Below are 55,924 nucleotides of genomic sequence, written 5' to 3' on the forward strand. Positions count from 1 at the left end.
CAGCCGGCCCGCCACGGAGGGACGCCGGGGGGTGCGGGGGGCCGTGCGGGCATCGGGGGCACGGGGGCACCCGCACCGCCGACACCGGCCGCTCCGGCGCCAGCGCCACCGCCGGGGGCGCCCGGCCCCGCGCCGGGGCGCCCGCCACTGCGCCGTTCCTCTATCAGGCCCACCGCCGCGGGCGGCAGCCACGCGGAGGCCGTGCCGGTGTCGTCACCCGCGGAGGAGAACAGATGCGGCGCCAACTGCGCCTGCAGGTCCGCCGGACTCGGCCGGCGGTCCGCCTCCATGCGCATGCACGCCTCGATGAGCGGCCGCAGGTCGCCGGGCAGACCCGACAGGTCCGGGCCCTCCCGGAGCAGCATGAAGACCGTCTCCACGGGGTTCGCCCCGTGGAAGGGCGCGTGCCCGGTCGCGGCGAAGACCAGCGTCGAGCCCAGCGAGAACACGTCGCTGGAGCCGGTGACGCTGCGCGAGTCCTTGGCCTGCTCGGGCGACATGTACGCGGGCGTGCCGACGGCGACGTTCGTCATCGTCAGCCGCGTGTTGGACACCCCGCTCGCGATGCCGAAGTCGATCACCCGCGGGCCGTCCTCCACGACGAGCACGTTGGAGGGCTTCAGGTCCCGGTGGACCAGGCCCGCACCGTGGATCGACTGCAGCGCCTCCGCGACCCCGGCCGCCAGCCACCGCACGGCCTGCACGGGCAGCGGCCCGGACTCGTTGACGATCTCCTCGAGCGAGGGCGCCGGCACGAAGGCCGTCGCCAGCCAGGGCACGGCGGCCCTGGGATCGGCGTCGACGACCGCCGCCGTGTAGAAGCCGCTGACCGCGCGGGCCGCCTCCACCTCACGGGCGAAGCGCACGCGGAACAACTGGTCCTCGGCGAGCTCCGCCCGTACGGTCTTGATCGCCACGCGCCGGCCGGACGCCGAGCGGGCGAGATAGACCAGGCCCATACCGCCGGCGCCCAGCCTGCCCAGCACCTCGAAAGGGCCGATCCGTCTCGGATCGTGCTGCGTCAGCTGCTGCACCACTGCCCTGCCACCTCCCCGTGGGTTCCCCCCATCCCGGGGTCCGTCCCTGATTCTTCCTGGGATGAGTATCAGTTGCGAACCCGGGGCGGTGTCGACACGCGATTACCTTTGATTCGGTTGCGGATCCGCGCGCGTTCAGGACGGCTTCTCACCGACCGTGGTACCGGGATCGATCAGGGCGAAATGGGCACCCTGGTCGTCGCTCGCCAGGAGGAAACGGCCGAAAGGCGAATCCATCGGACCCATCGTGACCCGGCCCCCGAGCCGCGCGACCGCCTCCGCGGCGCGGTCGGCGTCGGAGACGGCGAAGTAGACGACGAAGTGGGCGGGCAGTTCCTGCGGGAAACCCTCCCCCATCCGGAAGCGGCCGAGGACGGCCTTGTCGGGGGTGACCTCCTCGCCCTCGGGGACGAAGATCCGGAAGTCGATGGCCTCGTCCTCGATCCGCTTGCTGCCGAAGCCGAAGACCTCCTCGTAGAAGGGGTCGGTCCGCTCGGTCTCACGCGTGTAGACCTCGGTCCAGATGTAGGAGCCGGGGACGCCGGTCGCCTCGAAGCCGCCGTGCGTGCCGGCCTGCCACACCCCGAACACCGCGCCGCCCGGGTCGGCCGCCATGAGCATCGTGCCGAAGGGCCCAACGGGCATGGGCTCCATGATGAGTTGGCCGCCCGAGTCACGGATCCTGCCCGCGGTGGCCCGGATGTCGGAGGAGGCGAGGTAGAGGTTCCACACCGTCGGCATCCGGCCGTCCGGTTTGGGGGAGAGGGCCGCGACGTTCTTCCCGTCCGGGCCGTACGCCTGGGTGTACTGGCCGTACTGCTCCTCCCCCCGCCCGAAGGTCCAGCCGAGCAGTCCGCCGTAGAAGCGCTTGCCAGCCTCCAGGTCGTTGAGCATGGCGTCGGCCCAGCAGGGGGTGCCGTCGGGGTGCACGGCCATCTCGTCCTCGATTCGTCCGGTGATGCGGCTGGCGATCCCGATTCACGTGGGGATTCGCGTGGATCGACGGAGTGTCTGACTTGACACGTTATCGGCGGATCCCCCGCCGCGCCCGAGGAGAAATCGAACACATGGCCTTCCCCATTTGCAGGCACCGAATCGCGCGCTGATCACCAGCCCGTAAACTGACGGCATGACAGGACAAGTTCGCACCGTCGACGGCCGTGTGGCAGGGCGCCGGGGACAGGCGACGCGGCAGAAGCTGCTCGACTGCCTCGGCGAAATGCTCAGCACGTCGCCGTACCGGGACGTCAAGGTCATCGACGTCGCCCGGATGGCGGGTACCTCCCCCGCAACGTTCTACCAATACTTCCCCGACGTCGAGGGCGCCGTCCTCGAGCTCGCCGAGGAGATGGCCAAGGAGGGGGCCGCGCTGACGGACCTCGTCGCCGGCCGCTCCTGGGCCGGCAAGTCCGGCGCCACGGCGGCGGAGGAACTGGTCGAGGGCTTCCTCTCCTTCTGGCGCAAGCACGACGCCATCCTGCGCGTCGTCGACCTGGGCGCGGCCGAAGGGGACAAGCGGTTCTACAAGATCCGCATGAAGATCCTCAACCCCCTCACCAACTCCCTTTCCGACTCGATCAAGGAGCTCCAGGGCAAGGGCCGCGTCGACAAGGATGTCAGCCCGGCAGCCGTCGCCGGATCCCTCGTGGCCATGCTCGCCGCGGTCGCCGCGCACCAGAAGGGCTTCCAGAGCTGGGGCGTCAAGCAGGCCGAGCTGAAGCCGAACCTCTCGCTGCTGGTGCACCTCGGTGTGACGGGCAAGAAGCCGACGCGGTGACGCCGCGGCGCTGACGCCCGCCTCCGGCGGCATTGTTGATCTACGTTCACGTCGAAGTCCTGCCTGCAACGACGCGGGCGCCGACCGGTCCTCGGGGGAGGTTGCCGGCCCAGGCGCCCGCGTTGTCCTTTCCGGGGGCTCCGCTCCACGGCCCTACGGCTCCACGGCCCCGCCGCCGCCCGGCTCCACGGGGACGAGCCGGAACAACCGGATCCGCCGCTCCACGCGCCGCGCGTAGGTCGCGTACGGCGGCCAGAACTCCAGCAGCGCCGCCCAGACCACCTCGCGCTCCCCGCCCGTCAGCAACTGCGCCCGGACCGGGACGTCCCGGCCGCGCCAGCTGACCTCCGCGTCGGGGTGCTTCAGCAGGTTCCCCGTCCACGCCGGGTGGTCCGTGCGCCCGAAGTTGCTGCCGACCAGCACGAAGGTCCCGCCCTCCTCGGGCATGCAGGCCAGCGGGGTGCGCCGGGGCAGCCCGCTGCGCGCGCCGGTGGCGGTGAGCACCAACCCGGGCAGCATCCGCGCGCTGAGCAGCACCCTGCCGCGGGTCGCCCGGTGCACGAACCGGTCCAGCGCCGGGACGACATGCGGCCCGACCCTGGCGAACGCCCGGGTCGACGACATCTTCTGCACGGCGGTCCGCAGCACGCTCATGCCGCTGCCCTCCCCTTGGTCGTGGGCGCGGTCGTGGGTGTGGACGTCGGTGGGGACGCCGCCGCGGCCGCGGGTGCGAAGACGCCCGCCCGCTCGGCCGCGTGGGCCCGCAGCGCGTGCACGGGGCCGAAGAGCAGCTCGTCGGAGGCGGCCCGCTTCACGTACAGGTGCGCGTGGTGCTCCCACGTGAAGCCGATGCCGCCGTGCAACTGGACCGCCTGGCCTGCGGTGGCGCGCAGTGCCTCCAGGCCCTGGGCGAGCGCGAGCGGTGCCGCCACCACGGCGTCCGGTGCCTGCTCCGGGGCGCACCCGACGGCCCAGGCGGCGTAGTAGGCGGCCGAGCGGGCGGCCTGGACCTGGACGTACAGGTCGGCGAGACGGTGCTTGACGGCCTGGAAGGAGCCCACGGGCCGTCCGAACTGCTCCCTGACCCCGACGTACTCCAAGGTCCCCGCGAGCGCCTGGGAGGCCGCCCCGACGGCTTCCGCGGCCAGTGCGGCGGCGGCCAGGGCACCCGTACGGGCGAGCGCGGGGCGCGGATCGACCGCTTCCTCCCCGCCCAGGGGCTCGGCGGGGACGTCGCGCAGTTCGACGCGGGCCTGCGGGCGGGTCTCGTCCAGGGCGGTCAGCCGCCTGCGGACCAGGCCCGGGGCGTCGCCGGGGACGAGGAAGAGCCGGATCCGGCTGCGGGCGTAGCCACCCGAATGGGCGGCCACCAGCAGCAGCCCGGCGCCGGGGCCCCCGAGCACCTGGTCCGCCTGCCCGTACAGCCGCCAGACCCCGTCCGCCCGGCGGGCCTGCACGCCCCCCGCGCGGCCGCCGCCCGCCCAGTCACCGGTGTTGGGGCCGGTGAGGCCGAGGGCGACCAGGGGTGCGGCAAGGGCCGCGGGCTCCCCGGAGGCGAGGCGCGGCAAAAGGGCACGGCGCTGGGTGTCGGTGCCGAGCGCCTCGACCAGGGGGGCGGTGAGCACGGTCGTGCCCAGCAGCGGTGAGGGCAGCAGCGCCCGGCCGGTCTCCTCGCAGGCCAGCACCAGTTCCGTTGGGCCGCAGCCGGAGCCCCCGTACGCGACGGGCAGGGCGAGGCCTGGCAGCCCCAGCGACCGCGCCAGCAGCCGCCACAAGGCGCCGTCGTGGCCCTCGGGGGTGCGGGCGGCGGACTTCACCTCGTCCGGTCCGCAGCGTTTGCGGAGCAGTTCGCGCAGGGTGCGGCGGATCTCTTCCTGCTCCTCGGTGAAGGCGGCGTCCACGGCGAGCTCTCCTCCCACCTCGGGGGATCCGGCGGCGTCCGGAAACCCCAAATCTGATGTACCGTCAGATTCATGGCTCAGGGTCAGAGTACTCGCAACGGCCGTGAAGTCGCCGTCCTCGGCGTCGCGTTGTCCGACGGCGGCAGGGTCGACGACGCCACCCCCTACGCGCTCCACGCCCAGGCGGCGCGCCGCGCGCTCGCCGACAGCGGGCTGCCACGGTCGGCCGTCGACGGCTTCGCCTCGGCCGGGCTCGGCACGCTCGCGCCGGTCGAGGTCGCCGAGTACCTCGGACTGCGGCCGCGCTGGGTCGACTCGACCTCCGTCGGAGGCGCGACCTGGGAGGTCATGGCCGCGCACGCCGCCGACGCGATCGCCGCCGGGCACGCCGACGTCGTGCTCCTGGTCTACGGCTCCACCGCCCGTGCCGACCTCAAGGCCGGGCGGCGCACCGCCAACCTGTCCTTCGGGACGCGCGGGCCCCTGCAGTTCGAGGCCCCCTACGGGCACACGCTGATCGCCAAGTACGCGATGGCCGCCCGCCGCCACATGCACCAGTACGGCACCACCGCCGAGCAGCTCGCCACCGTCGCCGTCCGGGCCCGGGCGAACGCGGCCCGCAACCCCGACGCGATGTACCGCACACCGATCACCGTCGACGACGTCCTGTCCGGGCCGGTGATCGCCGACCCGTTCACCAAACTGCACTGCTGCATCCGCTCCGACGGCGGCTGCGCGGTGCTCCTGGCCGCCGCGGAGTACGCGCGGGACGCGGCGCCGCCCCCGGTGTGGGTGCTCGGCTCCGGCACCGCCGTCTCGCACGCCACGATGTCGCAGTGGGACGACTTCACGGTCTCCCCCGCCGCGGTCTCGGGGCGGCTGGCCTTCTCCCGCGCGGGCGTCACCCCTGACGAGATGGACCTCGCCGAGATCTACGACGCCTTCACCTACATGACCCTGGTCACGCTGGAGGACCTCGGCTTCTGCGCCAAGGGCGAGGGCGGGCCCTTCGTGGCCGCGTCGCCCCTGCCGGTCAACACCGACGGCGGCGGGCTGTCCGCCTGCCATCCCGGCATGCGGGGACTGTTCCTGCTCGTCGAGGCGGTACGGCAGCTGCGGGGGGAGGCGGGCGAGCGCCAGGTGCGCAAGCCCGGTGGGGCGCTGCCGGAGCTGGCCGTGGCCTCGGGGACGGGCGGCTGGTTCTGCTCCTCGGGGACGGTGGTGCTGGGGCGGGACTGAGGGTCACGGGCCCTTGACCCGCCTCCCTCCGCCCCGCCGGGGCTCCACCGCCCCCTCGGGCGTCAGCCGGTGACGGCGACCGGGGCGTCCCAGTCGCTGCGGTCCACGGTGATGGTGTGACCGCCGCGGGTCTCCTTGCTGTTGACCATGTACTGGTGGCCGCGGCGGTGCCCGGTCCACAGCGACGCGGAGAACGGCCAGTCCGTGGTCGTGGTCTTGTGCTCGTCCCACAGCGCGTACCAGAGGACGTCCGGCAGGTCGGTGCGGTTGGTCGCCGTGGCGACGGCCTTCGCGCTGGAGCTGCGGAAGCCGTAGAAGCCGGCCCAGTAGCCCTTGGCGTGCACGGCCTTGTCCCACGCCCGGACGTACGCGAGCACCGCGTTGTTGCACGAGGTGTTGGTGACGTCGTACGACTCCATGTCCAGGTACACCGGGCTGCCGGCCTTCATCCCCAGCGCCGACGCCTTGGCCACCGCGTCCGCGCCGTCCGCCGCGCCCAGCGAGGCCGCTGAGGAGGCGGTCAGCCTCTCCGGGTTGCGGCTGGTCTGGCACGGCGGCTGCGCGCCCACGTAGAGGGGGATCAGCTTCCAGCCCGTGGCGCTGACCGACTTGACCCAGGACGCGGTCAGGTTCGGCTGCGCGCACCCCCGGTTCTTGCCGCCGACGTACACCGCCGCCGCACCGTAGAACCCGTTGTGCCACGCCTTCATCGCCGACACGGAGGGCGCCGTGCAGGTGTCGAACGCCCGCCCCGTGTAGACCTTCGGGGCCGGGCGCGACACCGTGGTCGCCATCGAGGCCCCCGCCGCGACACCAGCACCCACGAGCACCGCGGCCGCCGCCACCGCCCAGGCGATGTAGCGACGCTTCTTCGACATCCGGTGACCGGACATCCCCACCCCATTCACGACACGGGACGCACCGCACCGGGTGCGCCTGGCAGGACTGCTGAGGCCCCCGGCACGGCGCGCGCGTCCGGCACGGCGTGCGGCACGCGTGCGGCGGCTGTGCGGCGCGCGGATGCACCGGCGTACGGGTCCGCGGCGCGCGAGGGGCGGATCGCACCCTAGCCAACCCGCACACGGTGATCGGGAAAGCACTTGTCCCGATCGGCACAAGATTCCCCCAAGGCACGGCAAATCTCCGTGCGGTCGCCGGAGTCAGGGACGTGGGTCGGTCGCCAGGCGGCTGTGCAGGTGGACGTCCCGAAGGGCGCCGGACAGGTCGACGACCGCCTCGCGCAGGACACCTTCGAGGACGTAACCGCAGCGCCGCGCGACACCGCAGGAGGGCTCGTTGCCGACGGCGTGGCCCAGCTCCAGCCGGTGCAGGCCGAGATCGCGGAAGGCCCACCGAGTGACCGCCTCCAGGGCCCGGGTGGCGACGCCGCGCCCACGGGCCTCGGGGAGCATCCAGTAGCTGACGCGTGCACCGCGCATGGTGTGGTCGATCATCCCTATCCCGGCCTGGCCGAGCACCACACCGGCCTCGGCGACGGCGAACGACGCGAGGTCGCCGGCCCCCCAGCCGTCGCGCCGGCGCCGCAGGAACGCCCGCACCCCGGCTTCGTCGGGCTCGGGGGCGTGCGCGGTGTTCCAGCGGCGGAAGTCCGGGTCCGCGAGGCCGCGCAGTGCCGCGTCGAGGTCGCCGGACGTCTCCTCCCAGGGCCTGAGCAGCAGTCCGTACGCTTCCAACTCCACCGGCCTCAGCACGCCCTCATTCAAGCAAAGGAGGCGGTGCCGCCCGGGCCGGGCGGAAGACGGGGATCGCGATCTCCCCGCCTGCGGCCGCGGGGCGGAAGCAGACGCGCAGGTCCATCCCGACGCACAGCGCGTCGTGGGCGCAGCCGACGACCTCCGTCATCATGCGCGGCCCCTCGGCGAGGTCGACGACGGCGGCGACGTAGGGGACCCGTCCGGCGAACGGCCGGAGGTCGTTGGCGTGCACCACGGACCAGGTGTAGAGGGTGGCGTGGCCCGCGGCCTGCTCCCAGACGACCTCCTCGCTCCAGCAGTGCGGGCAGAACTCCCGGGGGTAGTGGTGGGCGGCGCCGCAGCCCGTGGCCAGGCACCGGCGGATCAGCAGCCGGCCCTCGGCGGCGGCGTTCCAGTAGGTGCGCGTGAAGGCGTCGGGCTCGGGCAGGCCGGTCACAGGAAGAGCCCCCAGACCCTGTCGAGGGACCAGGTCTGCCAGCCCATGGCGAAGAGGAGGACGACGGAGGCGAGGATCATCATGGCGTTCTGCCCCTGCTCCGCCCAGTCGTGGATCATGAGGATGAGGTAGAGCAGGTTGAGGACGATGCCGCCGGCCAGCGCGACCGGTGTCAGCAGCCCGGCGGTGAGACCGAGCCCGACGGCCAGTTCGGCGTGGACGACGACATAGGCCATCACCTTGGGGCGGGGCGCGACGACCGCGGTGAATCCGCCCTGGACGAAGGTCCAGCGGTGCTTCGCGGCGACGTCGGCGGCCCAGGCGATGCCGGTGCCCTGCTCGAACCAGCCCTTCCTGTCCTTGTGGCGCCAGCTCTCCAGCCACCACAGCCCGAGGCCGATGCGCAGGACGGCGAGCCATTCGGCGCCGGTCAGCCAGATCGTCTGCATCGTGTGCCTCCCCGGGACAAGGAATCTGACGGTATGTCAGTTGACCGGATGCGGTCGCACCTCCGCAAGGTGCCGGGGCGAAAGCGCGCTACCTTCCGGAGTGACCCTCACCCTGCAGGCACGGGAGCAGCCATGACCGACACCTCGGCATCCGCCGGCACCTCCGCATCCGCCGCCACCCCCCTACCGAACACGGCGGCGCCGGACGCCATCGTCGTCGGCGCCGGTCCCGGCGGTCTCGCCGTCGCGGCGTCGCTGCGGCACCGGGGCGTGCGCACCCTGGTCGTCGAGCGGTCGGACGCGGTGGGCGCCTCCTGGCGCGGCCACTACGACCGGCTGCGGCTGCACACGACCAGACGCCTGTCCGCGCTCCCGGGCCTCGGGATACCCCGGTCGTACGGCCGCTGGGTGGGCCGCGACGACGTCGTCCGCTACCTGGAGCAGTACGCCGAGTTCCACGGGCTGGACGTCGCCACCGGCATAGAGGTGGGGCGGATCGAGCCCGCCGGGGACCCGGCGGCGGGCTGGGTGCTCCCGGCCACCGGCGGGCGCCGGCTGACCGCGCGCAGCGTCGTCGTCGCCACCGGCTACAACCACTCGCCGCACCTTCCGGACTGGCCCGGGCGCGACACCTTCGACGGAGAGCTGCTGCACGCCTCCCGCTACCGCAACGGCCGGCCCTACGAGGGCCGGGACGTCCTGGTCGTGGGCGTGGGCAACACCGGCGCCGAGATCGCCGTCGACCTCGCCGAGTCCGGCGCGGCCCGCGTCCGGCTGGCGGTGCGGACGCCCCCGCACATCATGCGCCGCTCCACCGCCGGCTGGCCCGCGCAGCGCACCGGGATCATGGTCCGCCGCCTCCCCACGAAGCTGGTCGACAAGATCGCGCCCTACGTGGAGCGCGTCTCCGTGCCGGACCTGTCCGCGTACGGACTGCCCCGCCCGGACAACGGGCTCTACTCGCGGGTGCGGGAGGGCTCCATCCCCGTCCAGGACGTCGGCATCATCGACGCCGTCCGGTCGGGGAAGGTGGAGCCCGTCGCCGCCGTCGAGGGCTTCGACGGGCGCGAGGTGCTGCTCGCCGACGGCACGCGGATCACCCCGGACGCGGTGGTCGCGGCCACCGGCTACCGGCGCGGCCTGGAACCGCTCGTCGGTCACCTCGACGTGCTGGACGAGCGGGGCCGGCCCGTGCGGCACGGCGGCCGCAGCCCGAAGAACGCTCCCGGTCTGTACTTCACCGGCTTCACCAATCCCATCAGCGGCATGTTCCGCGAAATGGCCATCGACGCGCGCCGGATCGCCAAAGCCGTGGCGCGGCGGTAGCGAACGCGCGCGGTGGGTACCGAGGGGATACGGACGAGCACCCGCGACACCGCACGCACCGCCTCCGCACCACCCCTGCGCGCCCCCGTACCGCTCCTGCTCCACCCCGGTCCGGCGGTCCGGCCGGCCCTCCCCCCTCGGCCGGCCGGACCGTCTTCCCGCGGGGGTGCACAGGTTTCTCGCATCCTCCCCGTTCCTGACGGATCGTCAGTTCAGTAATCTGACATTGCGTCAGTTCTCTGGACCTTCGAGCGGGACGGGCGAGACACATGCTTGGATCGACCTTCAGCACGCGCGGCACCGATCCCGCGGCGGACGCCGGCGGCCCGGGCCACGGCACGGACGACGTGGACGTCAGCGGGCGACCGCTGCACGCCTGCGTGCCCGACCTCGACCGCTTCTTCCGGCCCGAGTCCCTGGCCGTGGTGGGCGCCTCGGACGCCGAGGGCCGCCCCAACACCGGCATCACCCGGCAACTCGTCACCTGGGCCGAGCGGGTCGGCGCCCGGCTCCACCCGGTCAACCCCGGCCGCGGCACCGTGTTCGGCCTGCCGTGCCACGCATCCGTCGCGGATCTCCCCGAGCCGGTCGACCTCGCCGTCCTGCTCGTCGCCGACCCCCTCCCCGTCCTGGAGCAGCTCACCGGGGCCAAGGCACGGTTCGCGGTCGTCTTCGCCTCCGGCTTCGCCGAGACCGGGGAGGCGGGTGCCGCCGCCCAGGAGCGGCTCGGCCGGGCCGTCGCGGGCAGCGGACTGCGGCTGCTGGGGCCGAACACCAACCTCAACGCCTTCCAGGCGTTCCGTGAGGACCTCCCCGGGCCGGCGATCGCCCTGATCACCCAGTCCGGCCACCAGGGCCGTCCGGTCTACGCCCTGCAGGAGCTCGGCATCCGGCTCAGCCACTGGGCGCCGACCGGCAACGAGGCCGACCTGGAGACCGCCGACTTCCTCTCCTACTTCGCCGGGCGGCCCGAGGTCGGTGCGATCGCGGTCTACGCCGAAGGCCTCAAGGACGGCCGCTCGTTCGCCCTCGCCGCCGACCGCGCGGCCCGCAACAAGGTGCCGGTGGTCATGGTCAAGGTGGGCCGTACCGAGACGGGCACCCGCGCCGCCGCCACCCACACCGGCAAGCTCACCGGATCCGACGCGGTCGCCGACGCCGCCTTCCGCCAGTTCGGCGTGATCCGCGTCGACGCACTGGACGAACTCCAGGACACCGCCGCCCTGCTGGCCCGGGCCCGGCCACCGGCCGCCGAGGGCGTGGTCGTCTACTCGATCTCCGGCGGCACCGGGGCGCACTTCGCGGACCTGGCCACCGCCGCCGGGCTGCCGCTGCCCACCCTCCCGGAGCCGAAGCAGGCCGAACTCCACCAGTGGATACCGGAGTACCTGAACGTCTCCAACCCCGTGGACAGTGGGGGCCATCCCGTCGGGGACTGGCGTGGCCGGAAGATCATCGACGCGATCCTCGCCGATCCTGCGGTCGGCGTCCTCGTCTGCCCGATCACCGGCCCCTTCCCGCCGATGAGCGACCGGCTGGCCCAGGACCTCGCCGAGGCCGCCGAGGCCACCGACAAACTGGTGTGCGTGATCTGGGGCTCCCCCGTGGGCACCGAGGAGGCCTACCGGACCACCCTGCTCGGCTCCTCCCGGCTCGCCACCTTCCGCACCTTCGGCAACTGCGTGACCGCCGTACGGGCCTGGCTGGACCACCACCGCTTCGCCGCCGGCTACCGCTCCCCCTTCGACGACGCGCCGCGCACGCCCTCCTCCTCCGCACGGAAGGCGCGCTCCCTTCTGCACCCCGGCCGCCGGCTGAGCGAGCACGCCGCCAAGCAACTGCTGCGGGCGTACGGGATCCGCGTCCCGCGCGAGCAACTGGTCACCAGCGCCGCCGGTGCCGTCCGGGCGGCGGCCCAGGTCGGCTACCCCGTGGTGATGAAGGCGTCCGCCGACCGGCTCGCGCACAAGACCGAACTCGGCCTGGTCAAGATCGGCCTCACCTCCGCCAGCCAGGTCCGCGACGCCTACCGCGAACTCGCCGACATCGCCCGCTGCGAGGACCTGGACCTCGACGGCGTCCTCGTCTGCCAGATGATGGAGCGAGGCGTCGAGATGGTCGTCGGCATGAGCCACGACCCGCTCTTCGGGCCCACCGTCACCGCCGGCCTCGGCGGGGTCCTCGTCGAGGTCCTGCGGGACACGGCCGTACGCGTACCGCCCTTCGACGCCGGAACCGCGCGGGACATGCTCCGGGAACTGCGCGGCGCCCGCCTGCTCGACGGCGTGCGCGGGGCGCCACCCGCCGACGCGGACGCGCTCGTCGACGTCATCCTCCGCGTGCAGCGCATGGCCCTGGAACTCGGCGACGGCCTCGCCGAACTCGACATCAATCCGCTGATGGTGCTGCCGCGCGGGCAGGGCGCCTGCGCCCTGGACGCACTGGCCGTCTGCCGTCAGGAGAACACACATGACTGACTCCCCCCGTGGAGTGGTCACGGAGCGTGATGACTCCGTGGAATCCGTTGTACTCCACGTCACCGACAACGGGGTCTCCCGGTTCACCCTCAACCGCCCCCAGGCGATGAACGCCATCACCCCTGACCTGCGTGAACGCCTCATACAGAAATTTCTGGAGGCCTCCGCGGACCCGGCCGTGCGGGCCGTCGTCCTGACCGGCGCCGGCCGCCGGGCCTTCTGCGCGGGGGCCGACCTGCGCGGCGGTCCGGCCGCCGCGGACCGGGTCGCGGGCGACGTGGCCCGGACGATCCGCTCCGGGGCCCAGCGCCTCATCGCCGCCGTCCTCGACTGCGAGAAACCCGTTGTCGCCGCCGTGAACGGCACGGCCGCCGGTCTCGGTGCCCATCTCGCCCTCGCCTGCGACCTCGTCCTGGCCGCCGACACGGCGAAGTTCATCGAGGTCTTCGTCCGCCGCGGCCTCGTCCCCGACGGCGGGGGCGCCTACCTCCTCCCCCGCCTGATCGGCCCGCACCGCGCGAAGGAACTCCTCCTCCTCGGCGACGACCTCCACGCCGCCACCGCCGAACGCCTCGGGCTGGTCAACCGCGTCGTTTCCGCCGACGAGCTCGACGCGGCCGCCGACACCCTCGCCGAGCGGCTCGCCGCCGGCCCCACCCGCGCCCTCGCCCTGACCAAGCAGCTCGTCAACGCGTCCCTGGACTCCGACCGCGCGACGGCCTTCGCCGCCGAGGCGGCCGCACAGGAACAGAACATGACCACCGCCGACGCCCGAGAAGGACTGTGCGCCTTCCTCGAACGCCGCCCACCGGACTTCCGTGGCCGGTGACACCGCGAAGGCTCGCCCCTCGGGCGCCCCGGCCCCGGGCTGGGGCCGGTACTCCTCCAGCAGCCCGGTGCCGTACGCCAGCAGACCGCCCGCGAGGACGAGCCCGACCACCGCGATCGTCACGACGGAGATCTGGAACGCGACCTGCCGCTGCCGCGCCCACCCGGTCCTGCCCTCCGGGTCCCGGCGCCCCGCGTAGAACGAGGTGACCAGCACCGGCGCCGCACCGGCAGCCGCGACGCACAGCCACGCAAGCGGGTACGGACCGCCGAGCCACACCACCGGCACCGCGAGGACGGCGGCCGTCGCGGCCTCGGCCGCCAGCAGGCAGAGCCAGCTGGGGCGTCCGGTGCGCCGCGCGAGCCGCAGTCCCAGGACCGTCGCCGGCAGGGCGTGCAGGAGCGAGGCGGCCACCGCGAAGGCCCACAGGGGGATCAGGGCCACCGGCAGCACGCAGAGGGCGAACGGCTCGTCGAAGGCACCGTCAGAGGACTTCAGCGACGGAAGGACGACCACGCGGGCCGTTGCCGCGACCACCCCCACCGCGCAGTACGTCGAGACCGCCGCCGCGCGTCCGGCATCACCCCACGGATCGACCGCGGGCCGCGCCGGGGACCCCCGCCCCGTACCCCATCCCATGACAGGCACGGTACGCGCGGCCTTCGACCGTCCTTCGCGCAGGACTTCACTTCTGACGACCCGTCAGTTTCAATGGACCGTGTGATGGGACAAGCAGGCATGGCGGTCGCCGTCGTCCGCTACCTCCGGTCGGCCGGGGCGGCGACGACGGCCGGGCGGGTGGACCCGCTGCCGCCGCCCGAACTGCGGGCCGTGCGGCCGGACGAGCGCGCCCCGGTGGACCAGTCCGAATTCCGGCAGGTACTGGGGAACTTCGCGAGCGGCGTGACGGTGATCGCGGCGCCCGGGGACGACGCGCAGAGCGGACCCGCCGGGTTCGCCTGCCAGTCGTTCGCGTCGCTGTCGCTCGATCCGCCGCTGGTCGTCTTCATGGTGGCACGCAGGTCCACCAGCTGGCCGCGCATCGCGCGGGCCGGGGTGTTCTGCGTGAACGTGCTCGGCGCGGACCAGCAGGAGCTGTGCCGCTCCTTCGCCGTGAGCGGCGGGGACAAGTTCGCGGGTGTGGAGTGGGATCCGGCGCCGGTGACGGGCTCGCCCCGGCTGCGCGGCGTGGCCGCGTGGATCGACTGCGCGATCCACGCCGTGCACACCGGCGGCGACCACCTCGTCGTCATCGGCCGGGTCCGGGATCTGGGCCACGGGGCGGAAGACGGCGAGCCGCTGCTCTTCCACCGCGGCCGCTTCGGCCGGCTCGCGCCCTGACCGCGGCCGCCGTACGCGCCTCAGCCCGTGAACTCCGGCGCCCGGTGGGGCGCCCACCAACTGGTCAGCGCCCAGATCCCGAGGGCGGCCACGGCCACCGCCACCAGGGCCGCGAGCCCGGGGCGGCGCGACCCGCGCAGCGTGAGCAGCCAGAAGGCGAGCGGCACCAGCGCGCCTCCCGCGGCGATGAGCGGAAGGTCGACGTAGAGGACGCTCAAGTCCCGGCGCTGCCCTTCGAAACCGCCCTCGACGTTGACTCTGGCGAGCGGTGCCCAGGCCAGCAGCACGGACGCCGCACCCAGGCCCGCCACAAGAAGGGCGGTGAGGCCCTTGGTCGCTTCCCTCACGCACAGGACGGACGCCCCGGCGCCGCACGCAGTTCCCGTGCCGTCACCAGGGGCGGCCGCGGGACCCGGCAGCGCCGGGGCCGGCCGGCTACGCCGCGAGCGGGAGCGCCCCGGCGCCCGGGGTCTCCCGCCGCCGGATCACCAGCGCCATGAGCGCCGCCACCGCGCACAGCGCCCCGGAGGAGTACCAGACCACGTCGTAGGAGCCGAAGGCGTCGCGCGCCGCGCCGCCGAGGAAGGCCACCAGGGCGGCGCCCAGCTGGTGGGAGGCGAGTACCCAGCCGAAGACGATGGCGCTGTCGGCGCCGTAGAACTCGCGGCACAGGGCGATGGTGGGCGGCACGGTGGCGACCCAGTCCAGGCCGTAGAAGACGATGAACAGCACCATGGGCGGGTGGACGGCGTCGTTCAGGAGCACGGGCAGGAACATCAGCGACAGTCCGCGCAGCCCGTAGTAGGTGGCCAGCAGCCGCCGCGGGCTGAAGCGGTCGGTGAACCAGCCGGAGGCCACCGTGCCCGCGATGTCGAAGATGCCGATCACGGCGAGCAGTGACGCGGCGGCCGTCACCGGCATCCCGTGGTCGTGGGCCGCGGGCACGAAGTGCGTCTTGACCAGGCCGTTCGTCGAGGCGCCGCAGATCGCGAAGGTCCCCGCCAGCAGCCAGAACGGGCCGCCGCGGGCTGCGTCGAACAGCGCCTTGACCGCCCGCTTGGCCGCCCCCGTCACCGGCGGCGGCTTCGGCACGAACTCCGCGGCGCCGTACGGGGCCAGGCCCACGTCGGCGGGGTGGTCCCGCAGCAGCAGGTAGACCAGGGGCGCGACGATGACCGCGGCGCCCGCCACGGTGAGGGCCGCCGAGCGCCAGCCCGCGTGCTCGATGATGACGGAGAGCAGGGGGAGGAAGATCAGCTGTCCCGCCGCGCCGGCCGCCGTCAGGATGCCCGTGACCAGGCCGCGCCGGTCCTCGAACCAGCGGTTGGTGACGGTGGTCGCGAAGGCCAGGGCCATGGAGCCGCTGCCCAGCCCGACGAGCACGCCCCACAGGAGCACGAGCTGCCAGCTCGCGGTCATGAAGACGGTCAGGCTCGCACCGGTCGCGATGGTGACGAGCGCCGCCGCGACGACCCGTCGGATGCCGAAGCGGTCCATGAGCGCGGCGGCGAACGGCGCCGTCACCCCGTAGAGCGCGAGGTTGACCGAGACGGCCAGGCCGATCATGCCCCGCGACCACCCGAACTCGCCGTGCAGCGGCTCGATCAGCAGTCCGGGCAGGGAGGCGAAGCCGGCGGCGCCGATGAGCGTGACGAAGGCGGCGGCCGCCACCGACCACGCGCGATGGATCCGGGGCGTGCGGAACGGCCGGGGAACGTCGGGGCCCCTGTCGGCCAGGGGCTGCACAGGGAGCTCGGGAGTCTGCGTCACCAGGTCAGCATCCGGCATCGCTTTTCGCGGAACGAGTGGCCGGATGGCCATGTTGTGCAAGGATCGGGCCATGGCTGAATCCATGGAGACGCCTTCGCCGACCGCCGCTCCGCGCACACCGGTGCGCCACCGGGTCGTCGTCCTGGTGCAGCACGGTGTGATCCCCTTCGAAGTGGGCATCCCGCACCGCATCTTCGGCGGCGCGAGGGACTCCGACGGGGTCGATCTGTACGAGGTGGTGACGTGCTCCCCGCACGGTCCCGGACCGGTACGCGCCGACGCCGACTTCGAGATCCACGTCGCCCACGGCCCCGAGGTCCTGGAGACGGCCGACACCGTCATCGTCCCCGCCGCCCACGAGCGCTCCGTCGCGCACACCGAGGGCCGGCTGCCCGAGGAGATGGCGGCGGCTTTCGCCCGCATCCGCCCCGGCGCCCGGCTCGTCTCCATCTGCACCGGCTCGTACTTCCTCGCCGCGGCCGGCCACCTGGACGGCCTGCGCGCCACCACCCACTGGTCGAGCACGGACCACTTCCAAAGGCTCTTCCCCCAGGTGCGGGTCGAGCCGGACGTCCTGTATGTCGACAACGGCGCCATCCTCACCTCCGCGGGCGTCGCCTCGGGCATCGACCTGTGCCTGCACCTCGTACGCCGTGACCATGGCACCGCCGTGGCCAACGCCAGCGCGCGCCGTACGGTCGTGCCGCCGCACCGGGAGGGCGGACAGGCCCAGTACATCCAACGGCCCGTCCCCGAGCCCCAGCAGGCCACCACGGCCGCGGCGCGCTCCTGGGCGCTGGACCGGCTCGACCGGCCGCTGACGCTGCGCGAGCTGGCCGAGCGCGAGGCGATGAGCGTGCGCACCTTCACCCGCCGCTTCCGGGAGGAGGTGGGCACCAGCCCCGGGCAGTGGCTGACGCAGCAGCGCGTCGAGCGCGCCCGGCACCTGCTGGAGTCCAGCGACCTGTCGGTCGACCAGGTCGCCTCGCAGGCCGGGTTCGGCACGGCGGCCTCCATGCGGCAGCACCTGCAGGCCGTCCTCGGCGTCTCGCCCAGCGCCTACCGGCGCACCTTCCGGGCGACGGCGGCGTTCTGACCCGCCTCAGAAGGTCAGCACGCCCCGCGCCACGCGGCCGCCCCGGGCGTCCTCCGCCGCCTTGGCGAAGTCCTCCACCGGGTAGGTGCGGGTGACGAGTTCGTCCAGCAGGAGCCGGCCCTGCCGGTACAGGTCGGCGTAGAGCGCGATGTCGCGCTGCGGCCGTGCCGAGCCGTAGCGGCAGCCCAGGATGGACTTGTCGAGGTACATGGAGGACACCAGGAAGGACGCCTCGGCATCGGCCGGCGGCACGCCCAGCAGGACGGCCTGGCCGTGGCGGTCCAGGAGGTCGACGGCCTGGCGGATGAGCCCGACGTGGCCGACGCACTCGAAGACGTGGTCGGCGCCGGTCGGCAGCAGCGCACGCGCCGCCTCCGCCGAGTCCACGAACTCGGTGGCGCCGAACAGCCTCGCGGGTTCCTCCTTCGCCGGGTTGGTGTCGACGGCGACGATCCGGGAGGCGCCCGCGATGCGCGCGCCCTGCAGCACGTTCAGGCCGATGCCGCCGGTGCCGATGACCACGACCGTGTCGCCGCGGTCGACCCGGGCGCGGTTGAGGGCGGCGCCGACCCCGGTCAGCACCCCGCAACCGATGAGCGCGGCCGAGGTGAGGGGGATGCCCTGGGGGAGGGGGACGGCCTGGACGGCCTTGACGACGGTCAGTTCGGCGAAGGCCGAGTTGGAGGCGAAGTTGAACAGCGGTTCGCCCTGACGGCTGAAGGGCCTGCCGGGACGGCCGATGGCCTTGCGGCACATCGTCGGGCGCCCCCGGTCGCAGTCCGGGCAGGTGCCGCAGTTGGCGAGGGTGGACAGGGCCACGCGGTCGCCCGGCGAGACGTGCGAGACGCCGGCGCCGGTCGCCTCGACGACGCCCGCCCCCTCGTGGCCGAGCACGACCGGTACGGGGAAGGGGATGACCCCGTCGACGACGGACAGGTCGCTGTGGCACAGCCCGGCGGCGTGGATGCGGACCAGCACCTCGCCGGGGCCCGGGTCCCGGACCTCCAGGTCGTCGACGACCGCGGGCTGCGTCCCGTCGAAGATCACGCCTCTCATCACCACACCACCGCCTGGAGCTCGCTGTACGCGTGCAGTCCGAAGGAGCCGCCGTCGCGGCCGATCCCGCTGTGCTTGAAGCCGCCGAAGGGCGTCTCGGGGTGACGCTGCACGGTGTTGATGCCGACGTTGCCGCTGCGCAGGCGGGCGGCCAGGGCCCAGGCGCGCGCGGTGTCGCTGCCGAAGACGTAGTCGTACAGGCCGTACGGGGTGCCGTTGGCGATCTCGACGGCCTCGTCCTCGGTGCCGTAGGGGAGAGCGGCGACGACCGGGCCGAAGATCTCCTCGCGGGCGACCGTCATTTCGGGCGTGACGTCCGCGAGGAGGGTGGGGGCCACGTAGTAGCCGGGTTTGAGGTCGGGGCGCGCGCCGCCGGTGACGACGCGGGCGCCCTGTTCGCGGGCGCCGGCGACGTAGGCCTCGACGCGGTCGCGCTGGGCGGCGGTGATCAGCGGGCCGACGACGGTGGAGTTATCCACAGGGTCCCCGACGGTCAGCGAACGGGCGTACTGTTCAAGGGCGGTGATCACCTGCTCGTACCGCCCGCGGGGGACGAGCACACGGGTCGGCGCCGTGCAGATCTGACCTGAATGGAATGCCCATGTTGAACCGACAGCAGATACGGCTGATCTGAGGACGCCCGGTGCGGCGTCCTCGAGAATGATCGCCGCGCCCTTGCCGCCCAGTTCCATCAGGGTCCGCTTCATCGACGCGCCCGCGACGCGGGCGATCGCCTGCCCGACCGCCGTCGAGCCGGTGAAGCTGATCATGTCGACGCCGGGGTGTGCGACCAGAGCCTCACCGGCCGCGGCGCTCGAGCCGGTGATGACGTTGAACACCCCGTCGGGCAGGCCCGCCTCCCGCATGATCCCGCCGAGCAGCAGGCAGGTCAGCGGGTCCTGGGGCGCGGGCTTGGCGACGACGGTGTTGCCCATGGCCAGGGCGGGGGCGACCTTGCCGGCCAGGTTGACCAGGGGGAAGTTGTAGGAGGTGATGCAGGCGACGACGCCCACCGGACGCCGTGCCGCCGCCGCGTTGACCAGCCCGCCGGGAGCGAGCGGCGAGGCCTTCACGGGCTGCGGCGCGAAGGGGATCGTGTCCGGTTCCAGCGCGCCCCGTGCGTAGCGCCGGAAGCGGTCCACCGCCGTAGGAATCTGCATGCTCGACGCGACACGGATCGTCGCTCCCGTCTCCTGCTGGAGCAGCGGTACGAGATCCGCCGACCGCGAGGCGAGGACGTCCGCGATCCGCTCCAGGATCGCGGCGCGCTCCGCCGGGCTCGTACGGGACCAGCCCTCGTACGCTTCCCGGGCTGCGCGCACCGCGCCGTCCACGTCCGCCGGGCCCGCTTCGGGGGCGTGCCCGACGGTCTCCTCCGTGGCCGGATTGACAACTGGATAGTGCGCTCCGGCCGGTTCGTGCCACCGGCCGCCGATCCAATGGCCGTACGTCCCGTCGCTGTTCATCCGCGAGGCTCCTTCGGGAGGCCGAGCACCCGCTCGGCGATGATCGTGCGCTGGATCTCGTCCGAGCCGCCGTAGATGGTGTCGGCGCGGCTGAAGAGGAACATGCGCTGGGTCTGGTCGAGTTCGTAGGGCCGCTCCGGCTCCCACGGCGCTGGGCCGGTCGCGGCGGGGGCGCCGCGGACGGCGACGGCCAGTTCGCCGAGCCGCTGGTGCCAGCCGCCCCACAGCAGCTTGGCGACGCTCGGGGCGGCCGGGTCGGCGGTGCCCAGCGTGCGCAGGGCGTTCCAGCGCATGGTGCGCAACTCGGCCCACTGGCGCACCAGCCGGTCCCGCAGCACGGGGTCGGTCACCGCCCCGGTGGCGACGGCGCGGTCGACGACCTGCCGCAGTTCGCGTTCGAAGCCGATCTGCTGCACGAGGGTGGAGACCCCGCGCTCGAAGCCCAGGAGGGACATGGCGACCTGCCAGCCGTTCCCCTCGCCGCCGACGACGTGGGCGGCGTCGGCGCGGGCCCCGTCGAAGAAGACCTCGTTGAACTCGGCCGTCCCGGTGAGCTGGCGGATGGGGCGGACCTCGACCCTGCCGGGCTGGTCCATGGGGACCAGCAGGAAGCTCAGTCCGTGGTGCCGGCGCGAGCCGGGTTCGGTGCGGGCCAGGACGAAGCACCAGTCGGCGTCCTGGGCGAGGGAGGTCCAGATCTTCTGGCCGGTCACGCGGTAGCAGGGACCGTCACCGTCGTGGTCCGAGGCGGCCGCGGTACGGACGCCGGCGAGGTCGGAGCCCGCCCCGGGCTCGCTGTACCCCTGGCACCACAGTTCATCGCCGCGGGCGACCGGCGGCAGGAAGCGGTCGCGCTGGTCGGGCGTGCCGTGCGCCTCCAGGGTGGGGGCCAGCAGGTTCTCGCCGATGTGCCCGGACCGGGCGGCCGCCTCGGCGCGGGCGTACTCCTCGCCCCAGGCGACCTGCTGGGGCAGGGTGGCACGCCGGTTGCCGTAGTCGCCGCGCCAGCTGAGGCCGATCCAGCCGGCGGCGCCGAGTTCCCGCTCCCACTCCCGGCCGGGTGCGCCGTCCGGGTGCGCCGCCAGCCACTCCCGGGCCTCCGCGCGGAAGGCCTCCGTCTCCGGGCCGAAGGTGAAGTCCATGGTCCGCCCTCTCCTCGGTGCGGGGCCGTCACTGCCCTCGGGAGGCGGCCGCGGCGGCGCGCATGGCCTCGAGCTGGGCGAGCATCGGCATGGGGTCGGTGCCGACGGATCCGGGCAGGGCGGCGGCGATGCGCTGCGGTGTCCATCCCCCGCCGTCCACGTAGGCGGCGCGCAGTTCGCGGGGCTGCGCCCAGACCGCGATCTTGGGTCCGGCGACCGTGTAGACCTGTCCGGTGATGTCGCGGGCCTGATCGCTGAGCAGGAAGACGACCATGGCGGCGACGTCCTCGGGCTCACCGATCTCGGCGAGCTCCATGGGCACGTTGGCCGACATGCGGGTGCGTGCCACGGGGGCGACGCAGTTGGCGGTCACGCCGTAGCGGTGCAGTCCGAGTGCGGCGCTGCGCACCAGCGAGATGATCCCGCCCTTCGCCGCGGAGTAGTTGGCCTGGGAGACGCTGCCCTGGTGGTTGCCGCTGGTGAAGCCGACGAGGGTGCCCGAGCCCTGCCGCCGCATCACGGCCGAGGCGGCGCGGAAGACGGTGAAGGTGCCCTTGAGATGGGTGGCGAGGACCGGGTCCCACTCCTCCTCGGCCATGTTGAAGAGCATGCGTTCGCGCAGGATCCCGGCGACGCAGACGACTCCGTCGACGCGGCCGTAGGTCTCCACGGCCGTGGAGACGATCCGTTCGCCGCCCGCCATCGACGAGACGTCGTCGGTCACCGCGGTGGCCTCACCGCCGGCCGCCTCGATCTCCTTGACGACGGCGGCCGCGACCTCACCGGTCGGTCCGCTGCCGTCGACTGCGACACCGTAGTCGTTGACGACGACCTTGGCGCCCTCGGCCGCGCACGCGAGGGCGACGGCCCGCCCGATGCCGCGCCCGGCCCCGGTGACCGCGACGACCTTTCCGTTCAGGAAGTTGCCCACGTCCGGTCCCGCCCCTTCTCAGAGTTTCTGACGGACCGTTAGATTTTAGGAGCACGGACGCACCCCAGCACAAGCCCTGAGACCAGGAGGCAGCGATGGCGTTCCCCGCCGAGTTCCACGACATCGCCAAGCGCGTCAACAACTGGGGCCGCTGGGGTGCGGACGACGAGACCGGCACCCTCAACCTGGTCACCGACGAGGTCGTCCGCGCGGCGGCCGGTACCGTGCGCGGCGGACGCCGCGTGCCGCTCGCGCTGCCCCTGCAGCAGGACGGGGTGCAGACGGGAATGATCCCGGGCCGGGTCAACCCCCTGCGCACCATGGTGATGCTCAACCACGAGATGTTCGGCCCGGGCACGGTCGCCACCAGCGACGACATCGTCACCATGGGACTGCAGGCGGCGACCCACTGGGACGCCCTGACCCACGTCTCGCACTCGGGACGGATCTACAACGGCCGCCCGGCCGGCTCCATCACCGCCCACGGTGGCGCCGCCTTCAGCGGTATAGAGAAGATCACGACGCTGCTCTCCCGCGGCGTCCTGCTCGACGTGGCCCGCGCCCGCGGCACCGACCGGCTGCCCGGCGACCACGCGGTCACCCCCGACGACCTCGACGCGGCCGAGGAACTGGCCCGGACCACCGTCCGCGCCGGGGACGTCGTGCTGGTCCGCACCGGTCAGATGCGGCTGTACCTGGCGGGCGACAAGCACGCCTACGCCTTCCCCTCACCGGGGTTGTCGGTGCGCACCCCCGAGTGGTTCCACGCCCGCGACGTCGCGGCGGTCGCCAACGACACGTTGACCTTCGAGATCTTCCCGCCGGAGATCGAGGACCTGTGGCTCGCCGTGCACGCCCTGGACCTGGTGGAGATGGGCATGCCCCAGGGCCAGAACTGGAATCTCGAGGCGCTGTCGGAAGCCTGTGCCGAGGAGGGGCGGTACGCGTTCCTGCTGGACGCCACCCCGCAGCCCTTCGTGGGCGGGGTCGGCAGTCCGGTCGCGCCGGTGGCGGTGCTCTGAGGGCGGTCCGTACGGTCAGAAGGCGGGGCGGCGGATGAGCCCGCCCATGGACTGCGCGGGGACGATCGCGGGGCGCTCGCTGCGGTCGATCTCGCACCAGATCTGCTTGCCGGCACCTTCACGCTGCCAGCCCCAGCGGTCCGCGAGGCCGTCTACGAGTTCCAGTCCCCGGCCGCCGGTCTCGTCGTTGTCGGCGTGCCGTGGCCGTGGCGGCGCGTCGCTGGTGTCGGCCACCTCGACGCGCACGGTCTCCTGTTCGCCGCTCTGTGCGGCGCCGGAGGAACGGAAGAGCATCCGCAGCACGGCGGGACAGCCGGTGTGCACGACGGCATTGGTGACCAGTTCGGAGATGAGCAGGATCAGCGTCTCGGCGACCGGCTCGTCGGCGCCTATGCCGGAGCCCGCGAGACGCGAGCGGGCCCACCGACGGGCCCGGCCCACCTCCGCGGGGTCGGGGCCGACCTCAAGCTGAACCTGGAGCACCTGCACCGCTCACACCATCCGAACCGGCGGACACGTCGCCTCGCGCCTCGGCAGGGTCACCGTACGTGACCTCTTCGCAACCCAGCATGATTGACCCGCAGTGACCGCAACAAGCGCTTCGGGCATATTCCAGCGCAAGGGGGCACGAGTGCTGCATACTGTGCGGGGCTCATTACGGGGCGAATTCGAACAGCCCGGTACAGGCAGCCCGCCGGGTACCGAGACCCCGCCACTGCCACATCCGTCGCGTTTCGCCACCACACGCACCCGATGGAGCGTACCCGAGGCAGGCTCCGACTCCACGGCGTGACGAGTCACACCTCGGACACAACCCGATATCGACGCTCGGGGACTCCTTATCCGTGACGAATCAGTCATAACTACCTAAACCCAGCAAATAGTCTCGTCGAGGAGTCTCTCCGCGAGCTGCTCCTCACACTCCGCCACCGAACGGCCCCGGCTCCGCAGGATCCACGACCTCTTGACGTGGAGATGCACCTCCGCTTCCCAGGTGAAACCCATACCGCCGAACACCTGCAGGCAGTCGCGGGCGTTGCGGACGGCCGCCTCTTCCGCCAGCAGCCGTGCGGCCGCCGTCTCGCCCGGATCCCCGGAGACCGCCGCCGCACGCACCGCCGTGCGTGCCATCTCGACCCGGACCAGCATCTCGGCGCACAGGTGCTTGACCGCCTGGAAGGAGCCGATGGGCCTCCCGAACTGCTCCCGGGTCCCGGCGTACCGCACGGCGAGCTCCAGGGTGCGCGCCGCGCTGCCGGTCTGCTGCGCGGAGGTCAGCAGGTCGCCGGCTCCCCCGCCGCAGGCCGGTTCGCCGCCCACGACCCGGTGCAGCGGGGTGAACGGGTCCACCGAACGCACCGGCTCGGCCTTGTCGAAGGAGCCCAGCACGTGGTCGGACGCCTCCAGCCACTCGGCCAGCTCGCCGTCGACCGCGGTGACCACCGTGGTGCCCTCCGCCGCCCCCGGCACCCGTCCGGCCGCCAGGTGCGTCGCCACCAGCGGCCCCGGCAGCAGCACCCGTCCGGCCTCCTCGAAGACGAGCACGGCCTCCGGGAGTCCGAGGCCGAGCCCGCCCCGCTCCTCCGGCAGCCGCAGTGCGAAGAACCCCGCCTCCCCCAGCGCCCGCCACATCTGGCGGTCGAGGGGCACCGGGGTCCCCGCGGCCGCCCCGGCGGCGTCCTCCCGCAGGCGCTCCGCCGGGTAGAGCCGCGCCAGCAGTCCACGGGTCCCGTCGGCGAGCGCCCGTTGGTCCTCGGTGAGGCGGAATTCCACGGCCGCTCACACCCCCTTCGGCAGGCCGAGGATCCGCTCGGCGACGATGTTCCGCTGGATCTGCGACGTGCCCGCCGCGATGGTGTACGAGAGCGAGGAGAGCCGGTCCGCCGTCCACGGGCGGTCCGCGTCCAGCGCACCGGACGGGCCGAGGACCTCGGCGGCGGTGTCGTAGAGCTCCTGGCGCGCGTGCGAGTAGCGCAGCTTGAGGACCGAGCCCCCGACGCCCGGGGCGCCGTCGCTGACGTTCCACTGGACCAGCCGCCACAGGACGCCGAACTCCGCTGCCAGACGGCCCAGCCGGCGCCGCAGCACGGGGTCGTCCCAGGCTCCCGTCTCCCGGGCGGTGCGGGCCAGTTCGCACAGGGTCCGCCGGCAGGCGACGACCTCACCGGCGAAAGCGGTGCCGCGTTCGAAGGAGAGCGTCACCATCGTGACCCGCCAGCCGTCGTTCTCCGCGCCGACCCGGTTGGCGACCGGCACGCGCACCTCGTCCAGGAAGACCTCGGCGAACTCCGTCGTACCGGCGAGGGTCCGCAGCGGCCGCACCGTCACGCCCGGCACGTCCATCGGCATCGCCAGCCAGCTGATGCCGCGGTGCCGCGGTGCGTCGGGATCGGTGCGCACCAGCAGTTCGCACCAGTCGGCGACCTCGGCGTGCGAGGTCCAGATCTTCGAACCGGTGACCACGTAGGCGTCGCCGTCGCGCACCGCCCGCGTCCGCAGGGACGCCAGGTCCGAGCCCGCCGCCGGCTCGCTGAACCCCTGGCACCACACCTCGTCCCCACGCAGCACCGGGGGCAGCCAGCGTTCACGCTGGCCGGCCGTCCCCTCGGCCGCGATGGTGGGCCCGGCGTGCAGCAGACCGACGAAGTTCGCGCCGACGTAGGGCGCCCCGGCCAGCTCGGTCTCCTCCAGGAAGATCAGCCGCCGGGTCGGGTCGGCGTTCCAGTGGACGTCTGCGTATCCCGCCTCGTACAGGCGCCGCTGCCAGCCGGTGTCGTACGCCCGCCGGGCGGGCCAGTCGGCGGGGTCCGGCGCGGGCGGCAGCATGGGCAGCGTCCGGGCGAGCCAGGCCCGCAGCTCGCCCCGGTACGCCTGCTCCGCCTCGGTGTACGTCAGGTCCACCGGTCCGGCTCCAGCCCCAGCATGCGGATGGCGTTGCCGCGCATGAGCTTGTACACCGTCTCGTCGTCGAGGCCCTTCACATGGTCGAGGGCGACCTCCTTGGTGTGCGGGAAGGTCGAGTCGACGTGCGGGTAGTCGGTCTCGAAGGTCGCGTTGTCGCGGCCGACGACGTCGATCGAGGCGACGCCGTGCTTGTCGCGGAAGAAGCAGCAGAAGATCTGCCGGTAGTAGTAGGTGGAGGGCGGCTCGGGGATCACGTCGCGCACGCCGCCCCACGCCCGGTGCTCCTGCCAGACGTCGTCGGCCCGCTCCAGGGCGTAGGGGATCCAGCCCATCTGCCCCTCGCTGTAGGCGAGCTTGAGCCGCGGGTGGCGCACCAGCACCCCGCTGAAGAGGAAGTCCATCATCGAGGCCATCGCGTTGTTGAAGGAGAGCGAGGCCTGCACGGCGGGCGGCGCGTCCGGGGAGGCGGCCGGCATCTGCGAGGACGAGCCGATGTGCATGTTCACCACCGTCCCGGTCTCCTCGCAGACGGCGAAGAAGGGGTCCCAGTACCCCGAGTGGATGCTGGGCAGCCCGAGGTGGGTCGGGATCTCGCTGAAAGTGACGGCCCGCACCCCGCGATCCGCGTTGCGGCGGATCTCGGCGACGGCCAGGCCGACATCCCACAGCGGGATCAGGCAGAGCGGGATCAGCCGGCCGCCGCTGTCCCCGCACCACTCCTCGACCATCCAGTCGTTGTAGGCGCGGACGCAGGCGAGGGCGACCTCCTTGTCCTTGGCCTCGGCGAAGGTCTGGCCGCAGAAGCGCGGGAAGGTGGGGAAGCAGAGCGAGCCCTCGATGTGGTTGAGGTCCATGTCGACGAGCCGGGCCTTGGGGTCCCAGCAGCCACGCCGCATCTCCTCGCGGGTGATGCCCTCCAGGGTCATCTCGTCCCGGTCGAAGCCGACGGCGGCGATGTTCCTCTTGTAGGGGAACTTCAGGTCCTCGTAGATCCACCAGTCGGTCGGCGGGCCGTCCGGGTCCATCGTGATCTGGTACTTCCCGCCGACGTAGGCGAGCTCCCCGATCCCGGCGGTCAGCGGCTGGGGCCCGCGGTCCCGGTACTTCGCCGGCAGCCAGGTCTCGAAGAGGTGTGCGGGTTCGATCACGTGGTCGTCGACGCTGATGATCCGGGGCAGTTCCATCGCTCCCCGCCCTTCCTTGAATCTGATGGACCGTCAGATTCACAGTACGCCCGCCGCCCCGGAGCGTCCATCGGCGACGCGCGGACCCTGGACCGCGCCCGGCCGGGCGCCTACGCTCCGGGCGACTGAATCTGACGTGACGTCAGATCGCTGACCGGGAGGAGAAGAGATGCGAAGCCTGGGCGACTCGCCGACCCTCTGGGCGCTCATCGAAGGGCGGGCCGCCCTGACCCCCGACGCCCCGGCGCTGCTCGACACCGACGACCGCCGGCTGACCTTCGGGCAGCTGCGCGACCGCGCAGAACGGGTCGCCGCCGGGCTGCAGGCCCGCGGCATCCGGCCCGGCACCGCAGTGGCATGGCAGCTGCCGACCCGGATCGAGACCGTGGTCCTGTCGGCGGCCCTCGCCCGGCTGGGCACCGTGCAGACCCCGGTCATGCCCTTCTACCGCGACCACGAGGTCGGCCACATCCTGCGCCAGACCGGCCCCGCCCTCTTCGCCGTCCCCGGCGTATGGCGCGGCTTCGACCACACCGCGATGGCGCGCCGCCTCGGCGCGCACGACGTCCTGGAGGCCTACGACTCCCTGCCGGAGGCCGACCCGGACTCCCTCCCCGCCCCGCCCTCCGACGGCACGCGGGTCCGCTGGATCTACTGGACCTCCGGCACCACCTCCGAACCCAAGGGCGTGCTGCACACCGACCGCAGCCTCATCGCCGGCGGTTCCTGCCTCGCCCTCGCCCTGGAGCTCGGCCCGGACGACGTCGGCTCCGTCGCCTTCCCGTACGCGCACATCGGCGGCCCCGACTACCTGGTCATGCTGCTCCTGTGCGGCTTCCCGGCCCTGCTGCTGGAGCACTTCTCGCTCCCGGGGTCCCTGGAGGCCTACCGCAGGCACGGGGTCACCATGGCGGGCGGCAGCACCGCCTTCTACTCCCTCTTCCTCGCCGAGCAGCGCAAGCAGCCCGCGGGGAGCAGGATCATCCCCACCCTGCGCCTGCTGTCCGGCGGCGGCGCCCCCAAGCCGCCCGAGCTCTACCACGAGGTGGTCCGCGACCTCGGCTGCGCCCTCGCGCACGGTTACGGCATGACCGAAGCCCCCATGATCACCATGGGCTCGCCGCGCGACCCCGTCGACCGGCTCGCCACCACCGAGGGCCGCCCGCCCGCCTCCATGGAGATACGCATCGCCGACGACGGCGAGGTGCTGCTGCGCGGTGAGGCCGTGTGCCAGGGCTACACCGACCCGGAGCTGACCAAACAGGCCTTCGACGCCGACGGCTTCCTGCGTACCGGGGACGTCGGCAGGCTCACCCCGGACGGCTACCTGGTCCTCACCGGGCGCCTCAAGGACATCATCATCCGTAAGGGTGAGAACGTCTCGGCCAAGGAGATCGAGGAACTCCTCTACGCCCACCCCGGCATCGCCGACGCCGCCGTGATCGGCCTGCCCGACCCCCAGCGCGGGGAACGCGTCTGCGCCGTCGTCGAGCAGCCGCCGGACGCCGGACCGCTCACCCTCGCCGAGGTCACGGCCTTCCTCCGCGAGGCGGGCCTGGCCGTCCACAAACTGCCCGAACAGCTCGAGGTGGTGGACGTGCTGCCCCGGAACGAGACCCTGCGCAAGGTCCTCAAGTACAAGCTCAGGGAGCGCTTTACGAAAGCGTGAGGCACGTCCGCCGCAAAGCCGCGTACCCTCCTCCGCAAGAGTTCCAAAGGGGAAGGGTCACGGTGGGCACACAGGACGGCCAGGACCGGGCGCGGGACGGCCTGGACGAAGGTCCCGGCACAGGTCCCGAAAGCGGCCCGCAGGACGGCCCGCAGGATCCCCTCGAACTGCTCCGGCTGGGAGACGCCGCCCTCGACGCGGGCGAACTCACCCAGGCCCGGCTCCACTTCGAGACCGCCGAGCGGCTGCTCGACGCGGACCCCGCGGCCCCCGACGCCCGGCGCGCCGCGGCGCTGCGCGGCCGGGCCGTGTCCCACCTGCTGGCGGGCGAGGTGCGGTACGCCTCCCACCTGCTGGAGGAGGGCATCACCCGGCTCGAACGGCAGACCGTGTCGGACGACGCCCGGCCCGACCCCGACGCCCTGCTGATGCTGCACATCGCGGCCATCGGGCCGTACACCGACCTGGGCGCCTACGCCCGGGCCGCCCACGCCGCCGAGCAGGCGCTCAACCTCGCCCCCGGGGCCGGCGATCCGGCCCTGGTCGCCCAGATGCACCGCAGCATCGCCCGCACCCTGATCGTCGCGGGACGTACCGGCGAGGCCGAGGCCTCCCTGGCGAAGGCGCAGGAGCTGTTCCAGCGGCTGGAGCTGCACACGGACCTGGCCCACTGCCACTGGATGCGCGGCTACGTCCACTCCCAGGACGGCGACCTGGAGCAGGCCGAGCGCGAGCTGCGCACCGCCCGCGACATGCTGTCCGCCGGCCGGTCCGTGCTGTTCACGGTGCAGGTCGAGGTGGAGCTCGCCGACGTGCTCCGGCGGCGCGGCAAGCCCGCCGAGGCCGAGGAGCTGCTGACCCGGCTGCTGGACGAGCTGGGCCCCTGGCGCGGCGCCGTCCACGCCGGCGGGGCGCACCGGCTGCTCGGGCTGCTGGCGGAGGAGCGCGGTGACCCGGAGGCCGCGGAGGAGCACTACGTGTCCGCCCTGGCGCTGCTGGAACGCGCGGGAGCCGCCGGGGACTTGGCGGACATCTGCCGGCTGCTGGGCGACCTGCTGCGCCGGTCCGGCCGGGTGGAGGCCGCGCTGGACGCCTACCGGACGGGCCTGGGCCACCGCGCGGCGATCGGCACCACCACGCTGGGCCCGGCTCCGGCCGACTCCTGACCCCGGCCGGCCCCGCCGCCGTACCGGCTCAGGGCTTGTGGACCGTGTTCACGTAGCCCGTGCCGCCCGCGGCGAGGCCGTCGACCGTCTTCTCCACCTCCGTCAGGGACTGGGCCTTCCTGGCGTTGTGGTAGAACCAGTCGACCTTCATGTCCCAGCTGCGCTTCCCGGCGAACGGCAGGTCCACGAACCAGGCGTTGAAGTTCACGGACATGCTCTGGGTCGGGTAGTACTTGCCCCCGGTCCGGAACAGCTCGTGCCCGTCGAGGCTGTAGGTCACCACGCCGTGCGCGGCCGTGGTGACCAGCGTGTGCCACCCCCTGAGGCTGGACGTCGTGGCCCGGGTGACCCGGTCCCCCTCCCTCGCGCTGCGCCAGGTCGTCGTGTCGAGCCTCGGGCCGGGGGCGCCCCAGCCCCCGTTCGGCTGGTACTCGTTGTCGAGCTCGCTGTACTCGGCGTGGTGGTGGGGCGAGATCATGTAGAAGGTCTCGTTGACGTGGTCGCCGTTGCGGCCGCTCGCCGGTTCGTCCGTGAAGTGGATCCGGGCGGCGAAGGTCCCGGTCAGGAACTTCGTGCCGGTGGTGTGCACCTCGGCCTGGGTGGTGCCGCGCTTCGTCCCGTCGGTGGCGGCGCGCAGCTGCAGGACCTGGCCGCCCAGCGCGTCCTCGTCCGCGGGGAAGCTGACCCCTCCCGCCGACCACGTGTCGCGGATGCCGGGACCACCCCCGCTGGTGCGCACCAGCCAGCCGTGGGCGCGCAGCGCCGGGTCACGGGGGCCGCTGTAGCGGAAGTCGTCGAAGACGATCCCGGAGGGCGGCGCGGGCCGTGCCGCGCCTGCGGCCGGGCCCCGGGGGGACGTGGTGACGTCACCGCCGGGCTCGTCGCCCCAGACGTGCCTGCCGTCCAGGTAGCCGGTCACCAGCTTCGACGCCTGGAAGGTGTCGTGGGCGGGGCTGAACGACCGGTCGTCGCGCTGGTCCACCTTCCCGCCGGGACGGTACAGCTGCACCCCGATGGCCCCGCTCTTCGCGCCCGGGGCCAGGGTGCCCGCGGCCTTCGTGAAGGTGATCTCGAGGTAGTGGTCGGCGGCCGGTGCCGGACGGTCCATGGCGACGGTCCTCCCGTCGACGTTCGGGCAGCCCACCGAGGCCTGGACGCAGTTGAACGCGTACGGGGAACCGCCGTCCTGCGTGTACCAGTACCGGACCGCCACGTCGGCCAGACGCACCCGGTGGTCCGAGGTGTTGACGACCTCCAGCCACGGCCGGGCCGTGGCGGCCGACGCCGACGTGCCCGCCTTGTAGCGGACGGTGAGCTCAGGGGGCGGCCGATGTGCCTCGCGCCACACGGGGTACAGCGCCGTGACGCCCGCGCCGACGGCGACCGCGAGCAGCAGGTACCCGGCCACCCTCCACACGGGGTGGCTCCGCTTCCCGCGCCCCGAGGGTACGAGCCGGTCTGACCGGACGGAGGGGCGGACAGAGGGGCGGGCAGGACCCACGGGGAAGCTCCTAGCGCGGTGGAGGGGCGATACCGAGGGCACGCCATGCGGTCTGCGGGATCCGGTCGGACCGGCGGCGGAACGCGGGCGCCGCCTACGAGGCGGCGTCGCGCACGGGCGCGACGGCGCCGACCGCCGGTGGAGCCGTCTCCCCGCGCTGGCGCGGGAGGTGGGACTGCGGATGGGGCTGGAAGGCGATGTCGTCGTGGGCACCGCCGACCTCGATCCGGGCCCGGGTGCCCCAGTTGGTGCGCCGCAGCGTCGCCAGGGACCACAGTCGCAGCGGCAGCAGCAACCCGATGTTGAGCAGGGCGTACAGCGGGGCGGCGAGGAACGTCAGCACCCGGTCGACGATCCTCACCTGCGCGGCGCCGCGCAGGTAGTGGACGGACCGGACCCAGGCCATGACGCACATGTAGGCGAGGTAGCCGGCCAGCAGCGTCCAGCCCTGCGGGTGCATCAGGACCGCGACGAGCGCCGCGAGCAGCCCCGCGGTGAAGGCGACCCAGGTGACCAGCTCGACGAGGTTCAGCCACCAGTACATGCGGTGCAGCCGGAACTTGGCGAGGAGCAGGAAGCCCTCGCGGATGAACGACTTGCCCCAGCGGATCTGCTGGCGCACGTAGTGGCCGAGGCGCTCGGGGACGTCGGTGTAGCCGACGGCCGACGGCTGGATCAGGGAGAGCCCCTCGGTGAGGCAGTAGTACGTCAGGCGCCGGTCGTCCCCGAAGGTCGCCGGGCGGCCGAGGAAGCGCTGGTCGAGGAAGTCGTCGAGGTGCTTGCGGACGACCCACCCGCGGTACATGGCCAGCGACCCGCAGGCGCAGAGCACCGAGCCGAGGCGGGAGTAGGCCACCCGCTCGCCGAGGAAGGCGTTGACGTAGCGCATGTCGATGAGGCGGGTCAGCAGGTTGGTGCCGCGGTTGTGGGCGAGCACCAACCCGGTGACGCACTGGACCCGGCGCTTGGCGAAGGGCCGGGCGAGCTCCGCGACGGCGTGCCGGTCGAGCAGCGTGTCGGAGTCGATGCACAGGTACACGTCCGCGAGCGGCTCCTGCCGGAAGCCCGCGGCGAGGCCGTGGCGCTTGCCGCGGTTGCCGGGGAAGCGGACGAAGTCGAGGCGGACCCCGGCGCGCTGGAACTGCGGGCGCATCTCCTCGGCCAGGGCACGCGCCGAGTGGTCCTCGGAGCAGTCGTCGACCAGGGTGAGGGAGTGCGGTAGCAGGGTCTGCGCGAGGACCGACTCCAGGCAGCCGCGCAGCATCGCCGGGGCCTCGTTGTAGACCGTGATCACGCCGTGGATGCGTAGCCGGGTCACCGGCTTGTCGAACGCGAGCTCAGGACGGCGGCGCCGGCGGATGGAGAGCAGCAGCTTGACGGCGAGGAGGGACCCGACGGTCACTCCGTACCAGTGCACATGACGCAAGGACCACGAGAGGTGGTCCCAAGCACCCGCGAGATCGAGCATGGGCAGTGGAGACCTCCGTACGAACGCCCCCACCCGCCGGACAGAACCTTGAACACGTGTTCTGCGCACGAAGGTAACCCGGGCGGAGGTCCGGCGAAAGGTGCATCCTCCGCAGATTTCGCCCGGCAGCTCACAATCAGGCGTCCACAGGCCCTTCATGGACGAAGCGGACAGAGGATGTGAGAGTGCTCACACGGCACTTGACGGGCCCGCGCCCGCCCTGGGCGGCACGGAAGGAAGGCTTAGGCCGACAGCGGCCGGGCCGCGTCGTCGGTGGCGGCCTCGAGATCGGGGAAGACCTCGAAGAGCCGGCGCACGCCGAGCGCGGCCAGCACGCGGTTGACGTGCGCGACACCGTCGGAGGGGCTGTTCCGCGGGAGGATCAGCCGCAGTTGCCCGGCGCAGGACCGCATCAGCCGCCGGGCGGCGATCAGCACGCCCACACCGCTGGAGTCGCAGAAGTGGACCCCGGCCAGGTCCAGCACCACACTGTGGCGCCCGTCGGCCACCGCGTCGTGCACGTGCTGGCGCACCACCGGCGCGGTCACGAGATCCATTTCCCCCGAAACGGTCAGGACCACCCAACCGTCCCGTTCGTCCTGCACCACCTGCAATGCCACTGTCTGGCCCTTCTCCCGGCAGCGGTCGTACAGACCCTATGCCCCGCCTGAGCCGCTTCCCCGCAATCTTCCGGTCACACCCGGATAACTCATTACCAGAATCGATCAGTTATGGCAGAAGCTTGCCTCAAGGCGTCGTACGTGGCAGCAATCGGCGGATACATTCGATCCGAGGCAGTGCGACCGTAGTAGGACGACGGTGACAAAGGGGGAGACGCGATGGCGGCATCCGCACCACCCCGCTGGGACCGCAAGATGCAACAGCGGCTCGCGCGCGGCGAGGAGGCCGCGCTCGGCGAGCTGTACGACCGCTACGCCTCCCTCGTGCACAGCCTCGCCCACCGCGTCATGGACGACGAGGAGGCCGCCGCCCAGATCACCCGTGAGGTCTTCGGCTACATCTGGGAGAACCCGGACGCCTACGACCCCAAGCAGGGTTCGCTGCGCTCCTGGGTCGCCGGCCTCACCCAGCGCCAGGCCGTCCACCGGCTGCGCCAGTCGGAGACCCGCGGCGCCGGCACCCCGGAGCAGGTCGAGGCCAGGGTCCGCGAGGCCTCGACGGCCGCCCGCGCCGACTACATCGTGACCTCCATGCCCGAACCCCTGCGCCTGGCCCTCGACCTCGCCTACCGCCGCCGCATGGACTACCGCGAGGCCGCCGCCGACCTCGGGGTCACCGAGGACGAGGCGCGCCGCCGCCTCCGGCTCGGGCTGCAGTTGCTGTCCACCGCCGCGCAGGACACCTCGCCCCAGGGAAGGTCCCTGTGAACGGACCGGCCGAGAACGGCGAGCCTCCCCCGCCCGGGACCAACCTGCCCCGTGTGCCGATGCCCCGCGGCGCCGCCGAGGACGGCCCGCTGCCCCAGGCCCGGCCTGCCGCGCCCCCGTCGTCGCCGGACGTGCCCGCGCGCGAGGCGGCGAAGACGGCGCACGAGCCGGAGCGAGAAGCGGAGAAGGAGCCCGTGCGGCCCGGACCCCCGGAGTACGACCACCGCGTGCTGCGCTCCCTGCTCGGCGCGTGGGCACTGTCGGCCTGCTCCCGTGACGAGGCCTGCGCCGTCGAGGTCCACCTCACCGACTGCGCGCCCTGCGCCGAGGAGGCGGTGCGGCTGCGCCGCGCGGTGGGCCTGCTGCACCAGGAGGAGTCCCTCGACCTCGACCCGCTGCTGCGCGCCCGCGTCCTGGAGGGCTGCCTGGGCCGCCGCCCGGCCCGCATCCCCGTCCCCGGATGGGCCGCGCCGTACGACGCCGAGACCGCGCGCCTCGACGCGCTCCTCGCCGACCTCGGCGAACCCGAGTGGGACACGCCCGTCAAGCTGGTCTGGGCGGGCGGGTCGCGCGAGCTGACGCTCTGCGGCGTCCTGGCCCATCTCGGCTCGGTGGACGGGGTCGTGGCCACCGCGCTCGGCCTCGACGACCCGCTCGGCCCCGGCGCGCCCCGCACACGCCTGGAGCGCACCGAACTCGCCGGGGAGCGCTGCCGCCGCCACACGCACGCCTTCGTCCGCAACAAGTGGCGCACCCAGACCCGGGACATCGTGCGGACGCTGTCCTTCGCCGGCTCCGCGACCGGCGGGCTGCCCGTGGACTTCACCGACGCCGTCGTGCCGATGCGGGACGCCCTGATCGACCGCGCCTTCGAGTGCTGGATCCACGCCGAGGACATCGCGCAGGCCCTGGACTACCCCGAGTACGGGCCGCCGGCGGCGCCGCACCTCAACCGCATGATCGACCTCGCGGCCCGGATGCTGCCCACCGCCCTGGCCGCGCTCCGCCAGGCGGGACGGGCCGAGTCCACCGCCCGTCTCGTACGGGCCGGTGCGCCCGGCCGTACCCTCGACCTCCACGTCGAGGGCTCCGGCGGCGGCCACTGGTACATCTCCCTGGACTCGCCCGGCGCGATCGGCACCCCGGAAACGGTGGTCGCCGAGATCGCCGTCGACCAGCTCGACTTCTGCCAGCTGGCCGCGGGCCACATCGCGCCCAGCCGCGTCGCCGCCGGGCGCGACGGGGACCACGCGGCGATCCGGGACGTCCTGCACGCCACGGCATCGTTGTCACGCCTCTAGGCCATGTCGCCCAGGAGCCCCGGGCCGCACGGAACCTGGCCGGCGGCTACCCCTTGCTCACCGCCGTGAGCACCTCCGGCAGGCGGCCCAGCAGGCGGGGCGCCGCCGTGCGGACCCCCAGCACCGCGAACGCGGCCCCGTAGAGGCAGCCCAGCGGCAGGACGAGCCACAGCGCGCCGTGCCGCCCCGAGACGTGGAGCCAGATCAGTACGCCGAGCACGGGAAGCGTGATCACCGCGCCCGTCACCGCGCCCCCGGCGAGGCTGAGCCAGGCCAGGCTCCCCTGTCCCGGCGCGGCGGCGCTGCCGAAGCGGTTCTCCTGCGGCATGGAGTAGGGGAAGCGCACACTCGCCCAGGCGCCGGTGGCGATCAGCGCTCCCAGCAGCGCGATGGAGAGCCCGAGGGTCTCGGCCGCCGCGTCGGCCCGCCCCAGCAGGAAGGCCGCGCCGATGGTCACGACGGCCACGTACGGGACGCCCACCACCGCGATCGCCAGCGCCCGCCCGCGCAGTTCCGCGTACGCGTCCGTGCGGGAGGAGACGGTCGCGGCGACCGTCCAGAAGGCGGAGCCGTCCATGCCGAACTGGTTGTACATCTGCAGCCCGAGCAGTGCGGCCGCCCAGCAGGCGGTGTAGACGCTGCCTTGCTGGACCGCCGAGACGAGCGGCAGCAGCAGCCCCAGGGCCAGGGCGGTGGCCCAGGCGGCCTTGGTCCGCGGATCGCGCCAGGCGTAGCGGAACTGGCGCTCCATGACGGTGCCGGTGCGCCCCTCGGGGAGCAGCCGGAACCGGGTCTCCCGGACCCTCGACGGGCCCGCCTGCACGGTGGAGGCGTCCGGGCGGGTCATGAGCCGGTCCAGACTGCGGTGCCACCACACGAGCACCAGCCCCAGCACGGCACCGGTCCAGGCGAGTTCGGCGACCGCGAGCCCGTACCCGCCCTCCCCCGCCGACCGCACCGCGTCCAGCGCCGACGCCGGCGGCAGCCAGCGCAGCACCGAGGTGAGGGCGCCGACCCGCTCCAGGCCGTGCCCGGAGGTGAGCGCGTTGGCGCCCAGGCTGACCAACTGGGCGCCCACCGCGACCAGCAGGCCGCTGAGCACCGCCAGGTCGCGTCCCTTGCGGCTGGTCAGCAACCGGGTGTTGGCCGCGGCGACGGCCCGCGACAGGGCCACGCACAGCAGCACGGTGAGCGGCACCGCGATCACCGCCGCCACCGCCGAGGCGGCGCCCGCCACGACGGACACCGCCGCGCCGGCCACCACCAGAAGGGTGAGCAGCGGCCCAACGCCGACCAGCGAGGACACCAGGAGCGCCCGGATCAGCGGCCGCGGCCGCAGTGGCAGCATCGCCAGCCGGGTCGGGTCGAGGGTGTCGTCGCCGCCGAAGACGAACAACGGCATGGCGGCCCAGCCGACCCCGAGCACGACCGCCACGCCGATGGCCGCCGAGGGCGCGTAGTCGTTCCCGCGCAGGGCGACCAGCCCCACGCCCAGGCCCAGCGCGTAGAGCAGGGACACCAGGCTGCCGATGATCCAGCCGACCCGGCGACCCGTCGACTGCCGCAACCCGTTGCGGAGGACCGACAGCTTGAGCCGTACGAAGGTGCCCGTCACGACCGGCTCGCCCCGGCCGGCCCGTCCCCGCCGTCCGCGCCGCCCCCGCCCTGCCCGGCGCCCCGCGCCGCCGGAGCGTTCGCCCCGCCGAGCCAGTCCAGGTCCTGCCCCGGGCCGCGGTCCCGGGCGCCCACCAGGGTCAGGAAGGCGTCCTGCAGCGTCGGCGCCTGCCCGCGCACCTCGGCGAGCGGGCCCTGGGCCACGATCCGGCCGGCGGCCATCACCGCGACCCAGTCGCACAGGCTCTCCACCAGCTCCATGACGTGCGAGGAGAAGACGACGGTCGCCCCGGAGCCGGTGTAGCGCTCCAGCACCCCGCGGATGACCTGGGCGGAGACGGGGTCGACCCCCTCGAAGGGCTCGTCCAGGAAGAGCACTTCGGGATTGTGCAGCAGTGCCGCGGCCAGGCCGATCTTCTTGCGCATACCCGTCGAGTAGTCCACGACGAGCTTGTTGGCGGCGCCGGCCAGGTCGAGGACATCGAGCAGCTGGGCGGCCCGGCGGTCGGTCTCCGCACCCGGGATGCCGCGCAGCCGGCCCGTGTACGCCAGCAGTTCGCGGCCGGTGAGCCGCTCGAAGAGCCGCAGCCCCTCGGGCAGGACGCCGATGCGGGACTTCACGGCGACCGGGTCGCGCCAGACGTCGGCACCGCCGACCTCGATGAGGCCGTCGTCGGGCCGCAGCAGGCCCGTCACCATCGACAGGGTCGTGGTCTTGCCCGCGCCGTTGGGTCCGACGATCCCCACGAAGTGCCCGGCGGGCAGGGTCAGATCGATCCCGGCGACGGCGATCTGCTGCCCGAAGCGTTTCCATAGTCCATGGACGCGTACGGCGGGCGCGACGGATGCATTCGGCATCCGCCCAGCCTATGACGACGGGGGTGGGGCCCGGCTAGCGTCCGCAGGCGTAGGCGAGGGGGGAGATCAGTTCCTCGGTGTCCGGCAGCCACCGGTTGAGGGCCGTGGGCCGGCGCACCCACTGGACGACGCCGCCCGTGCCGAGCCGCGTGGGCGGGGCCGGGACCCAGTCGCCGTCGCCGCGCACCACCAGGTCGAGCGAGGAGGGCGCCCAGCCGAGCCGGCGCAGCAGGTCCGGCGCCTTCGCGCCGGCTCCGGGCAGTACGAAGAAGATCATCCGGCGGGACGGGGTCCCGAGCACCGGGCCAAGCGGCAGTTCCATGCGCTCCATGCGGGCCAGCGCGAGGCAACCGGCGTCCTCCGGGACGTCGATGGCGTCGAAGGTTCGTCCGGTGGGGAGCAGGACCGAGGCATGGGGCTGCCGCAGCCACATCCTGCGTACCGTGGCTCCGCTCCCGCTCGCCTCACCGACCCAGCCGGGCCCGGTCGGGTGCGCCCCGGGCGCCGGGCAGGCGGTGTCGCCGCAGGAACAGCGCGGGGTGCGCGGACCGCCGCGGCCGGCGGCGGCGTCCTCGACGAGCCAGGCACCGGGCAGCACGTCCCAGTGCCGCTCCTCCGCGTACCCGACGGCGGCTTCGAGGAGTTGGCCGGCGATCCGCGGCGGGGCTGCGATGGTGTGTTCCACGGTGTCTTCCACGACCTTCACAACTGCGCTGCCCAGCGCGGGTTACGGGCGGTGACGTCCCGGCCTCGCGGCTCATGGCGGGCGCACGGGAGCACTGGTGGGGGCGCGCGGTAGGGGGAGGTCCGACATCCGGGTAGTCACCCTTGGGTGTGTAGGCATGCATCCCACCGCAAATTATGTCCTTTGCGGCGAATTTGAGTGGCGCGTACCGGGAAGGGATCTTCGGGAAGGGATCTTGAGGTCCCGAAAGCGGCAGCTGTGAGGGGGAGCCCATGGCCGCACGACCGCTCGTCGCACGCCAGCCGAACGAACGGCTGCAGGCACTGATCCAGGAGGCAGGCTGCTCCAACGCCGGATTGGCCCGCCGGGTCAACATGTGCGGCGCGGAGCACGGCCTCGACCTGCGTTACGACAAGACCTCCGTGGCCCGCTGGCTACGCGGCCAGCAACCGCGGGGCAGGGCACCGGCGATCATCGCCGAGGCCATCGGCCGGAAGCTGGGCCGCACCGTCACCATCGACGAGATCGGCATGGCCAACGGCAAGAACCTGGCCACCGGTGTCGGCCTGCACTTCTCGCCCACCGTGCTCGGCGCGATCGAGCAGGTCTGCGAGCTGTGGCGGAGCGACGTCGGCCGCCGGGACTTCCTCACCGGATCCACCGTGGCGGCCTCGGCCCTGGTCGAGCCCAGCCGGGACTGGCTGATCACCCGGGCCGACGCCCAGGTAGCCCGCGCCGGCGGGCAGCGTGTCGGCATGTCCGACGTCGAGGCGGTACGGGCGACCACCCGGGCGCTGAACGAACTCGACCACCGCTTCGGCAGCGGTCAGGTGCGCCCCGTGGTGGTGCACTACCTCAACAGCGTGGTCTCCGGGCTCCTCGCCGGCTCCTACCGGGAGGCAACGGGCCGTCAGCTCTTCTCGGCCGTCGCCCGGCTGACCGAACTCGCCGGCTACATGGCCGTCGACACCGGCCAACCCGGCCTGGCGCAGCGTTACTACATCCAGGCGCTGCGGCTGGCCCAGGCGGCGGGGGACCGCGCGTACGGGGGCTACGTCCTCGCCGCGGGGATGAGCCACCTCGCCGCGCAGCTCGGCACCCCGCGCGAGATCGCCCAACTCGCCCGCGCCGCCCAGGAGGGCGCCCGCGGTCAGGTCACCGCCACCGCGCAGGCCATGTTCTACGCGGCGGAGGCGCGCGGCCACGCGCTGATGGGTGACGCCCGGGCCTGCGGCGCCGTCGCGGGGCAGGCCGTGGAGGCGCTGGAGCGCTCCGAACCGGGCGACGACCCCGACTGGATCCGGCACTTCGGACCGGCCTACCTCGCCGACGAGCTCGCCCACTGCCACCGCGACCTCAACCAGGCACCGCAGGCGGTCCGCCGCGCGGAGGAGGCGCTGGCCGGGCACGCCCCGGACAAGGCCCGCCGCCGCGCGATCGGCCTGCTCCTGCTCGCCCAGGCACAGGTCCAGCAGCGGGAGGTCGAGCAGGCCTGCCACACCGGCGCCCAGGCCGTCGAACTGCTCGCCACGCTGCGCACCACCCGCGGCGCGGAGTACCTCGACGACCTCCGCCTGCGCCTGCAGCCGTACGCGGCGGAGAGCTCCGTCCGGGAGTTCGACGCCCGCCTGGAGGAGGAGGAACTGGCTGCGTGACGGCACGGGGGCGGGGGCGTCGCGCGCCCCCGTCCCGCGAATCGTTACAGGAACGACATCAACCCACCGGTAGGGGCACCCTGTTCTGCGACGGGGCGGCCCCCCGGATCCCGTCGGACCCACCGCGGCATGGTGACGTCCGAAGCAGACCCGGTAGCGTGAGCCGACGATTCCGTAGCGACGGAGAAGGCAGAGGTACCGGTGATGCACGGCGGACGCGGTGACGAGGCGTATCCGGAGGTGCACGAGGGCGTGGTGCTGCCCGCGGACGGGGGCATACCCGGCCCGGGAGCGACCGCGGCCTGGGGTTCCGGCCCCGCGGCCGGGCAGCCGTGGGGCGAGCAGCCCCAGGCGTACGGCCCCCCGCACCAGTCCCTCCCGGACACCGACGCGACGCAGCTCTTCCCGCCGTACCCGCAGGCGCGGCCGCCCATGCCGGCCCACGAGCCGCAGCAGCCCCCGGCGCCCCAGTTCCAGCCCGGCCCGGTGGCGGACGCCACACAGGTCCTGCCGCCCTACCCGATGCCCGGGGCCGCCCCGTACGGCGTACGCCCGGGCACCCTGGCCGACGCGGACGCGACCCAGCACCTGCCGCGCTTCGAAGACGCGCCGGCCCCGCAGCAGGCCCCCGGCTACGGCTATCCGCACGACCCCCAGGGTCACCAGGGCAACGACGCGATGCTCCCGGCACAGCAGCCCCACGACGACTTCGGGCACCTGTACCGCCAGGACGGCCCGCCCCCGCAGCAGCCCGGCTACGCGGCGTCCCCGGACTACGCACAGCCCGCCTACGGTCAGCAGCCCGCCTACGCGCCGCAGCCGTCCTACGACTACGACCAGCCCGCCCCGGCCCGTCGCAAGCTCACCCCGGCCGCGCTGATCGGCATCGTCGTCGGCGGCTGCGCCGTCGCCGGTCTCCTCGCGGGCGCCCTGATGAGCGGCGGGGACGACGACCCCGCCGCGGCCCAGTCCCCGTCGGCCTCGTCGAGCGCCTCGTCCCCGGCCTCCTCCGGGGGAGGCGACGAAGGCGCGGCGGAGGAGCAGGCCAAGGGGCTCGAGGCCCTGCTCAAGACGAGCGGCAGCAACCGGACCTCCGTGATCAACGCGGTCGCCGGCATCAAGGGCTGCCGGAACCTGGACGGGGCGGCCGCCGACCTGCGGGCCGCCGCGCAGCAGCGCAACGACCTGATGACGCAGCTGAAGTCGCTGCCGGTGGACCAGCTCCCCAACCACCAGGACCTCACCGACGCCCTCAACAAGGCGTGGACGGCCTCCGCGGCCGCCGACAACCATTACGCGGCCTGGGCCGACCAGCTCAAGGCCGGCAAGAAGCTCTGCCGTCACGGCCAGGCGCGCCACACCGACCAGTACGCGGCGGGCAACACTCAGAGCGGTACCGCCACACAGGCGAAATCGCGCGCGGCGGCGCTGTGGAACCCCATCGCGAAGAAGTACGGGCTGACGCAGCACCAGGGCGGTCAGCTCTGAGACGACGGGCCCCCGGGAACGGATCCCGGCCCCGGGGGACGTGAAGCGCCGGCGGCCGTGGCCGTCGGCGCTTCCCCGCTCCCGCCGCGGCACCCGCGGACCCCGGCCCCCGTGGACCCCGGCGCCCGTGGACCCCCGGCGCCCGTCAGCCCGGGGCGTTCTCCAGCGTCTTCGTCACGTCCACGAAGCCCTTGCGCGCGGCGACCAGTCGGCCCTTCTCGACCTTCTGGAAGGTGATCCGGCCGTTGACCAGGCGCGGCTGGTCGATGATGGAGGCCGTGTCCTGCTCGCGCCAGCCGAGCGGGGGCGTGAGGCCGTCGGTGGAGACGTCGTGCGCCTCGTCCAGCGCCTGCTTCAGCGACGGGGCCGTGACCGCCTGGTCCTTGCCCATCTTCTCGATGACCTCGGCGAGGGCCGTGTAGGCGATCCACGTGGTCTGCACGCCCGGGTCGTTCGGGTCGATGCTGTTGTCGCCGAAGGCGTACCTCTTGATCGTGTTCCGCATCAGCGCCCAGCGCGAGTCGGACGCCGGCGGGTACCAGCCGGTGACGAAGGCACCCTCCAGCGGGCTGTTGCTGCCGCCGGTGCTGTCCAGGGTGGACTGCTGGACGCTGCCGAGGACGGAGGCGATCTGGGCCTTGGGGCCGTCGACCAGGCCGGTGGCCGGGTCGGTGGTGGTCGTCCGGCGGAAGGCGTCGAAGAAGGTGGCGGTCTTGTCGCCGAGCGCGGCGCTCACGCAGTCGCCGGGGTGGTTGCTGCCGATCGCCCGCCGGGAGATCCCGTTGTAGTCGGTGGCGTCCTCGGGGGCGCGCAGGTCGGTGGCGCTGGTGCGGCCCTCGTCGCGCAGGCCGGCGTCGAGGAAGCGTGCGAAGAGGTCGCCCGCGGCGGTGTCGGGGCGTATGAGGCTCACCTTGTCGCACTTGCCCGCCAGTTGACGGCCGGCCCCGGCCATCAGCGCGGGCAGGCCGCCGTTGACGGGGTAGGAGAGCGGGCTCTCGAACTCGTCCTGGGTGATGCCGTAACCGCCGAGGTACGGGATCCCCTCGGCCTCCAGCGTGGAGGTGAAGGCGGCGCCGAACTGGCTGTAGGAGCCGACGACGGCGACCGCGCCCTCGTCGGCGGCGCGCTGGGCGCAGTCCCCGACGCCGAGGGCGCTGTTGTGGTCGTTGCAGGTAATGACCTTCAGCTCCCGGCCGGCGATGCCGCCGCGGGCGTTGACGTACTTGGCGAAGGCCTTGGCCATGCCGGGCATGCCGGGCATGTTGGTCGCACTGGTGTTCTCCGGAGCCCACGTCATGACGACGACCGGGCCCGTGGTGCCACCCGTCCCCCCCGGGAGCGTGCCGCATCCTGCCAGCAGGGCGACGCCGGCCATCGCGGATGCGAACGGAACGGCTCTGCGCGTACGCCAATCACTCATGGAATGGGAAGATTCCGCGTTTGTCGCAACACCAGGGTGAACGCGAGGGAACGGAGGGTCACCATCGGGTGAACAGAGTGTGTGGAGCCTGGAGCACGTACGATCGTGCACTGTGCAGAGTACGGAGAAGTCTTCCCGCCGCGGCACCCGCTCCTCCACGATGGGGGGCATGCCGCTCAACGACATGCCCTGGTGGCGCTGGCGCACGAACGTGCGCTCCGCGCTGCACATGATCAGCGACCCGGTGTTCCAGCGCGAAGTCTGGCTCACCGGGCAACCGGGTTACGGCGACGTGACCGACGCCGTCTACCGCCTGGTCGAGGACACCTGGCTCGACAACTGGTCCGCGGAGAAGTACGTGGGCACCGTCTTCCGGGACTCCCAGGAGGCGGCCCTGGTCGACGTGGCCGTGCTGCGGGTGCTGAAGATACTTCACCAGGTGGGCGCGGACGCCCCCGTCTCCGCGTACCTGGAGCACCACGCGTGGCCCGAGGCCGTGCGGGCCGCCCGCGAGGCGCACGTACGGATGGCCACCGGGGACGGCGAGGACCCGGACACGCCGCCGCGGTCACTGGACATCCTCAAGATCTACACACGCACGGCCTGAGCCGTCCGCGCGCGGCACGCGAGCGGGGTGCCACCTGCGACGACACCCGGGGCGCCCGGTTGGCGGACGCCTTGGAACGGCGGGGCGACTTTGTGCGACCCTAGCCCCGTGAACGCCGTCGACGATTCGCCGCCGCAGTCCCAGCAGTACATCCTCACCCTGTCGTGCCCCGACAAGGCGGGGATCGTGCACGCCGTGTCGAGCTACCTCTTCATGACCGGGTGCAACATCGAGGACAGCCAGCAGTTCGGCGACCACGACACGGGGCTGTTCTTCATGCGGGTGCACTTCTCCGCGGGCCACCCGGTCACCGCCGACAAGCTGCGGGCCAGCTTTGCGGCCGTCGCCGACGCCTACGCCATGGACTGGCAGATCACGCCCTCCGCCGAGCGGATGCGCATCATCCTCATGGTCAGCAAGTTCGGGCACTGCCTGAACGACCTGCTCTTCCGCACCAGCATCGGAGCGCTGCCGGTGGAGATCGCCGCCGTGGTCTCCAACCACACCGACTTCGCGGAGCTGGCGGGCTCCTACGACGTCCCCTTCCACCACATCCCGGTGACGAAGGAGAACAAGGCCGAGGCCGAGGCGGAGCTGCTCTCCCTGGTGGAGAAGGAGAACGTCCAACTGGTCGTCCTCGCCCGCTACATGCAGGTCCTGTCCGACCACCTCTGCAAGGAGCTGGCCGGCCGCATCATCAACATCCACCACTCCTTCCTGCCCAGCTTCAAGGGCGCCCGGCCCTACCACCAGGCCCACGCCCGCGGGGTGAAGCTGATCGGCGCGACGGCGCACTACGTCACCGCCGACCTCGACGAGGGCCCGATCATCGAGCAGGAGGTCGAGCGGGTGGGCCACGGGGTCAACCCGGAGCAGCTGGTCGCCATCGGCCGCGACGTGGAGTGCCAGGCCCTGGCACGCGCCGTGAAGTGGCACAGCGAGCACCGCGTCCTGCTCAACGGCCGCCGCACCGTCGTCTTCGCCTGACACCCCGCCGGCGGCCCCCGGAGCAGGCCGGGGCGCCGGCCCGGACGGGCCTCAGGCCTGGCAGACGGGCACGCCGGCGACGTCCGCCAGGAAGGTCTCGACCGCCGCGTACCAGGCTTCGGGCTGGTCCCAGGGGACGAGGTGCCCGGCGTCGGGGATCTCCGCGTACGAGCCCCGGGGCAGCACGCGCACCATCTCCTGGGCCTCTGCGCGGCCCAGCTCGCCGTCCCAGCCCCGCACGACGAGGGCGGGGCAGGACACCTGGGCCAGCTCGTCCCAGTGGGCGTCGTGGATCCAGGACTCCCGGGAGCGCAGCATGTGGCGCCGTTCGAACACCGGGCGCCAGCCGTCGGCGTGCTCCTCCATCACCTCGGCGAAGAACTCCCCGCGGGCCGGGCGGGAACCCTCCAGCCACGGATCCTCCTCGCCGAACCACCGGCGCACCGCGTCGGGACCGGCGAAGGGCAGCGGCCAGGCTCTGAACCAGTCCTCCCAGCAGCGCTGGCTCGCCTCCCCGAGGGCCACCGCGCGCATGTCGCACAGCACCACGGCCCGCACCAGCGACGGGCGGCGCACGGCGAGCTGCCAGGCGGTGAGGGCGCCCATCGAGTGCCCCACGACGGTGACCGGGGCGAGCCCCAGCTGCTCGACGACGGCGGCGGCGTCGGCCACGTAGGCGTCACGCGTGTAGGGCCCCTCGGGCTTGGCGCTTCTTCCGTGGCCGCGCTGGTCCAGGGCCACCACTCGGTGGCGGGCGGCGAGCCGCCGGGCGGTGCCGGCCCACTGGGAGGCCCGTCCCATCAGGCCGTGCAGCAGCAGGACGGCGGGCCGCGGCGCCTCCTCGGGCTCGGAGGCCGGCCCCGCCCCGGGCCCGGAGGCGGGAGCGGACCCGTCGGCGTACTCCCACGTCGTGAGCGGGAGGCCGCCCGCTCCGGTGACTTCGACGCGCCTGGCCATGTGCCGCACCCCCTGGTACGTGACGTTCAGACCCCCCCACGCTATCGAAATCCTGTTCGATATGCGTCTTCACACGCGCAACACCGCTCTTTCGAGTGACAACGCTCAAGGATTGCCGGCGCGCGCCGAGGGGAGGACTTCAGCGGGACGCGGCCCGGCGGGGAAGACGGGCAGCGGGGAGCCACCCGGACAGCTCGGGGATCCGGGTGGGCTCCACGGGGGCCCAGGGGAGGGGAACGGGGGACGGGGGAGGTAGGGACTCCGGCGCATGGGGAGGCGCCGGGGTCCCTCGAACAACGGCCCCGGCACCGGTGGCGCCCACGACCCGGCCGGAATCCGGCCGGCGCGTGACGCGACTACCGCTTGGCGACGAACACGTGCGAGGCGGTCTCCGCGCTCAGCTCCGCGGCCTCGCCACCGCTGCCGACCAGCACACCGCCCGCCGACGGGGTCACCGACACCACCGCGCCCGGCTGCACGCCGGCCCGCCGCAGCGTGTACATCAGCTGCGCGTCCGTCTGGATGGGCTCGCCGATCCGCCGCACGACCACGCTCGCGCCGGCCACGCCCGTCTCCAGGTCGGTCAGGCTGACCATGCCCTCGTCCAGGAACGGGTCCGCGCCGTCCTTCTCGCCCAGCTCCTCCAGGCCCGGGATCGGGTTGCCGTACGGCGACTCCGTCGGGTGCCGCAGCAGCTCGAGGACGCGGCGCTCGACCGCCTCGCTCATCACGTGCTCCCAGCGGCACGCCTCGGCGTGCACGTGCTCCCACTCCAGGCCGATGACGTCGACCAGCAGGCACTCGGCCAGCCGGTGCTTGCGCATCACGCGCGTCGCGATCCGCCGGCCCTCGGAGGTCAGCTCCAGATGCCGGTCGCCCGCGACGTGCACCAGTCCGTCCCGCTCCATGCGCGCGACGGTCTGACTGACCGTCGGTCCGCTCTGGTCGAGCCGTTCGGCGATTCGGGCGCGCATGGGGACGACACCCTCCTCCTCCAGCTCAAGGATGGTGCGGAGATACATCTCCGTCGTGTCGATCAGTCCGGACATGCGCGCCCCTCGGTGGCTCGTACGTGGCCCTGGACTCAATTCTGACGCATACGACCGACAACCGGTGCCCCGTGGTTGACAGGCGGACGCCGCGGCACCACGGTTCTCGGCATGACCGATCTGGCCGCCACATATTTCGATGCCGCCATCGCACTGCTGAGGCGCGTGAGGGACGAGGAGTCCGCGGGGATCGAGGCGGCCGCGGCCGCGCTCGCGGACACCGTGGCGGCCGGGGGACGGGTGTTCGCCTACGGCGCCGGGCACTCCTCGCTCCCCGCGCAGGACGTCGTCTACCGCGCGGGCGGCCTCGCCCTGGTGAACCTGCTCGCCGTGCCCGGCGCGGTCGGCGTGGACGTCGTCCCGGCCACGCTCGGCAGCGCGCTCGAACAGGTCGGCGGCCTGGCCCGGGTCGTGCTGCGCAGCTCTCCCGCGCGGGCGGGCGACCTCCTGGTGGTCATCTCCCTGTCCGGCCGCAACCCGCTCCCCGTGGAGATGGCGCAGGAGGCCAAGGCCCTCGGGATGAAGGTGATCGGCGTCACATCGGTGGCGTACGCCAAGGAGACGCACTCACGGCACGCGAGCGGCACCTTCCTGAAGGACCACTGCGACGTCGTGATCGACAGCAAGATCGCGCCGGGCGACGCGGAGCTGTCCGTGCCGGGGATCCCGGCGCCGTTCGGTCCGGCCTCCACCGTGGTGACCAGCGCGCTGATGCAGGCCGTCGTGGCCACGGCCGCTGCGGACCTGGCCGGGCGCGGCGTCACGCCGCCCATGCTCCGCTCGGGCAACGTCGACGGGGGCCACGAGTGGAACGCGAAGGTCTTCGAGGAGTACGCGGACCGGATCTTCTACCGCCACTGAGCCCACGGTCAGGCCCGCGGCGGAAGGTCGAGCGGCGGCAGGTCGAGGGAGGCCGCCACCCGCAGCGCGACGTCCTCGGCGAAGGTGGCGTCCGCCCGGTCGAAGGGACGGCGGCCCGTGCCGCGCAGGAAGGTGAGCACGCCGAGCGTGCGGCCGCGGCTGCGGAGCACGGCGCACAGTCCGTGGACGGTGCCGTCGGGCCAGCGCCGGGCGGCGGCCCAGCCGGCGACCTGGGCCCGTGAGGCCGGCTCGGCGGCCGCGGCCCCGAAGCCGGCGCGCACGGAGCCGGTACGGGCGACCGCCTGCAGGGCCGGGTGCCCCTCCCCGTACCGGACCGGGATGCCGCCGGACACCGGCAGGCAGGGCCCCGCGCCGCCGGAGGGCGTGGCGGCGACCCGGACGAGCCGGGCCCCGTCGGGCGCCAGCACGTCGAGCAGCGCGTGCTCGGCGAACCCGGCGAGGGCGAAGTCCACGTAAGCGGTCGCCGCCTCCATGGGGTCCTCGCACTCGGCAGCAGCCAGCGCGGCCCGGTGCAGCTGGTTGCTGCGGAAGCGCAGCCGCGCCGCCTCCTGCTCGGCCAGCTTGGCCTCGGTGACGTCGTGGAAGAGCCAGCCGACGCCGAGCGGCACCGGCTCCTCCCCCAGCGGCGAACCGAGCCGCACGAAGCCGCTGCGCCAGCAGCAGCGCGTGCCGCCCTCCTCCCGCAGGCCCACCCACAGCTCGCTGGCCGCGGGGGGCGCGCCCTCGGCGAGCACGTGCTGCAGGGCGCTCTCCAGCTCCTCCACGCCCTGGTCGAGGAAGTCCCCCAGCGGCCGCCCTAGCGGCGCGTCCCGGCTGGTGCGCAGCACGCGGGCGGCGTACGCGTTGACCACGACGGGGCGCAGGTCGGCGTCGACGAGGACGACCCCGGTCGAGGCGTCGTCGAAGAGCGCCTCGCTGAGGGCTATCGAGCGCTCCAGGTCGATCTGGGCGTGCACCTCGGAGAAGGCGCAGTAGACCCCGGCGGGGCGCCCGTCGGAGCCGTGCACGGCGGCGGCCTGGGTGCGCACCAGCACCCGGTGGCCGTCCTTGGTCAGCAGCGCGAACTCGTGGACCTGGCGGCCGTCCGCGGCCATGGCGCCCAGCAGCCGCTCGCGCACCTCCTCGGCGTCGGCGGTGCGCGCGGCCCAGCCGGCGAAACCGCGCCGGCCGACGGCCTCCTCGGCCGTCCAGCCCAGGATGCGGGCGGCCTCCGCGTTCCAGTGCGTGATCACTCCGTCGCGGTCCAGGGCACAGAGGCCGGCCTCCATGCCGTCGAGGAGCGCGGCGAGCAGTTGCGGCGTCGCATCGAATGACTGCACGTCTGGACATTCAACCCCTGTGTGACCGACGACACAGGAACTTCACGAAATTCGGTGGCCGCGGGGCCGTGGTCCACGGGGCGGAAAGAACCGCGAGAAAAACCGCTTGTCGTCCGCCGGAGCCTTTCCTAAGGTTGCGGACACACACGAAGGGAGGTGGTCCGGAGAATGAGTTCCCATCGGACGCGTGAGGTGGCTGCGGGCTGACGCCTGCGCTCCTCGCCTGCGCGCGATGTGCGTAGCGGGCCAAATCCATCGCAGTCACCCGACCCGCGGGCTCGTCGGATTCGTCCGGCCGATGCCCGGACGGCCCGCCGTCCGGGGAGCAGCCCGCGGGTCGCCTGCGTCTGCGGGCGGTGACCGGTCCCGCCCCCTCCCCCGGCGTCGCGCGGCCCTCAGGGCGACAGGCGCCGCACCGTCCAGCCGTCCTCCGCGGTGGTGTACACCAGCCGGTCGTGCAGCCGGTTCTCCCGTCCCTGCCAGAACTCCACGCTGCGCGCGACCACCCGGAAGCCTCCCCAGTCCGGCGGCACGGGCACGTCGCTGCCCTCGGGATAGCGGGCCGTCAGCTCCTCGTAGCGGTGCTCCAGCTCCTCCCGCGAGCCCACCACCGAGGACTGCTCGCTCGCCCAGGCCCCGATCCGCGAGCCGTGCGGACGGGTGCGGAAGTACGCCTCGGTCTCCTCGCGCGACACGCGCTCGACGGCGCCCGCCACGATGACCTGGCGCGCGATCGGGTGCCAGGGGAAGAGCAGCGAGGCGTGCGGCCGCTCGGTGAGCTCCCGGCCCTTCCTCGACCCGTAGTTGGTGAAGAAGACGAAGCCGCGGTGGTCGTAGCTCTTCAGCAGGACCGTGCGCGAGCTGGGCAGTCCGTCCGCCCCCGCGGTGGAGACCACCATGGCGTTGGGCTCGTCGACGCGGGCGTTGACGGCGTCGGCGAACCAGCGCGCGAACTGCGTGTACGGGTCGCCGGCCAGTTCGTCCTCGGTCAGTCCGTGGGCGCGGTACTGCTTGCGCATGGCGGCGGGGTCGTGGTGGCTGTGCTGCACCCGCACATCTTGCAGCACGGCGGCGGCACCGTGTGCCGGACGGTGCGCCGGAACCCGCGCGGGACCTGCGCCGGACCTGCGCCGGACCTGCGCCGGAACACCCGCCGGAACATGTGCCGGACCTCACGCTTCACGTCACCTGCGGGAGGGGACAGACTTACAGGCCGGGTATCTGTGCCCTCTCGACATCGGGGGATATCGTGCGGGGCACCCAGTGCCAACCCCCATGCACCACCCCTGCACCACCCCGCGTGCCACAAGCACCACCGGATCGTCGACCGCATCAAGAGGAGCCGCCTGATGTCCGACTTCGTACCCGGACTCGAGGGAGTCGTCGCCTTCGAGACGGAGATCGCCGAACCCGACAAGGAAGGCGGCGCCCTGCGCTACCGCGGAGTGGACATCGAGGACCTGGTGGGCCACGTCTCCTTCGGGAACGTGTGGGGCCTGCTGGTCGACGGTGCCTTCAACCCCGGCCTCCCGCCCGCCGAGCCCTTCCCGATCCCCGTCCATTCCGGTGACATCCGCGTGGACGTCCAGTCGGCGCTGGCCATGCTCGCGCCGGTGTGGGGTCTGAAGCCGCTGCTGGACATCGACGCCGAGCAGGCCCGCGAGGACCTGGCGCGCGCGGCCGTGATGGCGCTGTCGTACGTGGCGCAGTCGGCGCGCGGCCAGGGGCTGCCGATGGTGCCGCAGAGCGAGATCGACAAGGCGGAGACGGTCGTCGAGCGCTTCATGATCCGCTGGCGCGGCGAGCCGGACCCCAAGCACGTCAAGGCCGTGGACGCCTACTGGACCTCCGCCGCCGAGCACGGCATGAACGCGTCCACCTTCACCGCGCGCGTGATCGCCTCCACCGGTGCCGACGTGGCCGCCGCGCTGTCCGGCGCGGTGGGCGCCATGTCGGGCCCGCTGCACGGCGGCGCGCCCTCGCGCGTGCTGGGCATGATCGAGGAGATCGAGCGGACCGGCGACGCCGAGGCGTACGTCAAGCAGGCCCTGGACAAGGGCGAGCGTCTGATGGGCTTCGGCCACCGCGTCTACCGCGCCGAGGACCCGCGGGCGCGGGTGCTGCGCCGTACGGCCAGGGAGCTGGGCGCCCCCCGCTTCGAGATCGCGGAGGCGCTGGAGAAGGCGGCCCTGGAGGAGCTGCACTCCCGGCGCCCGGACCGCGTGCTGGCGACCAACGTGGAGTTCTGGGCGGCGATCATCCTGGACTTCGCCGAGGTCCCGGCCCACATGTTCACGTCGATGTTCAGCTGCGCCCGCACCGCCGGCTGGTCCGCGCACATCCTGGAGCAGAAGCGCACCGGCCGCCTGGTGCGCCCCTCGGCCCGCTACGTCGGCCCGGGCTCCCGGGACCCGCGCGAGGTCGAGGGCTACGCGGACATCGCACGCTAGTCCGGTGCGGTGCACCCTGGGGGGATGAGGCTGTTCGTGGCCGTCGTGCCCCCCAGGTCCGCCCTCGCCGAACTGGGGGGCGCCGTCGACGCGCTCCGCGCCCTGCCGGGCGCGGACGGGCTGCGCTGGACGGAGCGTGGCGGATGGCACGTGACGCTGGCGTTCCTCGGCGAGGTGGACGAGGCCCTGCTGCCCGGTCTGGTCGAACGTCTGGACCGGGCGGCGCGGCGCCATCCGCGCTGCCGGATCGCGCTGACCGGCGGCGGCCGCTTCGGCGACCGCACGCTCTGGGCCGGACTGGATGGGGACGACCTGGGACGCACCGCGGCCGCGGCGCAGGCGGCCGCCCGGCGGGCGGGCGTCCACCACGAGGACGAGCACGGCCGCTTCCACGCCCACCTGACGCTGGCCCGGCAGCGCGCCGGGCGCACCAGGGTGGGCCTGAGGCCCTTCACGGACGCCCTCGCGCAGTTCGCGGGGACCCCGTGGACGGCGGCGGCGATCTCCCTGGTGCGGAGCCATCCGCCCACACCCGGGGTGCCGGGGGCGCAACCCCGCTACGAGACGGTGCGGACCTGCCCGCTGGGGCACTGAGGCCGCCCCGTTAACCTCGACGTGTGGACCCGAAGACCCGTACCCGAGTAATGACCGCCGCCCTCGCCCTGCTGGTGGTCGTGGTGATCGTCGGCACCGTCGTGCGCGGCTAGACGACCGGAGGGGAGGGGCCGGCCCGTCTCGGCCGGCTCGTCTCAGGCGCCGGCGTAGACCCTCTCGACGAATTCCGCCACCTGTTCGTCGGTGAGGTGGCGGGCCAGGTCGGCCTCGGTGATGATGCCGATCAGCTTCTTGTCCTCGACCACCGGGAGCCGCTTGATGCGGTGCGACTCCATCTCGGTCAGGACGTCGGAGACGTCGGCGTCCGCGTCGATCCAGCGGGGCGTGCCCTCGCACAGGTCGCCGCAGGTCACCTTGGAGGGGTCGCGCCCCGCGGCGATGCACTTGGTGACGATGTCCCGGTCGGTGATGATGCCGCACATCCGGTCGTTCACGTCGTGGACCGGCAGCGCGCCGACGTTGAGCTCGCGCATGAGCTGCGCCGCCCGGTCGAGAGTCTCGGTCGCCGGTATCGCACGGGCGCCGGGATGCATGATCTCTTTGGCTGTGGTCATACCCTCATCGTGCGCCCGACCGGGTGAATCTGCGACCGGGCGCACGACGGGGCGGACCACCGCGGGCGCCTACCAGGCGAAGGCCTCCGGGGACGGGCCCGGGCCCGGGAAGATCTCGTCCAGCTCGGCGAGCAGCTCCGCGGGCAGCTCCAGTTCGACCGCGCGCAGCGCGGAGTCCAGCTGCTCGCGGGTACGCGGGCCGACGATCGGGCCGGTGATCCCGGGGCGGCCCAGCAGCCAGGCCAGGGCGACGTCACCGGGCTGCAGGCCGGCCTTGTCGACGGTGTCCTCGTACGCCTGGACCTGCTCGCGCTGGGCGCTGTCCTTCAGCGAGTCGGCGCTGCGGCCGGAGGTGGAGGGGAGCCGCCGCCCTCGCGCTCCTTGCGCAGCGCGCCGCCCAGCAGGCCGCCGTGGAGCGGCGACCAGGGGATGACGCCCAGGCCGTACTCCTGCGCGGCCGGGATGACCTCCATCTCCGCGCGGCGCTCGGCGAGGTTGTACAGGCACTGCTCGCTGACCAGGCCGAGCGAATGGCGCCGCGCGGCGGCCTCGTTGGCCTTGGCGATGCCCCAGCCGGGGAAGTTGGACGACCCGGCGTAGAGCACCTTGCCCTGCTGCACCAGGACGTCGATCGCCTGCCAGATCTCCTCCCACGGCGTCGCGCGGTCGATGTGGTGGAACTGGTAGACGTCGATGTGGTCCGTGCCCAGGCGCTTCAGGCTCGCCTCGGCGGCACGCCGGATGTTGAGCGCGGAGAGCTTGTCGTCGTTCGGCCAGGGGGTGCCGTCGGTGCCCATGTTGCCGTAGACCTTGGTCGCCAGGACGGTCCTGTCGCGGCGGCCGCCGCCCTTGGCGAACCAGCTGCCGATGATCTCCTCGGTGCGGCCCTTGTTCTCGCCCCAGCCGTAGACGTTGGCCGTGTCGAAGAAGTTGACGCCCGCGTCGTGCGCGGCGTCCATGATCGCGTGGCTGTCGGCCTCGTCCGTCTGCGGGCCGAAGTTCATCGTTCCCAGTACGAGTCGGCTGACCTTGAGTCCGGTGCGTCCGAGCTGTGTGTACTCCATGGGGACCAGCCAAGCTCTTGGAGTGCGCTCGAATCAAGCGGAGTTGAGGGGGTGTCGGTACGGCGCCCCCAGGCCCCACGCCTGGTGCGCGGCGTCGGCGAACGCGGCTGCCAGCCGGTGCTCCCCGGAGGCGTTGGGGTGGGTGCCGTCGTAGGTGTCCCGGGCGATGTCGTAGCCGGCCGGGCGGGAGGCCAGCAGCAGCGGCGAGGCCGCGGTGCCCAGGTCGGCGACGGTCTTGGCCAGGCGGGTGTTGAACTCCTCGCACTGTGCGCCGAATCCGGGGTCCTGGTCGCAGCGCGAGTTGGGTATGACGGGCAGCAGCACCGCGGCGACACGGGGGTTGGCCGCCCGCGCCCGCCCGACGAACAGCCGCACGTTGGCCTCGGTCTGCTCGGGGTTGGTGTAGAAGCCAAGGTCGATCAGCCCCAGCGAGACCAGCAGCACGTCGGGACGGTGCTCCCGCACGGCGCCCTCGATGAGCGGCGCCATGTGCAGCCACCCCTCGCCCCAGCCGGCCAGGTGGCGGCGCGCGGAGACGGGGAAGGCGGGGTCGGCGTAGCGCTGCGAGACGGCCGCGTCGGCACCGGGGTCGTGCAGCGCGGTCCGCGGGCCGACGATCTCGAAGTCCTCGCCCTCCGTCCCCAGCGACCGCAGGTGCTGCCACATGCGGTAGCGCCAGGTGTGCTCCCCCGCGCTGCCGATCGTCATGGAGTCGCCGACGAACATCCACGCCGTGCGGCGTCCGGGCGTGCGGCGGGGCCCGTCGCCGGGGCCGGGGGGTGCGCTGGACATGGAGGGGATCTTAGGGCCCGCGGGCTCCCCGGCAGGGCCCTGACCTCGGGTCCGGCGGTGTTAGCACCGTCACTGCCGCGGGGCCGGGAAGGCCGGGCGGTCACGGTGATTGGCCCAGCGAAGAAGCCCTCGAATGGCCCTGCTGGGCGGGCCGTTCCGCTCATACGGTGACGGGCATGACGCACTCGGTGGACTTCTACTTCGACCCCATCTGCCCCTTCGCCTGGATCACCTCCCGCTGGATCCTGGAGGTGGAGCGGGAACGCGAACTGCGCCTGCGCTTCCGGGTGATGAGCCTGTCCGTGCTCAACGAGGGCCGCGAGGGCCTGCCCGAGCGCTACGAGCGGCTGCTGAGCACCGGCTGGGGCCCGGTACGGGTGTGCGTCGCCGCCGCACGGCACCACGGGGAGCACGTGCTGCGCGAGCTGTACACGGCGCTCGGCACCCGGCTGCACGTGCAGGCCCGCCCGGCCTCCGACGAGGTGCTGCGCGAGGCGCTGGCGGAGGCGGGCCTGCCGCCGGAGCTGGCGCAGGCCGCGGGCGGCACCGCGTACGACGAGGAGCTGCGCAGGAGCCACCACGAGGGCATGGACCCGGTCGGGGAGGAGGTCGGGACGCCCACCCTGCACATCGACGGGGCCGCCTTCTTCGGCCCCGTCCTCACCTCGATCCCGCGCGGCGAGGAGGCGGCGCGGCTGTTCGACGGGGTCCGGGCGCTGGCCGGCCACCCCACCTTCTTCGAACTGAAGCGCAGCCGCACCGGCGGCCTCGACTTCGCCTGAGCCGTCCACCTGGCAGGCTTGGCGCATGCGCCCACTGCTCGCCGCGGCCGCGGCCTCCGTCCTCGTCATGGGTCCCCTCGTCGGCAGCGCGGCCGCCGACGACGGGGAGTCCGTGGCCTTCACGATGTCGGACCCGCGGATCACCGAGTCGAGCGGCCTGGTCGCCAGCCGCCTCCACAAGGGCGTCTACTGGACGCACAACGACAGCGACGACGGCCCGTACGTCTACGCCGTCGACTCCGCGACCGGCAAGACGGTCGCCACCGTCACCCTGCGCGGCGTGGGCAGCCCGCGCGACGTCGAGGCGATCTCGATGGGCCCGGACGGCGCCCTGTACGTCGGCGACATCGGCGACAACCTCGGCGGCTCCTGGCCGCACGTGTGGATCTACCGCTTCCCGGAGCCGGAACGGCTGACGGACCGGACGGTGACGGCCACGCAGTACACCGTCCAGTACGACGGCGGCCCGCGCAACGCCGAGGCGATGATGGTCGACCCCACGACCGGGCGGGTGTACATCGCGAGCAAGAACGAGGACGGCGGCGCCCTCTACGA

At 73.2% G+C, this 55,924-nt stretch carries 52 protein-coding genes and 1 pseudogene (1 of these 53 cut by a window edge); 21 read left to right on the top strand and 32 right to left on the bottom strand.

Annotation, left to right across the window (positions count from 1 at the left end):
- On the bottom strand, nucleotides 1-1,037 hold a 1,037-nt coding region (locus PV410_RS36125), incomplete at its 3' end, for a serine/threonine-protein kinase (protein ID WP_500330259.1).
- A 135-nt stretch (nucleotides 1,038-1,172) separates the two neighbouring features.
- The gene (locus tag PV410_RS36130; protein WP_500330261.1) at nucleotides 1,173-1,973 is read right to left on the bottom strand and encodes a VOC family protein; all 801 of its coding nucleotides are present in this window, start codon (nucleotides 1,971-1,973) and stop codon (nucleotides 1,173-1,175) included.
- A 193-nt stretch (nucleotides 1,974-2,166) separates the two neighbouring features.
- Between PV410_RS36130 and PV410_RS36135 the strand changes: the two genes are divergently transcribed.
- Nucleotides 2,167-2,814 carry a TetR/AcrR family transcriptional regulator gene (locus PV410_RS36135; RefSeq protein WP_499512412.1) on the top strand — a complete coding sequence of 216 codons (648 nt, stop codon included), beginning with the start codon at nucleotides 2,167-2,169 and terminating at the stop codon, nucleotides 2,812-2,814.
- 153 nt (nucleotides 2,815-2,967) lie between these two features.
- On the opposite strand, the gene PV410_RS36140 is transcribed toward PV410_RS36135, so the two are convergent.
- Together PV410_RS36140 and PV410_RS36145 are read right to left on the bottom strand one after the other, a co-directional pair.
- Entirely contained in the window at nucleotides 2,968-3,468 is a 501-nt protein-coding gene (locus PV410_RS36140; protein ID WP_500330263.1) for a nitroreductase/quinone reductase family protein, read from the bottom strand.
- Nucleotides 3,465-4,715, bottom strand: a complete 1,251-nt coding sequence (locus PV410_RS36145) for an acyl-CoA dehydrogenase family protein (protein ID WP_500330264.1) — start codon at nucleotides 4,713-4,715, stop codon at nucleotides 3,465-3,467. The genes PV410_RS36140 and PV410_RS36145 overlap by 4 nt, the downstream gene beginning before the upstream one ends.
- 72 nt (nucleotides 4,716-4,787) lie before the next feature.
- Between PV410_RS36145 and PV410_RS36150 the strand changes: the two genes are divergently transcribed.
- Nucleotides 4,788-5,954, top strand: a complete 1,167-nt coding sequence (locus PV410_RS36150; RefSeq protein WP_500330265.1) for a thiolase C-terminal domain-containing protein — start codon at nucleotides 4,788-4,790, stop codon at nucleotides 5,952-5,954.
- Between the two features lie 62 nt (nucleotides 5,955-6,016).
- Here PV410_RS36150 and PV410_RS36155 read toward each other — a convergent pair whose 3' ends face one another.
- From PV410_RS36155 to PV410_RS36170, 4 genes are all read right to left on the bottom strand, one after another.
- On the bottom strand, nucleotides 6,017-6,847 hold the full coding sequence (locus tag PV410_RS36155; protein WP_500330266.1) for a glycoside hydrolase domain-containing protein: 831 nt from the start codon (nucleotides 6,845-6,847) through the stop codon (nucleotides 6,017-6,019).
- Nucleotides 6,848-7,114: 267 nt separating this feature from the next.
- A complete protein-coding gene (locus tag PV410_RS36160; RefSeq protein WP_500330267.1) occupies nucleotides 7,115-7,666 on the bottom strand; it encodes a GNAT family N-acetyltransferase in 552 nt (183 codons plus the stop codon).
- 4 nt (nucleotides 7,667-7,670) lie between these two features.
- Nucleotides 7,671-8,105, bottom strand: a complete 435-nt coding sequence (locus PV410_RS36165; protein ID WP_500330268.1) for a Zn-ribbon domain-containing OB-fold protein — start codon at nucleotides 8,103-8,105, stop codon at nucleotides 7,671-7,673.
- Nucleotides 8,102-8,554 carry a DoxX family protein gene (locus PV410_RS36170; RefSeq protein ID WP_500330270.1) on the bottom strand — a complete coding sequence of 151 codons (453 nt, stop codon included), beginning with the start codon at nucleotides 8,552-8,554 and terminating at the stop codon, nucleotides 8,102-8,104. The genes PV410_RS36165 and PV410_RS36170 overlap by 4 nt, the downstream gene beginning before the upstream one ends.
- 132 nt (nucleotides 8,555-8,686) lie before the next feature.
- On the opposite strand from PV410_RS36170, the gene PV410_RS36175 reads away from it, so the two are divergent.
- The 4 genes from PV410_RS36175 to PV410_RS36190 all read left to right on the top strand — a co-directional run bounded on the left by PV410_RS36175 (nucleotide 8,687) and on the right by PV410_RS36190 (nucleotide 14,527).
- On the top strand, nucleotides 8,687-9,880 hold the full coding sequence (locus PV410_RS36175; RefSeq protein ID WP_500330271.1) for a flavin-containing monooxygenase: 1,194 nt from the start codon (nucleotides 8,687-8,689) through the stop codon (nucleotides 9,878-9,880).
- Between the two features lie 269 nt (nucleotides 9,881-10,149).
- Nucleotides 10,150-12,357: an acetate--CoA ligase family protein gene (locus PV410_RS36180; RefSeq protein ID WP_500330273.1), complete on the top strand. Its 2,208-nt coding sequence runs from the start codon at nucleotides 10,150-10,152 to the stop codon at nucleotides 12,355-12,357.
- On the top strand, nucleotides 12,350-13,186 hold the full coding sequence (locus tag PV410_RS36185; protein ID WP_500330275.1) for an enoyl-CoA hydratase/isomerase family protein: 837 nt from the start codon (nucleotides 12,350-12,352) through the stop codon (nucleotides 13,184-13,186). The genes PV410_RS36180 and PV410_RS36185 overlap by 8 nt, the downstream gene beginning before the upstream one ends.
- Nucleotides 13,187-13,909: 723 nt before the next feature.
- Nucleotides 13,910-14,527, top strand: coding sequence for a flavin reductase family protein (locus PV410_RS36190; protein WP_500330277.1), 618 nt, complete (start codon nucleotides 13,910-13,912; stop codon nucleotides 14,525-14,527).
- Between the two features lie 20 nt (nucleotides 14,528-14,547).
- Here PV410_RS36190 and PV410_RS36195 read toward each other — a convergent pair whose 3' ends face one another.
- Together PV410_RS36195 and PV410_RS36200 are read right to left on the bottom strand one after the other, a co-directional pair.
- The gene (locus tag PV410_RS36195) at nucleotides 14,548-14,874 is read right to left on the bottom strand and encodes a hypothetical protein (protein WP_500330278.1); all 327 of its coding nucleotides are present in this window, start codon (nucleotides 14,872-14,874) and stop codon (nucleotides 14,548-14,550) included.
- An 88-nt stretch (nucleotides 14,875-14,962) separates the two neighbouring features.
- The gene (locus PV410_RS36200) at nucleotides 14,963-16,297 is read right to left on the bottom strand and encodes an MFS transporter (RefSeq protein ID WP_500330280.1); all 1,335 of its coding nucleotides are present in this window, start codon (nucleotides 16,295-16,297) and stop codon (nucleotides 14,963-14,965) included.
- 70 nt (nucleotides 16,298-16,367) lie between these two features.
- Here PV410_RS36200 and PV410_RS36205 point away from each other — a divergent pair, with 70 nt between their 5' ends.
- Nucleotides 16,368-17,393, top strand: a complete 1,026-nt coding sequence (locus PV410_RS36205; RefSeq protein WP_500330281.1) for a GlxA family transcriptional regulator — start codon at nucleotides 16,368-16,370, stop codon at nucleotides 17,391-17,393.
- Between the two features lie 6 nt (nucleotides 17,394-17,399).
- Here PV410_RS36205 and PV410_RS36210 read toward each other — a convergent pair whose 3' ends face one another.
- Genes PV410_RS36210 through PV410_RS36225 form a run of 4 tightly spaced genes read right to left on the bottom strand, consistent with a single transcriptional unit; the run spans nucleotide 17,400 to nucleotide 21,988 of the window.
- Entirely contained in the window at nucleotides 17,400-18,449 is a 1,050-nt protein-coding gene (locus PV410_RS36210; protein WP_500330283.1) for a Zn-dependent alcohol dehydrogenase, read from the bottom strand.
- Nucleotides 18,449-19,915 (bottom strand): aldehyde dehydrogenase family protein, encoded by a 1,467-nt coding sequence (locus PV410_RS36215; protein ID WP_500330284.1) that lies wholly within the window; start codon nucleotides 19,913-19,915, stop codon nucleotides 18,449-18,451. Before PV410_RS36215 ends, PV410_RS36210 begins: the two co-directional genes overlap by 1 nt.
- Nucleotides 19,912-21,057 (bottom strand): acyl-CoA dehydrogenase family protein, encoded by a 1,146-nt coding sequence (locus PV410_RS36220; RefSeq protein WP_500330286.1) that lies wholly within the window; start codon nucleotides 21,055-21,057, stop codon nucleotides 19,912-19,914. The genes PV410_RS36215 and PV410_RS36220 overlap by 4 nt, the downstream gene beginning before the upstream one ends.
- Nucleotides 21,058-21,085: 28 nt before the next feature.
- A complete protein-coding gene (locus PV410_RS36225; RefSeq protein WP_500330288.1) occupies nucleotides 21,086-21,988 on the bottom strand; it encodes an SDR family oxidoreductase in 903 nt (300 codons plus the stop codon).
- Nucleotides 21,989-22,083: 95 nt separating this feature from the next.
- On the opposite strand from PV410_RS36225, the gene PV410_RS36230 reads away from it, so the two are divergent.
- The gene (locus PV410_RS36230) at nucleotides 22,084-23,010 is read left to right on the top strand and encodes a cyclase family protein (protein ID WP_500330290.1); all 927 of its coding nucleotides are present in this window, start codon (nucleotides 22,084-22,086) and stop codon (nucleotides 23,008-23,010) included.
- Nucleotides 23,011-23,025: 15 nt separating this feature from the next.
- Here PV410_RS36230 and PV410_RS36235 read toward each other — a convergent pair whose 3' ends face one another.
- The 4 genes from PV410_RS36235 to PV410_RS36250 all read right to left on the bottom strand — a co-directional run bounded on the left by PV410_RS36235 (nucleotide 23,026) and on the right by PV410_RS36250 (nucleotide 27,098).
- Nucleotides 23,026-23,499, bottom strand: coding sequence for an ATP-binding protein (locus PV410_RS36235; RefSeq protein WP_500330292.1), 474 nt, complete (start codon nucleotides 23,497-23,499; stop codon nucleotides 23,026-23,028).
- A 378-nt stretch (nucleotides 23,500-23,877) separates the two neighbouring features.
- Complete coding sequence (locus PV410_RS36240; RefSeq protein ID WP_500330294.1) at nucleotides 23,878-24,783, bottom strand: acyl-CoA dehydrogenase family protein; 906 nt, start codon at nucleotides 24,781-24,783, stop codon at nucleotides 23,878-23,880.
- A 6-nt stretch (nucleotides 24,784-24,789) separates the two neighbouring features.
- On the bottom strand, nucleotides 24,790-25,911 hold the full coding sequence (locus PV410_RS36245) for an acyl-CoA dehydrogenase family protein (RefSeq protein ID WP_500330296.1): 1,122 nt from the start codon (nucleotides 25,909-25,911) through the stop codon (nucleotides 24,790-24,792).
- Nucleotides 25,902-27,098: an amidohydrolase family protein gene (locus PV410_RS36250; protein ID WP_500330298.1), complete on the bottom strand. Its 1,197-nt coding sequence runs from the start codon at nucleotides 27,096-27,098 to the stop codon at nucleotides 25,902-25,904. Before PV410_RS36250 ends, PV410_RS36245 begins: the two co-directional genes overlap by 10 nt.
- Nucleotides 27,099-27,267: 169 nt before the next feature.
- Between PV410_RS36250 and PV410_RS36255 the strand changes: the two genes are divergently transcribed.
- On the top strand, nucleotides 27,268-28,767 hold the full coding sequence (locus PV410_RS36255; protein ID WP_500330299.1) for a class I adenylate-forming enzyme family protein: 1,500 nt from the start codon (nucleotides 27,268-27,270) through the stop codon (nucleotides 28,765-28,767).
- 62 nt (nucleotides 28,768-28,829) lie between these two features.
- Entirely contained in the window at nucleotides 28,830-29,933 is a 1,104-nt protein-coding gene (locus tag PV410_RS36260; RefSeq protein WP_500330301.1) for a tetratricopeptide repeat protein, read from the top strand.
- A gap of 28 nt (nucleotides 29,934-29,961) precedes the next feature.
- On the opposite strand, the gene PV410_RS36265 is transcribed toward PV410_RS36260, so the two are convergent.
- The 3 genes from PV410_RS36265 to PV410_RS36275 all read right to left on the bottom strand — a co-directional run bounded on the left by PV410_RS36265 (nucleotide 29,962) and on the right by PV410_RS36275 (nucleotide 33,522).
- Nucleotides 29,962-31,350: a cellulose binding domain-containing protein gene (locus PV410_RS36265; RefSeq protein WP_500330302.1), complete on the bottom strand. Its 1,389-nt coding sequence runs from the start codon at nucleotides 31,348-31,350 to the stop codon at nucleotides 29,962-29,964.
- Between the two features lie 178 nt (nucleotides 31,351-31,528).
- Nucleotides 31,529-32,902 (bottom strand): glycosyltransferase family 2 protein, encoded by a 1,374-nt coding sequence (locus PV410_RS36270; RefSeq protein WP_500330304.1) that lies wholly within the window; start codon nucleotides 32,900-32,902, stop codon nucleotides 31,529-31,531.
- Between the two features lie 242 nt (nucleotides 32,903-33,144).
- Nucleotides 33,145-33,522 carry an STAS domain-containing protein gene (locus PV410_RS36275; RefSeq protein WP_500330306.1) on the bottom strand — a complete coding sequence of 126 codons (378 nt, stop codon included), beginning with the start codon at nucleotides 33,520-33,522 and terminating at the stop codon, nucleotides 33,145-33,147.
- A gap of 219 nt (nucleotides 33,523-33,741) precedes the next feature.
- Between PV410_RS36275 and PV410_RS36280 the strand changes: the two genes are divergently transcribed.
- On the top strand, nucleotides 33,742-34,290 hold the full coding sequence (locus PV410_RS36280) for a sigma-70 family RNA polymerase sigma factor (RefSeq protein WP_500330308.1): 549 nt from the start codon (nucleotides 33,742-33,744) through the stop codon (nucleotides 34,288-34,290).
- The gene (locus PV410_RS36285; RefSeq protein ID WP_500330310.1) at nucleotides 34,287-35,591 is read left to right on the top strand and encodes a maleylpyruvate isomerase N-terminal domain-containing protein; all 1,305 of its coding nucleotides are present in this window, start codon (nucleotides 34,287-34,289) and stop codon (nucleotides 35,589-35,591) included. Before PV410_RS36280 ends, PV410_RS36285 begins: the two co-directional genes overlap by 4 nt.
- Nucleotides 35,592-35,637: 46 nt before the next feature.
- Here the strand turns inward: PV410_RS36285 and PV410_RS36290 are convergent, their stop codons facing one another.
- The 3 genes from PV410_RS36290 to PV410_RS36300 are packed head-to-tail and all read right to left on the bottom strand — an operon-like array spanning nucleotide 35,638 to nucleotide 38,769.
- Nucleotides 35,638-37,206 carry a transporter gene (locus tag PV410_RS36290; protein WP_500330312.1) on the bottom strand — a complete coding sequence of 523 codons (1,569 nt, stop codon included), beginning with the start codon at nucleotides 37,204-37,206 and terminating at the stop codon, nucleotides 35,638-35,640.
- Nucleotides 37,203-38,063, bottom strand: a complete 861-nt coding sequence (locus PV410_RS36295) for an ABC transporter ATP-binding protein (RefSeq protein WP_500330314.1) — start codon at nucleotides 38,061-38,063, stop codon at nucleotides 37,203-37,205. Before PV410_RS36295 ends, PV410_RS36290 begins: the two co-directional genes overlap by 4 nt.
- A gap of 34 nt (nucleotides 38,064-38,097) precedes the next feature.
- On the bottom strand, nucleotides 38,098-38,769 hold the full coding sequence (locus PV410_RS36300) for a bifunctional DNA primase/polymerase (protein WP_500330315.1): 672 nt from the start codon (nucleotides 38,767-38,769) through the stop codon (nucleotides 38,098-38,100).
- A gap of 251 nt (nucleotides 38,770-39,020) precedes the next feature.
- Here PV410_RS36300 and PV410_RS36305 point away from each other — a divergent pair, with 251 nt between their 5' ends.
- On the top strand, nucleotides 39,021-40,403 hold the full coding sequence (locus PV410_RS36305; RefSeq protein ID WP_500330317.1) for an NsdA family TPR-like regulatory protein: 1,383 nt from the start codon (nucleotides 39,021-39,023) through the stop codon (nucleotides 40,401-40,403).
- Nucleotides 40,404-40,607: 204 nt separating this feature from the next.
- Complete coding sequence (locus tag PV410_RS36310; protein WP_500330319.1) at nucleotides 40,608-41,891, top strand: hypothetical protein; 1,284 nt, start codon at nucleotides 40,608-40,610, stop codon at nucleotides 41,889-41,891.
- Between the two features lie 145 nt (nucleotides 41,892-42,036).
- Here PV410_RS36310 and PV410_RS36315 read toward each other — a convergent pair whose 3' ends face one another.
- Nucleotides 42,037-43,311 (bottom strand): ABC transporter substrate-binding protein, encoded by a 1,275-nt coding sequence (locus tag PV410_RS36315; RefSeq protein WP_500330321.1) that lies wholly within the window; start codon nucleotides 43,309-43,311, stop codon nucleotides 42,037-42,039.
- 160 nt (nucleotides 43,312-43,471) lie between these two features.
- Between PV410_RS36315 and PV410_RS36320 the strand changes: the two genes are divergently transcribed.
- Together PV410_RS36320 and purU are read left to right on the top strand one after the other, a co-directional pair.
- Nucleotides 43,472-43,918, top strand: a complete 447-nt coding sequence (locus PV410_RS36320; protein ID WP_499516865.1) for an SCO4402 family protein — start codon at nucleotides 43,472-43,474, stop codon at nucleotides 43,916-43,918.
- A 108-nt stretch (nucleotides 43,919-44,026) separates the two neighbouring features.
- Entirely contained in the window at nucleotides 44,027-44,905 is an 879-nt protein-coding gene (gene purU, locus PV410_RS36325; protein ID WP_499512450.1) for a formyltetrahydrofolate deformylase, read from the top strand.
- A 51-nt stretch (nucleotides 44,906-44,956) separates the two neighbouring features.
- Here the strand turns inward: purU and PV410_RS36330 are convergent, their stop codons facing one another.
- On the bottom strand, nucleotides 44,957-45,862 hold the full coding sequence (locus PV410_RS36330; RefSeq protein ID WP_500330323.1) for an alpha/beta fold hydrolase: 906 nt from the start codon (nucleotides 45,860-45,862) through the stop codon (nucleotides 44,957-44,959).
- Nucleotides 45,863-46,218: 356 nt separating this feature from the next.
- Nucleotides 46,219-46,911: an iron-dependent transcriptional repressor DtxR gene (locus tag PV410_RS36335; protein WP_500330325.1), complete on the bottom strand. Its 693-nt coding sequence runs from the start codon at nucleotides 46,909-46,911 to the stop codon at nucleotides 46,219-46,221.
- Nucleotides 46,912-47,022: 111 nt separating this feature from the next.
- Between PV410_RS36335 and PV410_RS36340 the strand changes: the two genes are divergently transcribed.
- Nucleotides 47,023-47,772, top strand: coding sequence for an SIS domain-containing protein (locus PV410_RS36340; protein WP_500330327.1), 750 nt, complete (start codon nucleotides 47,023-47,025; stop codon nucleotides 47,770-47,772).
- 8 nt (nucleotides 47,773-47,780) lie between these two features.
- Here the strand turns inward: PV410_RS36340 and PV410_RS36345 are convergent, their stop codons facing one another.
- Nucleotides 47,781-49,112, bottom strand: a complete 1,332-nt coding sequence (locus PV410_RS36345) for a PAS domain-containing protein (protein ID WP_500330328.1) — start codon at nucleotides 49,110-49,112, stop codon at nucleotides 47,781-47,783.
- Nucleotides 49,113-49,507: 395 nt separating this feature from the next.
- The gene (pdxH, locus tag PV410_RS36350) at nucleotides 49,508-50,131 is read right to left on the bottom strand and encodes a pyridoxamine 5'-phosphate oxidase (protein WP_500330373.1); all 624 of its coding nucleotides are present in this window, start codon (nucleotides 50,129-50,131) and stop codon (nucleotides 49,508-49,510) included.
- 330 nt (nucleotides 50,132-50,461) lie between these two features.
- Here pdxH and PV410_RS36355 point away from each other — a divergent pair, with 330 nt between their 5' ends.
- Together PV410_RS36355 and thpR are read left to right on the top strand one after the other, a co-directional pair.
- Nucleotides 50,462-51,562 (top strand): citrate synthase 2, encoded by a 1,101-nt coding sequence (locus tag PV410_RS36355; protein WP_500330329.1) that lies wholly within the window; start codon nucleotides 50,462-50,464, stop codon nucleotides 51,560-51,562.
- 24 nt (nucleotides 51,563-51,586) lie between these two features.
- Nucleotides 51,587-52,156 carry an RNA 2',3'-cyclic phosphodiesterase gene (thpR, locus tag PV410_RS36360; protein WP_500330331.1) on the top strand — a complete coding sequence of 190 codons (570 nt, stop codon included), beginning with the start codon at nucleotides 51,587-51,589 and terminating at the stop codon, nucleotides 52,154-52,156.
- Between the two features lie 155 nt (nucleotides 52,157-52,311).
- On the opposite strand, the gene PV410_RS36365 is transcribed toward thpR, so the two are convergent.
- The 3 genes and pseudogenes from PV410_RS36365 to PV410_RS36375 form a co-directional block, all read right to left on the bottom strand.
- Nucleotides 52,312-52,731, bottom strand: a complete 420-nt coding sequence (locus tag PV410_RS36365) for a CBS domain-containing protein (protein ID WP_326575072.1) — start codon at nucleotides 52,729-52,731, stop codon at nucleotides 52,312-52,314.
- A gap of 69 nt (nucleotides 52,732-52,800) precedes the next feature.
- A pseudogene (locus PV410_RS36370) lies at nucleotides 52,801-53,795 on the bottom strand (aldo/keto reductase).
- A gap of 33 nt (nucleotides 53,796-53,828) precedes the next feature.
- Nucleotides 53,829-54,521, bottom strand: a complete 693-nt coding sequence (locus PV410_RS36375) for a GDSL-type esterase/lipase family protein (RefSeq protein ID WP_500330374.1) — start codon at nucleotides 54,519-54,521, stop codon at nucleotides 53,829-53,831.
- Nucleotides 54,522-54,763: 242 nt separating this feature from the next.
- Here PV410_RS36375 and PV410_RS36380 point away from each other — a divergent pair, with 242 nt between their 5' ends.
- Together PV410_RS36380 and PV410_RS36385 are read left to right on the top strand one after the other, a co-directional pair.
- On the top strand, nucleotides 54,764-55,369 hold the full coding sequence (locus PV410_RS36380; RefSeq protein ID WP_500330332.1) for a mycothiol-dependent nitroreductase Rv2466c family protein: 606 nt from the start codon (nucleotides 54,764-54,766) through the stop codon (nucleotides 55,367-55,369).
- Between the two features lie 25 nt (nucleotides 55,370-55,394).
- Nucleotides 55,395-55,924: the 5' portion of a TolB family protein gene (locus tag PV410_RS36385; protein WP_500330334.1), read on the top strand. Its footprint extends 487 nt past the window's final position; only the first 530 of its 1,017 coding nucleotides appear in the window; the start codon lies at nucleotides 55,395-55,397; its stop codon lies beyond the right edge, outside the window.

This window comes from Streptomyces sp. PA03-5A, assembly GCF_033792725.1.
Lineage (GTDB): Bacteria > Actinomycetota > Actinomycetes > Streptomycetales > Streptomycetaceae > Actinacidiphila.

Bases quoted from the DNA above. Each gene is read 5' to 3' on its own strand.
- PV410_RS36310 (WP_500330319.1), top strand. From the start codon at position 40,608: ATGCACGGCGGACGCGGTGACGAGGCGTATCCGGAGGTGCACGAGGGC.
- PV410_RS36255 (WP_500330299.1), top strand. From the start codon at position 27,268: ATGCGAAGCCTGGGCGACTCGCCGACCCTCTGGGCGCTCATCGAAGGG.
- PV410_RS36320 (WP_499516865.1), top strand. From the start codon at position 43,472: ATGGGGGGCATGCCGCTCAACGACATGCCCTGGTGGCGCTGGCGCACG.
- PV410_RS36155 (WP_500330266.1), bottom strand. From the start codon at position 6,847: ATGTCCGGTCACCGGATGTCGAAGAAGCGTCGCTACATCGCCTGGGCG.
- PV410_RS36190 (WP_500330277.1), top strand. From the start codon at position 13,910: ATGGGACAAGCAGGCATGGCGGTCGCCGTCGTCCGCTACCTCCGGTCG.
- PV410_RS36150 (WP_500330265.1), top strand. From the start codon at position 4,788: ATGGCTCAGGGTCAGAGTACTCGCAACGGCCGTGAAGTCGCCGTCCTC.
- PV410_RS36130 (WP_500330261.1), bottom strand. From the start codon at position 1,973: ATGGCCGTGCACCCCGACGGCACCCCCTGCTGGGCCGACGCCATGCTC.
- PV410_RS36230 (WP_500330290.1), top strand. From the start codon at position 22,084: ATGGCGTTCCCCGCCGAGTTCCACGACATCGCCAAGCGCGTCAACAAC.
- PV410_RS36210 (WP_500330283.1), bottom strand. From the start codon at position 18,449: ATGAGAGGCGTGATCTTCGACGGGACGCAGCCCGCGGTCGTCGACGAC.
- PV410_RS36335 (WP_500330325.1), bottom strand. From the start codon at position 46,911: ATGTCCGGACTGATCGACACGACGGAGATGTATCTCCGCACCATCCTT.
- PV410_RS36175 (WP_500330271.1), top strand. From the start codon at position 8,687: ATGACCGACACCTCGGCATCCGCCGGCACCTCCGCATCCGCCGCCACC.
- PV410_RS36215 (WP_500330284.1), bottom strand. From the start codon at position 19,915: ATGAACAGCGACGGGACGTACGGCCATTGGATCGGCGGCCGGTGGCAC.
- PV410_RS36380 (WP_500330332.1), top strand. From the start codon at position 54,764: ATGACGCACTCGGTGGACTTCTACTTCGACCCCATCTGCCCCTTCGCC.
- PV410_RS36305 (WP_500330317.1), top strand. From the start codon at position 39,021: ATGGCCGCACGACCGCTCGTCGCACGCCAGCCGAACGAACGGCTGCAG.
- PV410_RS36205 (WP_500330281.1), top strand. From the start codon at position 16,368: ATGGCTGAATCCATGGAGACGCCTTCGCCGACCGCCGCTCCGCGCACA.
- PV410_RS36270 (WP_500330304.1), bottom strand. From the start codon at position 32,902: ATGCTCGATCTCGCGGGTGCTTGGGACCACCTCTCGTGGTCCTTGCGT.
- PV410_RS36295 (WP_500330314.1), bottom strand. From the start codon at position 38,063: ATGCCGAATGCATCCGTCGCGCCCGCCGTACGCGTCCATGGACTATGG.
- PV410_RS36340 (WP_500330327.1), top strand. From the start codon at position 47,023: ATGACCGATCTGGCCGCCACATATTTCGATGCCGCCATCGCACTGCTG.
- PV410_RS36280 (WP_500330308.1), top strand. From the start codon at position 33,742: ATGGCGGCATCCGCACCACCCCGCTGGGACCGCAAGATGCAACAGCGG.
- PV410_RS36180 (WP_500330273.1), top strand. From the start codon at position 10,150: ATGCTTGGATCGACCTTCAGCACGCGCGGCACCGATCCCGCGGCGGAC.
- pdxH (WP_500330373.1), bottom strand. From the start codon at position 50,131: ATGCGCAAGCAGTACCGCGCCCACGGACTGACCGAGGACGAACTGGCC.
- PV410_RS36250 (WP_500330298.1), bottom strand. From the start codon at position 27,098: ATGGAACTGCCCCGGATCATCAGCGTCGACGACCACGTGATCGAACCC.
- PV410_RS36140 (WP_500330263.1), bottom strand. From the start codon at position 3,468: ATGAGCGTGCTGCGGACCGCCGTGCAGAAGATGTCGTCGACCCGGGCG.
- PV410_RS36355 (WP_500330329.1), top strand. From the start codon at position 50,462: ATGTCCGACTTCGTACCCGGACTCGAGGGAGTCGTCGCCTTCGAGACG.
- PV410_RS36185 (WP_500330275.1), top strand. From the start codon at position 12,350: ATGACTGACTCCCCCCGTGGAGTGGTCACGGAGCGTGATGACTCCGTG.
- PV410_RS36375 (WP_500330374.1), bottom strand. From the start codon at position 54,521: ATGTTCGTCGGCGACTCCATGACGATCGGCAGCGCGGGGGAGCACACC.
- PV410_RS36330 (WP_500330323.1), bottom strand. From the start codon at position 45,862: ATGGCCAGGCGCGTCGAAGTCACCGGAGCGGGCGGCCTCCCGCTCACG.
- PV410_RS36315 (WP_500330321.1), bottom strand. From the start codon at position 43,311: ATGAGTGATTGGCGTACGCGCAGAGCCGTTCCGTTCGCATCCGCGATG.
- PV410_RS36365 (WP_326575072.1), bottom strand. From the start codon at position 52,731: ATGACCACAGCCAAAGAGATCATGCATCCCGGCGCCCGTGCGATACCG.
- PV410_RS36220 (WP_500330286.1), bottom strand. From the start codon at position 21,057: ATGGACTTCACCTTCGGCCCGGAGACGGAGGCCTTCCGCGCGGAGGCC.
- PV410_RS36170 (WP_500330270.1), bottom strand. From the start codon at position 8,554: ATGCAGACGATCTGGCTGACCGGCGCCGAATGGCTCGCCGTCCTGCGC.
- PV410_RS36135 (WP_499512412.1), top strand. From the start codon at position 2,167: ATGACAGGACAAGTTCGCACCGTCGACGGCCGTGTGGCAGGGCGCCGG.
- thpR (WP_500330331.1), top strand. From the start codon at position 51,587: ATGAGGCTGTTCGTGGCCGTCGTGCCCCCCAGGTCCGCCCTCGCCGAA.